Genomic DNA, 53,400 nt, shown 5'->3' with positions numbered 1-53,400 from the left:
CCGATGGTCACCGTCGGCGGGCTGCGCAGCCTCTACCTGCAGGCCCTGCACCCGCGCGCCGTCGCCGGGGTGGAGCAGAACAGCCGGTACCGCCAGGACCCCTGGGGCCGCCTGGCACGCACCTCGACCTACGTGACCACCGTGATCTACGGCACCACCGAGGAGGCCGAGCGCGCCGGCGAGCGGGTCCGCGCCCTGCACGCCCGGATGACCGCGGTCGACCGGCGCACCGGACAGCGCTTCCGCGTCGACGAGCCCGAGCTGCTGCGGTGGGTACACGTCACCGAGGTCGAGTCGTTCCTGACCGCGGTCGTGCGCGGGGGGCTGCGGCTCACCCCGCAGGAGGCCGACGAGTACTTCCGGGAGCAGACCCGCACCGCCGCGCTGGTCGGCCTCGACCCGGCGACGGTCCCCGACTCGGTGGCCGCCGTCGAGGCCTACTACGAGCGGATGCGCCCGAGCCTCGAGCTCACCGCGGACTCGGCCGCGACCGGGATCTTCCTGACCGTGCCGCCGCTGCCGTACGGGCTGGGCCTCACCCCCGTCCGGGGCGCCCAGTTCAGCGTCTCGGCGCTGGCGATCGGGCTGCTGCCGACCTGGGCCCGGCGGCTCTACGGGCTGCCCGGCCTGCCCGTCACCGACCTCGTGACCTCGATGAACGCCCGGGTCATGGGCCGCCTGCTGCGCTCGGTGCCGATCGAGTGGATCGAGTCGCCGGCCCGCAAACGCGCGATGCAGCGGCTGGGCCGCCGCAACTGAAGCCGCAACCGAAGCCGCAACTGAGAGGCCCTCCGCGGCGTTCAACCCGGAGTGACCCGCCGGCTCAGCCTGGTCGAGGATCTGGCGTTCGGCACCGCGATCGGCCTCATCGCCGGGACGGCCGCCCGCCCGGTCCTGTGGGCCTGGCCGATCCTGACGGTCATCCTGCTGCGCCGCCACCTGCGCACGCCCGAGTACCCGCACCGGCCCCCGCGAAGCTGGTCGTGGGCGGTAGTCGCGGTGGCGCTGTGGCTGTTCGTCCCCTGGGGGCCCGTCGAGCGCTTCCTCGCCGGGGCGGCGCCGGCGGGCCTCACGGCGACCCTGCTGATCTGACACAACTCCTGGGGCCAGCACTTCTTCGCGATCGCCGGCTACCCCTTCGGGGTGATCCTGTCCGCGGCCGGCGTGCGACGGGTGCCGCGGGCGGGCCGGGCCGGCGCCGCGGGCCTGTCGGTGCTCGCCGCGTTCGTCTCGCTGCCGCACGTACACCACTCCTGGGATGCGCTCCTCCCCGTCTACGTCTTCGCGGCGCTGGTGCTCGCCGTCGCGGCGGCCACCCGCGGCCGGGCCGCGGCGCTCACCGTCGTGCTGTTCGCGGACGGCGCCGGGCTGCCCTACGACGCCGTGCACCACGCCGACCTCGGCACCTCCTACCACGTGCGCGTCACCCCCGACCAGGCCGCCGGCGCCCGCCGGCTGCGCGCGCACAGCTCCCCGGACGAGTACGTCGCCACAATCTACGAGCCGACCCCCGACCGGCTGCGCTGGCTGTGGGACCAGCGGGTGCGCTGGATCCTCGTCGACCGCGCGCAGGGCCGGGAGTCCCCGCGCCTGGCGGACCAGGCTACGTACGCCTGGTCCGCCGGCGACATCGTGATCTACCGGCTCAGCGTGCGGTGCACGTGAGCGTGGCCGGGGCCGCGTTCGTCCCCGAGTAGCTCGCCCCGAAGCCCGGCGCGACCGAGGCCGACGGGGCGAGGGTGCCGTTCCAGTCGGCGTTGGCCGCCGTCACCGCGGCGCCCGACTGGCTCCAGACCGCCGACCAGCCGTTGCTGATCTTCTGGTTGCCCGGGAACGTGAACGAGACGGTCCAGCCGGCCAGCGCCGTGGTGCCGGTGTTCGTCACCGTCACCTCGCCGTTGAAGCCGTCACCCCACTGGTTGGTGACCTTGTACGTGGCCGAGCACGTCTTGCCCGTCGAGCCGCCGGTCGTGGTCACCGACACCGGGTCGGAGGTCGTCGAGAGGTTCCCGGCCGCGTCCTTGGCCCGCACCGCGAACTGGTAGGCGGTGTTCGCGGTGAGCCCGGTGACGCTCGCGGTGGTCCCCGTCGCCGTGGCCACCACCACCGGGCCGGCCGTGCCGCCGAGACGCAGCACGTCGTACCCGGTGACGCCGACCGCGTCCGTCGAGGCGGCCCACGTGAGCGTCACCCCCGATGCGGTGACCCCGGAGGCCACTGGCGTGCCCGGCTTGCTCGGCGGGGTCACGTCGCCGGTCTGGGCCCCCGTCGTGACCGTCCCGGCCGGCGAGGCGGCCGAGGCGTTGCCGGCCGCGTCGAGCGCGACGACGGTGAACGAGTACGCGGTCGACGGGGTCAGCCCGGTGATCGCCAGCGACGTCGTCGCACTGGTCCCCACCAGGGTGCTGCCGTTGTACACGCGGTAGCTCGTCACCCCCACGTTGTCCGTGGACGCGGCCCAGGTCGCGGTGGCCCCGGTCGCGGTGACGCCCGTGAACGCCGGCTTGCCGGGCGCGCTCGGCGCCGTGGTGTCGGCCGGACCCGTGCCCGGCGCGTCGCCCCAGACCTTGGTGGCCCCGTCGAACAGCGTCATGTGGCTGTTCGCGGCCTGGGTGGCGCCCGCCGGCAGCGACCAGTCGTTGGACGGGTCCCAGGAGCCGGCCGAGGTGATGCGGAACTGCACCTCACGCCGCCACGCGGACTGCCCGGCCGGGGCGATGTTCTGCCCGGCGCAGCTCACGGTCACGTAGTACGTGCTGCCGCTGACCAGCGTCGGGCCGGTCGGCGCGGAGCACTGGTTGTAGGCGCTCGAGAGCGAGATCTGGCTCGGCGTGGTGGCGCCGTCGAGGGTGAAGTAGTAGCGGAAAGAGCCCTGGGTCAGGGCCCGGGCCGGCCACGCCGACTTGTTGTAGACCAGGGCCTTGACCTCGGTGAAGGTCGTGCCGGGGGTGTTGATGGAGGACTCGATGTACATCTCGGGCCCGTCCGGGGTCTCCGCGACCGGGAAGTTCGTCAGCGCGGTGCCGCCGTACTCGCCGTACATGCGGGCCAGGGCGCTGGTGAACCCGGCGTTGTAGTCGGTGGCGACCTCGTTCATCGTGTAGTCGTTGCGGCTGTCGGTGTAGGCGTCGTTCGCCGACGTCGGGCCGCCGACCAGGGCGCCGTAGAGCGTGTGGCGCGACTGCGCGGGCTCGTTGATGTTGTCGGACCACGAGCCGTGCGCGGTGCGGTGGTGCGGGTTCTTCGGCGGGTTGGCCCCGAAACCGATCATGTAGCTCGAGTTCCGCGGGTTGTCGCCGAGGATGTAGTTGATCTGGCGGACGCCGAAGTCGTGGTACCGCGCCTTGCGGGTCGCGTCCGTGAGGTAGTCGCTGTAGACGAACGCGACGAAGGAGGTGTTCGCGGCGTACCGCAGCGACCCCCAGCTGTCGAGGACCGCCTCCCCGCCGGGCGACGTCGGCACCTTCGCGCCGTTGACGCCCACGGTCCAGTAGTCCAGCCAGCGGTTGGCGTCGTCGACGTACTTCTGCTTGCCGGTCAGCTTGGCCAGCAGCACGTAGCAGCCGTACGACTTGTCGTCCCAGGCGATCGTCCAGCGGTACGACTTCGTGGTGGTCTGGTTCTCGTTGCTGAGGTTGTCGTAGCCGCTCTCGGCCTTGGCGAGGTAGCTGCTGTCGTTCGTGGCCCGGTACAGCCAGATCGCGCCCCACACGAGCTCGTCGTTGTAGCCGCTCCACGAGTTGTAGTAGCTCGCGGCGTCGGTGATGCAGTCCGAGTACTTCTTGCGGACCGTGTCGGCGAACGTGTACAGCTGCTTCGCGTGCGCGACCAGGGTGTCCGCGTAGGTGGGGTCGGTCGGGCGCAGCACGATCGAGGAGGCGGCCATCGCGGCGGCGGTCTCGCCGGCCAGGTCCGAGCCGCCGCAGGTGGCGTCGATCTTGTACGACGGGCGCGCCATCGGCATCACCTCGGCCGGCCCCCACCAGGCGTGGTCGGGGTTGCCGCTGCCGATCTGTCCATAGAGGACGTTGGCGCTCGGGTGCGCCTTGATGAAGTAGTCGTTGACGAACTTGAGGTTGTTCACCAGGTTGGTCAGCTGGCCGGAGCGGACGTAGGCGTCGCGGTACTCGACGGCACCCCAGGCCAGCATCGTGGTCGAGAAGGCCATCGGGAAGCCGAACTTCACGTGGTCGCCGGCGTCGAACCAGCCGCCGGTGAGGTTGAGCCCGGCGTCGGAGCCGTCGTTCAACGCGGAGTCGCCGCGCCAGTTCACGCGGTTCCACGCGGGTTTCGGCCCCGACTGCTGGGCCTCGTAGAACCAGATCGACTTCTGCAGCGCCTCGGCGTAGTTGTACGCGGACGCCGCGTGCGCCGTCGGCTGTTGTATGGCGACCCCGAGCGCGGCGGCCGCGGCCAGGCCCACGGCCGCCAGCGCGCTCATCAGTTTCCGGTTACGCATCGACTTCCCTCCCTGCGATGGCTGGTCGGATTGAACCCGCCCCCGCCCGCCGTTCGGAAAGGAAGACTGCCAATTGCCGCTATCGGCGCAGGTCAGCACCTGAAAGTTGCACATCCGCGAGCTGCTCCGACAGGGTCCAGAGCCGGGCGGCGTCGGCCTCGTCGGTCGCCTTCGGGTCGGGCGGCACGATGCCGGGCCACCCGCGGAACTCCCGCAACCCGTCGGGCCCGATGAACTGCCCGCTCTCGGCGCCGGGCTCGGTCGCGGCGTAGAGGATGTTCAGCGCGCCCTGCGCGGCCGGCATCGCGAGCATCGCGTTGCCCATGCGCATGAAGGTGCGCAGCGCCCCGGTCGGGCCGCTGAGCTGGAGGTTCGTCGCCGAGTAGCCCGGGTGCGCGAGCAGGCTGCGCCGCGGGTCCCCGGCCGCGCGCAGCCGCCGGTGCAGCTCGAGCCCGAAGAGCACGTTGGCGAACTTGGACTGGCTGTAAAAGGCCTGGCGGTTGTACTGCTTCGCGCCGTCGAGGTCCTCGTAGTGGATGCGCCCGCCCCGGTGCAGGCCGGAGCTGACCGTCACCACGCGCTCGGCCACCAGGTCGAGCACGAGCAGCGTGAGCGCGAAGTGCCCGAGGTGGTTGGCCGCGAACTGCAGCTCGTGGCCCTGCGCGCTGAGCGCGCGCGGGGGCATCATCACGCCGGCGTTGTTGACGAGCACGTCGATCGTCCGGCCCTCGTCGTGCAGCGCCCGGGCGAGCGCCCGCACGCTGTCGAGGTCGGCGAGGTCGAGCTGCCTGATCTCGGTGCTGCCCTCGACCCGCGCCCGGGCCGCCTCCCCCTTGGCGAGGTTGCGCACCGCCATGATCACGTGAGCGCCCTTGCCCGCGAGCGCCCTGGTGGTCTCGAACCCGAGCCCGCTGTTGGCCCCGGTCACCAGAAACGTCTTGCCGGTCAACGCCGGCACCTGCTCTTCGGTCCACCGCATGAGTCCCAGGATGCCGCGGCTGACACTCAGTGTCAACTAGGGCCCTGCATGCCAAAACTGCCGTCCGGGACGTAAGATGACCGGGTGAGCCTCGTGGAACGCAAACGCCAGCTCGTCCGCGACGAGCTGGCCGAGGCCGCCCTGAAGCTCGTCGCCTTCCAGGGCTTCGACGAGACGACGATCGACCAGATGGCCGCGGCGGCGGGCGTGTCACGGCGGACGTTCTTCCGGTACTTCCAGTCCAAGGAAGACGTCATCATCGAGTTCCTGTCCGACCTGGGCCGCCGACTGAGCGCGGCCCTGCAGGCCCGCCCGCCGGCGGAGCCCCCGGCCGAGGCGGTCCGCCAGGCCCTGCGCGTCTTCACCGACAAGTTCTGGGAGCACCCGGAGAAGGCCGGCCGGCTGACTCGCGTGACCATGGAGACGCCGGCCCTGCTGGGGCGCTATCTGGAGCGCCAGACCGCCTGGAAGCAGACCCTGACCGAGGAGCTGGCCCGGCGCACGCGCACCGACCCGGCGACCGACCTGGAGCCGGCGGTCCTGGTGGCGGTGGCGTTCGCGGCCTTCGACACGGCGCTGATGCGCTGGGCCGCCGACCCCCACGAGGACCTCAACGCCCTCGTCGAGGCGTGCTTCGCCCTCGCCTTCCCCCTGAGTCCTACAGCAGGGTGAGCTGCTCGGGCTCCGGCTTCTGCGCGGGCTTCGGCTGCTGCGCGGGCGGGCCTTCCTCGGGGCCGCCCATCCGGGTCGTGCCCGTGCCGCCAGTGCGCATCCCGTGGCGGCGGGCCGCCAGCCGGACCCGGGCCGAGATCTCGCGCTGGTAGGACTGCGGCGCGTACGACCCGTCCCCGTACAGCTCCCGGTAGCGCGGCCCCAGCTCCGGGTGCTCGCGCAGCAGCCAGGCGCGGTACCACTCCCGGGCGCCCGGCCGCAGGTGCAGGGCCAGCGGCACGATGCTCGCCGCGCCCGCCGCCGACAGGGCCGCGACCGTCGCGTCGATCGACTCCGGCGTGTCGGTCAGCCCGGGCAGGATCGGGGCCATGAGCACGCCCACCTCGAAGCCGTTGTCGCTCAACCGGCGGATGGCGTCGAGGCGGCGGCGCGGGCTCGGGGTGCCCGGCTCGACCGCGCGCCAGTAGGTCTCGTCGATGAAGCCGACCGACATGGACAGGCTCACCGACGTGACCGAGGCGGCCTCCCGCAGCAGGTCGAGGTCGCGGGTGATCAGCGTGCCCTTGGTGAGGATCGAGAACGGGTTGGCGTGGTCGCGCAGGGCGGCGAGGATCTCCCGCATGAGGCGGTAGCGACCCTCCGCCCGCTGGTAACAGTCGACGTTGGTGCCCATGGCGAGGTGGCCGCCGGTCCAGGTGCGCGCGGACAGCTCGCGGCGCAGCACCTCGCCGGCGTTGACCTTCACCACGATCTGGGTGTCGAAGTCGTGGCCGGCGTCGAGGTCGAGGTAGGTGTGGGTGTGCCGGGCGAAGCAGTTGTGGCTCACGACCCCGTTGGCGATGAAGTCGCCGGTGCCGGTCGTGATGTCGTACATCGGCAGGTCGACGCCCAGCGGCTCGACCGCCGCGACGCGCAGGGACTCGTCGCCGCGCACCTGCTCGCCGGCCGGGACGCCGGTGGCCCGGGCCGGGGCGAAGCGCAGGCCGAAACGGACCCGCTCGCGGGGACCGCCGAGCACGCGGACGCCCTCGAACGGATCACCTGACCAGGCGGCGAATCCGGAGCGCTCCAGGCACTCGACCAGCCAGTCGGCCACGACCTTGTCGACCACGTCGAAGCGGGGCAGGCCGCCGGCGAGGGAGCCGGTCGCGTCGTAGAGCCCGGCCACGAAACCGAGCCGCCACGCGGGCCCGGGCGCCTCCGGCCAGTCGAGCACGGCGCTCGCGTCGCGCACGCTGGCCCCGGCGAACTCGCGCGCGTCGCGGGCGAGCGCGTGCAGGCCCCCGCAGGCCGCCGCGTAGTCGTCGGCGCGATGCCGCACCTCGGGCGGGACCGGGGAGGCGTGCCCGTCGCCGTTGACGAAGCCGCACAGGTAACCGCGCCGGTAGCCGGCGTCGTCGAGCGGCGGGGCGGGCGGCAGCGCGCCGAACCCGGCGAGCCGGTTGGCGGTGGTGAGGTGGGGCCGCCGGCTGCGGCCGTGCCGGGCCCCGGTCACGTGCTTCCAGCCGCGGTCGGTGAGGAACCGGTGCTCGCCCGAGGCCACCAGCGCGGTGCCGTCGGCGAGGGTGACGCGGTGCGCGGGCTTGACGGTCTGCCAGTGCGCGAGCACGCGGGTCGTGGTGTAGCGCCGCAGCCGCCCGTCCCGCACGGTGCCGACGATCTCGTCGCCGACCTTCAGCCGCGCCAGGGGCCGGGTGGTGCCGTCGGCCATGAGGATCGCGGTGTCGCCGGTCAGGCAGTACACGCAGGCGTGCGAGCAGCCGCGATAGGGGTTGAGGGTCCACTGGAAGGGGACCCGCGAGGCGCCCGGCACCTTGTTGATCAGCGACTTGGCCTGGACCTCGTAGAACGTGACGCCGCGGAACTCGGGCGTGTCGAAGGTCCGGACAACGGCCCCGGGCAGGGCGAGCGGTAGCGCTCGCGGCCGCCCGGGGTCACCGGTGCCAGGACCGCCGGTCGCCTTGAGGTTGTCCCATCGCACGGGTTCATTCGAACACGCGTTCTAATGGGACGCAAGGAGGCTCGGCGGGGTACTACCGTGGGTCAGGCTTTGGTGACGGAGGGGTCCTCGACGGCCTCGTCGACCGGCTCCTCGGCCGCCTTGGCCTCGGCGACCTTGGACTTGACCTCTTCCATGTCGAGCTCGCGGGCCTGCTGGATCAGCGACTCGAGGGCCTGCTGGGGCAGGGCGCCGGGCTCGGAGTAGAGCGCCACGCCGTCGCGCACGATCATCAGGGTCGGGATCGAGCGGATGTTGAACTCGGCGGCGAGCACCTGCTCGGCCTCGGTGTCGACCTTGCCGAAGGTGATGTCGGGGTTGAGCTCGGACACGCGCTCGTAGACCGGCGCGAACGTCCGGCACGGCCCGCACCAGGATGCCCAGAAGTCGACGAGGGTGATGCCCTCCCCACCGATCTTCTCGGCGAAGTTCTCCGCGGTCAGCTCTACGGTTGCCATGCTTGTCTGCTCCGATCCCTCAGGGCGTCCTCAAGGTATGCACCGTCATAACCAGCTACCCCTTACGGACATTCCCAACCTGTCTGCGGGATGATGGTCACGTGGCGGCAATCGAACGTCCGGTCTTCGTCTTCGACGGCGACTGTGCCTTTTGTTCATCATGCGCCCGCTTCATCGAGCGGCGCATCAGGCCCGCCGCCGAGGTCGTCGCCTGGCAGTTCGCCGACCTCGGCGCGCTGGGGCTGACCGAAGAGCAGGTGAGCTCGGCGGTCTGCTACGTGGCCCCCGGCCGGACGAGCGCCGGCCCGGCCGCCATCGCCGACCTGCTCAAGGGCGCGGGCCCGCTCTGGCGCGCGGCCGGTGCGGTCCTGGGCCTGCGCCCGGTCACCGCGCTGGCCTGGCCGGCGTACCGCTGGGTCGCCCGCAACCGCCACCGCATGCCCGGCGGCACCGCGGCCTGCGCCCTCCCGCCGGACCATCCCGCGCGGGCGCGGGCGTAGCGGGTCACGCCGCGCCGACGGGCTCCGCCGGCTCGGGATCGGCGGCCCGGCCGCGCCACCTGCGGAACCATTCGATCGGGGTGACCTTCTCCAGCGGCAGGAAGCCCGCCATGACGATCTGGTGCGGGATGAACGAGATCGTGATCAGGCTGAACGTCAGCAGGTGGAACAGGTAGAAGCCGGCCACGATCGCGTAGCGCCACCTGGGCCGGACGAAGAACACGACCGGGCTGAAGAGCTCGAAGCCGACGATGCCGAACTGCGAGACGGTCGTGAACCCGGGGATCTTCAGCAGCCACTGGGCCAGCACCGTGCCGCGGCGGATGAACGAGCGGGTCAGCGTCGCGCCCGTGAGCCACTCCAGCCCGCCGTAGCGCAGCTTGGCGACGGAGGCGAGGAAGTACGTCGCGATGACCGCGATCTGGGTGACCCGCAGCGCGAACCCGCCGGCCTCGGACGGGGTCCGGTCGCCGTGGCGGGCCTTGCCGGCGGTGGGCAGCGCGGCGAGGGCGACCAGGATCGCGTACCGGTCGTGGTCGATCTTGCCGTAGCTCATCGCGATGATCATCCACTCGAAGTACAGCGCGAACACCGCCCAGCCGAGCAGGCGGTGGGCGCGCCCGGTCGCCGCGAGCAGCGACAGCGGGATGAGCGCCCAGTAGATCGCGTTGACGAGCAGGTGGGTCGGCGTCGGCAGGTGCAGCAGGTCGCCGACGACCAGCGGCTGGTACAGGTTGCCCGGCAGGTTGCCGTGCGACCGGATCCAGGCGCTGAAGAAGACCAGGTCGAGCGGGATGAACAGGTACACCAGGGTGCGGAAGGCGGCGACGCGCGCCTTGGGCACGGGTGCGAAGAGCCAGCGCGTCATGGGCGGTACCTCGCCAGAACCGCCTCGGTGATCTCCCCCGTCGGCTGGGCGTTGTGCAGGTGGTGCTGCACCTCGACGATGTCCACCTCGACGAGCGGCGGCCGGCCCGGGTTGCGCGCGGCGAACGACTCCTGCACCGAGTGCAGCAGCGCCGGGTCGGCCTTGAAGCGATCGATCTGGGCCTCGATCTCGGCCCGCCGCACCCCGGCGTTGTCCTCGTTGAGCTCGAACTTCCGGCCGGTCGTGTCGATGCCGTCGGTGCGCAGCACGAGCACGGGCTCGTTGGGGTCGTCGGCGGTGGAGAACATCCGGAACGGCGCGAACGGGAACACCGTGTCGTCGCCCCAGAAGGTGCCGGCCAGGGTCAGGGCGCCGAAGACCAGTGCCGCCACGATCCGCAGCACACGCCCCCGGGTGTTCAACCGTTCCATCGGCACCGGACTTTACCGCAAGACAACAGATAACTCTCCGTAGTGCGACCGCCGTCACCATGCGTAGCGAGCACGCTCTATATCGCGAGAATGTGACGCGCGTCTCTATACGGAGCGTTGCGAACGAGCCGGTTGCGGTACCAAGATATCCACCACGAAGCGTGGGCGGCGGGCGCCGATGAGCCCCGCCGCTTGCTGCGTTTTGTCACACTTGCCCGCGTCCCTCTTTCGAGTGCCCGATCCGGCCCGGCATGCTGCGCTGACACCTGAAAGAGGGGGCGACGATGCAGTTCGGCCGGTACTTCGAGGAGTTCGACGTCGGCGCGGTCTACCGGCACTGGCCGGGCAAGACGGTCACCGAGTCCGACGACCATCTGTTCTGCCTGCTGACCATGAACCACCATCCCCTGCACCTCGACGCCCACTACGCGCAGACGTCGACGCAGTTCCAGCGCAACGTCGTGGTCGGCAACTACATCTACTCGATCCTGCTGGGCATGTCGGTGGCCGACGTGTCCGGCAAGGCCATCGCCAACCTGGAGGTCGAGTCGCTGCGGCACACCGCGCCGACCTTCCACGGCGACACCATCTACGGCGAGACCGTCGTGCTGGACAAGCGCGAGTCGGCGTCCAAGGAAGACCGCGGCGTCGTGACGGTGGAGACCAAGGGGTACAAGCAGGACGGCACTCTCGTCTGCGTCTTCCGGCGCCGCGTGATGGTGCCGAAGAAGTCGCACGCGGGCCCGGAGGCACCGAGCTTCCCGGAGCCGAAGTCGTAGAACCAGGCAACGTCAAGGAGGACGGCGTGGGGTTGCTCCGCAAGCTGCTGGGGCGGGAACCGGCGTGGGAGGAGCGCTGGGCGGTCTACCCCGGCGAGGTGGGCGGCCGGCTCGCGATGTACAACATCGACCTCGGCGCGGTCGAGGCCGCTCCGGTCGCCCGGTTCCCGCAGCGCTTCGACGTCGAGTTCACCTACACCGGTGACGGCGCCAGCGGCATGCCGGCCGCCGAAGAGCTGGCGTCGATCCACGAGCTCGACGCGGCCGTGCGCCAGATCCTCCGCTCCGCCGGCGGCGCCCTCGTCGGCCGCGTGCTGTCGGACAACGCCGGGCGGATCACCGGCTACCTGCCCGCCGAGAGCACCCCGCCGCCGCTGCCCGCGATCGCCGGCATCGCCCCGAAGACCGGCGTCGCCTCCGACCCGGGCTGGACCCGGGTCCGCGACGAGCTGACGCCCGACGCCTGGCAGCGCAACATCATGGACGACAACCAGGTCGTGCAGGAGCTCGAGGCCCACGGCGACCGCCTGAGCGCGCCGCGGGCGGTGGAGTTCCTGGCGTACTTCCCCGACCCGGACCGCGCCGAGTCCTCGGCCGAGGCGCTGCGCGAGGACGGCTTCGCGGTCACCGTGGAGCGCGGCGACGAGGGCGACTTCGTCCTGCAGGCGATCCGTCGCGACGCGGTCGAGCCTCCGGCGCTGCACGAGATGACGTGGAAGGTCCGCGGCATCGTCGAGAACCACGACGGCATCTACGACGGCTGGGGCTGCATGGTGCAGACCTGAGCAACGACGAACTCCTGGTACCCGGCCGGCACCGGGACGCCCGCGCTCAGCATCCAGTGCACGCGGCTCGCGCCGGTCAGGGCCAGGGTGGTGGCGTAGCCGGTGCGGACCGCCGCCGGGGCGAACCGGCTCCCGGCCAGGTAGTCCGGCACCGGGTCGCGCAGCGTGCTCAGCGCCAGCTGGGCCAGGTCGGCGCCGACCGGGCCGAGGCCCAGGGTCGCCCAGTCGAGCACCACCGTCGTGTCCCCCACGGCCCGGAGCTGGCCGAGGTGGAAGTCGCCGTGGCTGAGCACCCGCGGCACGGCCGCCCGGGCGGCGAGCAGCTCCCCGCGGCGGGCCCAGAGCGCGGCCAGCCGCGGGTCCGCGCCGACCGCCCGCCAGTCGAGGTCGGTGACCGCCAGGCGCTGGACCAGCTGGTCGCCGGCCAGCCACGGCCGGTCCGGCACCGGCGCGGCCGACTGCCATCGCGCGAGCCGGCGGGCCGCGACCGCCGCGGACTCCGGGGCGGTCCCGGCGTCCTCGAGGTACACGACGTCGCCCGCGACGCCGTAGCAGCGCGGGGCCCGGAGCCCGGGGCCGGCCGGCAGCAGCCCGGACGCGTACGCGAGAGCCTCCCGCCGCCAGTACGCCCAGTGCCGCGGGTCCTGGGCCGCCGCCGCGTGGCGGCCGGTCGTCACCGGGCGGAACTCCTTGCGGATCAGGGCGACCGGGTGCCCGCGGACCCGCCCGGTCAGGCGCGTCACCGCGCCGGTCGCCGCGCCCGCCCCACCCGCCAGCGGCTCCTCGGTCCAGATCTCCACGGCGCGGTCCTCCCCTATCGGCGCGAGGGTCCAGTTTGGGTGCCGGACGGCGGCCGCCCGCAACCGTTTTGCCCAAGCAAAGCGGCGCTGCCGGCGGGTGTTTCGGCATACGCTCGGCGGTGGGAGGTTGCTATGCCGAGCAAGCCCGCATCCGGCCCGTCCGGCCGTCCGGCCGTGGGGGTCGACCTGCCGCTGCGGCGGCCGGAGTGGGACCTGCTCGTCCGGCTGCCCCGCGCCGTGCTCGTCGCGGCGTGCGCCGGGGACGAGCGCGTGGACGCCGTCGCCGGCGTCGAGGCCATCGCCGCGGGGCAGCGGTCCCGGGCGCTGCTCGTCCGCGGGGTGGTGGCCGCCATCTTCGCCGAGCAGCTCACCGACAACGACATCGACGACACCGCCGCCGAGCCGGCCGCGGTGCTCGCCGACTGCGGGTACGCCGTACGGCTGCTGGCCGAGCGGATCGGGCCCGACGTCGCCCTCGCCTACGGGGAGTGGCTGATGGACATCGCCGCCAGCGTGGGGCGGACCGCCTGGCAGGCCGCGCGGATCCGGCTCGCCGGGGTGGAGATCCAGCTGGCGGAGCGCCGGTTCGTCAACGGCATCGCCCTTGAACTGACGCGCGGACTGCGCCGCTGAGCGGCGGGACCACGGCGCGCGCCGCGAGCGCCGGTCGGGTGGGCTGGCCAACCCTTCTCACCCGGCCGGCCTCCAATACAGTGCCCGGATGGAGATCGAGCCGACGCTCGAGGTGGGCGTGGGCCCGTGGGCGGGGCCCTGGCCGGCCGCGGCCCACTACGACCCGCAGCTGCTGGCCGAGGGCGACCGCCGAAACGTCGTCGACCGGTACCGCTACTGGCGCCTCGAGGCCATCGTCGCCGACCTCGACACCCGCCGGCACCCGTTCCACGTCGCCGTGGAGAACTGGCAGCACGACCTGAACATCGGCACCGTCGTGCGCAACGCCAACGCGTTCCTGGCCGCCGCCGTGCACATCGTCGGGCGGCGGCGGTGGAACCGGCGCGGGGCCATGGTCACCGACCGCTACCAGCACGTCCGCCATCACCCGGACGTGGAGGAGTTCCTGGCCTGGACACAGGCCGAGGATCTGCCGCTGGTCGGGATCGACAACCTGCCCGGCGCCCGGCCGCTGGAGCGCGCGGAGCTGCCCGAGCGGTGCGTGCTGCTCTTCGGCCAGGAGGGGCCTGGCCTCTCGGAACCCGCCCGGACGGCGTGCGGCGCGGTGTACTCGATCGCGCAGTACGGCTCCACGCGTTCCATCAACGCCGGGGTCGCCAGCGGCATCGCCATGCATACCTGGATCCGTCAGTACGGGGTCGGAAACCCCTGAACGGCCTTACGGTGGGTACATGGGCGTCGCAGTCAGCTGTCCCCGCTGTGGTGGTCCGGTGCGGCCGCCGGACCTGATGCACTCCGATTGGCGCTGCGACGCCGACGGTGCGGTGCTGCCGTTGCATGTCGCGCACCACATCGGCCCCGAGATCGTCGACGCCGCGAAGGCGAAGCTGGTCGGCGCCGCGGCCCGCGCCGGGGACAAGCGGCCGACGCCGCTGTGGTGCCCGTGGCCGCTGCCGAGCGGCTGGACGGTCACCGGGGTCGGGTGGGTCGGCGACGAGCGCTCCGGGGTCCGGGCGACCGCCGTGGCGTGCAGCGGGCCGGGGCCGGTCGAGCACGGCCCGGCCGACTGCGTGATCATCGCCGAGGAGCCCGGCATCGGGCTCGGCACGCGTTTCGCCGGCATCCCGGGCACCGACCCCGGGCCCTTCTTCGACGGGGACATCGCCAGCACCGTCGCGCACGCGCGAGTCCGGGCCGCCGGCTGGCCGACCCCGCTGTGGATGGCCAAGTCGCCCGAGGATCGATGCGCGTACGTCGGCGAGGCGGCCGGCATGTGGATCTACGTCGTCACCTGGCCCGCCGCGGCCGGATATCTCCTCGACGAGGAGCTGGACCTGCACGATCTCTCGGATGACGTGCCGGCCCAACTCGTCTACGGCGCGCCGTCGCCATATCTTCACGGCAAGGCGTAGACAGCCGCGACTAGGATCGAGCTCCGAGCCGACGCTCGGCGCGGCGCACCTGCACCCTGTGCCGCGCAGCTGATACGCTGAGTTCGCCGGGGCGTTGATGTGCGACGCCGCGGGGAGGGGATTGACGGCGATGGTCAAGAAGGTCCTCACCTGGGGAAGCATTGCCTTCCTCATTTTCTTCGTGGCATATCGGCCACAGTCGGCCGCCGAGGTGTTCAAGTCCATCGGCGGCGGCATCATGGACATCGCCACGGGATTCGGCGACTTCTTCTCCAGCCTCGTCGCCTAAGGCCGGCCCATGTCGACCGGCGCCGAGCCCCCCGAGGACGACCCGAACGACCGGCGGAACCAGGACCGGGACACCGAGCCGATCCCCCGCGCCCGACCGGGCTCACGCCCCGAGTCGCGGGCCGACTACACCTCGTCCGACGAGCCGCCGATCGAGTACTCGCCGACCTCCGACTACGAGGCCGCGCGCGACTACGAGGCGACGCACAGCGGCGACGAGACGGCCCACGCCGACTACACCACCGACGGCGACGAGTTCGTCTCCGATCCGTACGCGGACTCGATGACCGACGGCGCGCACGCCCGCGGCTCGGCCGCACCGCAGTACGGCGGCGCCCCGCCCTCCTTCTCCCAGGACGAGTTCGCCCGGCTCCAGGGCGGCGAGGCGGTGCCGTCGGTGCCGCCCGGCAGCCGGATGGCGCCCCTGGAGGACGAGGCCAGCCGGCACGCGGCCCGCTACCTGTTCCCCACCGAGAAGTTCCGGGGGGAGTGGAAACGGCACTGGATCCAGCTGGCCAAGGAGGGCCTGATCGCGATCTTCGCGACGATCGCGATGGGCTACATCGCGGGCTGGCTAACCAAGCACAACCAGGAACAACTGCGCACCGGAGTCGTGATCGTCTGGGCGCTGGTGGTGTTGTGGTGCGCGTGGAAGGTCACCGACTGGTGGTACGACCGATTCATCCTCACCAACAAGCGGGTAATGGTCGTATCGGGCATTTTCACGCGCAATGTGGCGATGATGCCGCTGCAGCGGGTCACGGACATGAAATACGTGCAGTCATTGACGGGCCGCATGTTCGGCTACGGCCATTTCGAGCTGGAGTCCGCCGGCCAGGATCAGGCGCTGCGCAATATCCGCAACCTGCCCAACCCGAATGAGCTCTACCTGCGCATTGTCGAGGAGATGTACGAGCCCGAGGCCGTCGAGGCCCGCCTGGGCCGCGCGGTCACCGGCGAGGACGACGGCACCTGAGCCTGAGAGTTACCTGAAAGTCTGTGCCGTGGTGCAACCTCGCGACCCCTCGTATGCGTCTTCGTACGTGGGCGCGGAGGGTGGAGGGGGCGGCCGGTGCCGGACGACGCAGAGTTCCGCGAGGAAGACTTTCGTGAGTTCGTCGGGCTTCGCTCCAAGGCGCTGTTGCGCACGGCCTATCTTCTGGCCGGCGACTGGGCCACCGCGGAGGACCTTCTCCAGATCGCGCTAACCAAGACCTTCCTCGCCTGGAAGCGGCTCGGGCACATCGAGGCCGTCGAGCCCTATGCGCGCCGCGTGCTCGTCAACACCGCGACCAGCTGGTGGCGGCGGCGCTGGCACGGCGAGCGCCCGACCGAGATCCTGCCCGAGAGCGCCGCGGCCGACCAGCTCGAGGCGAGCCTCGAGCGCGACGCCATGTGGCGGCACGTGCGCAACCTGCCCAACCGGCAGCGGGCCGTGCTCGTGCTGCGGTACTACGAGGACCAGTCCGAGGCCGAGACCGCCCGCCTGCTCGGCGTCTCCGTCGGCACCGTCAAGAGCCAGACCTCCCGCGCCCTGGCCACGCTGCGTGAGAAGCTCAGCGCGGAGGGTGTACGCCCCGCCACGAAAGCCCAGCCCGCACGCCCTCCCAGCGACCCCGTTCCGGCACCCGTCGTGCCGGAAGTTGACGAGGCCGAAGACCCGGAACAACCTTTTGCCGAGGCTGAGGCGCTTCTACCCACGGACACCGTGGTCGAGGCGCCGGTCGAAGAGCCGGTTGAAGTGTGACTGGGGACGTGACGAGCATGCTGGAAGACGAGCTCCGCGAGACGTTCGCGGCCAAGGCGGGCAGCGCCCCGCCCGGGTCGCTCACGTCGCTGGACGGATTCGCCGACGTCGCCATCCGCGGCGCCGCGCGCGTGCGCCGGCGACGGCGCGCCGCGGTGACCGGGCTGACCGGGTTCGTCGCGATCGCCGCCGCGTCCGTCGCGGTCCTGCACACGCTGACCGGCGGCGGGCCCGCCGGCGCGCCGCAGCCGCCCGGCCCGGCCGCCCAGGAGAGCCCCGCGCAGCGCCCGTCGACGACCGACTCGCCCACCGCCCCGACGTCCTCGTCGGACATGCGCGAGGTCACCGGCATCGGCTCCAGCGCCGAGGCGGCCACCCGGGTCCGCCTCCAGCTGCCGGCCAAGAGCACCGTCACCGCGGCCTACCAGGCCAAGGACGGCTACCTGGTGGTCAACACCCAGCCCGACGGCGACAAGCAGCTCGTCCTGCAGGACGACGACGATCAGCAGCAGGTGCTCGTCGACGACGCCACCAACATCACGGTGGCCAAGGACGGCAGCACCGTGGCCTGGGCGTCGAAGGGCAAGATGAACGTCGGCACCCGCAGCGACGAGAAGACCAAGAAGATCACCCAGGGCAACTCGGTCGACGTGCCGGTGAACACCCAGCCGATCGCCTTCGTCGGCACCAACCTCGTGATCAGCAACGACGACAAGGGCTTCGACGTCTGGCACACCGAGCGCGGGTACAGCCCCACCTGGGACAGCACCGTGCTGCGCGTGTTCGGCGGGACCCAGGACAACGGCGGCGTCTACGCCGAGCTCAAGGCGGTCGCGCCGGACACCTCGATGTGCCTGGCCCTGCTCCAGTTCGACCAGCCGTTCAAGATCGTCAAGAAGTTCTGCGGGCTGCCGGTCGCGGCCGACGACGGCGCGCGGATCTCCCCCGACGGGCACTGGCTGGCCTACCCGGTCGTGGGGGCCAAGCAGGTCGCCATCCTGGACCTCACCACGGTGTTCACCGGCGGCAAGGTCAAGCTGTGGAACCTCGCCGTCACCGCCAAGACCGTCTGGCTCAACGCCAAGACGTTCGTGGTCGACAACGGCAAGAAGTTCCTGAAGCTCGACCCCACCGGCAAGGCCGACGACGTCGAGCCGCTGGACCAGGAGAGTCAGGACGCCGTGCTCATCGAACCGCTCGTGGAGAAGTAGCGGCTCCCTAGACTGGGGGCGTGCGGATCGATCTTCATGCCCACTCCACCGCCAGCGACGGCACCTCCACCCCGGCCGAGCTCGTCGGGGAGGCGGCCGCGGCCGGGCTCGACGTCCTGGCCGTCACCGACCACGACACCACCCGCGGCTGGGCCGAGGCCTTCGCGGCCCGCCCGTCCGGGCTGACCATCGTGCCCGGGGCGGAGCTCTCGCTGCGCTGGCACGGCGGGGCCCGCCCCATCGGCCTGCACATGCTGGCCTACCTGTTCGACCCGGCCGAGCCGGACCTGGTCGCCGCGCTCGCCCGGGTGCGGACGGCCCGCGAGACCCGCGCCGAGCGCATGGTCGGCCTGCTCAGCGCCGACGGCATCGACATCACCTGGGGCGAGGTGCTCGAGTACGCGGGCGGCGGCACCGTCGGCCGCCCGCACCTGGCCCAGGCCCTCATGCGGCGCGGCCTCGTCGGCACCGTCACCGAGGCGTTCGCGCCCGAATGGCTTGGCGCGCGGTACCGCATCCCGAAGGAGGACATCGACGTCTTCGAGGGGCTGCGGCTCATCCTCGGCGCGGGTGGTGTGCCGGTGTTCGCGCACCCGCGGGCCAGCGTCCGCGGCCCGATCGTGCCCGACTCGCTCATCGTCGAGCTGGCCGCGGCCGGGCTCTTCGGCCTGGAGGCCGACCACACCGACCACAGCCCTCAGGAGCAGGCGGAGATGCACGCGGTGGCCGGGCGGCTGGACCTGGTCACCACCGGCAGCAGCGACTACCACGGCACCAACAAGACGGTCCGGCTCGGCGCCCGTACCACCGCCCCCGAGGCGCTGGAGCGCATCGTCGCGGCCGGGCACGGAAGCGACGTGGTGGGGTGACGACCGAGTACAGCGGCTCCGGCGACCCCCGCCGCAGCATCGAACTGCTGTGGGGTCGCGGACCGGGGACGGAGGCCCGGCGGGGCCCGCGGCCCAAGTTCACCGTGCCGGGCATCGTCGCCGTCGCCGTGGCGCTGGCCGACGCCGAGGGGCTGGCGGCGGTGTCGATGCGCCGGGTGGCGCAGCGCCTCGGGGTGACCGCCATGTCGCTGTACACCTACGTCCCGAGCAAGGCCGAGCTGCTGGACGTGATGGTCGACGCGGTCGGCGCCGAGGCGGTCCGGGAGGCCCACGCGCCCGGCGGCTGGCGGGAGCGGCTCACCGCGGTGGCCCGCACCAACTGGGAGCTGTACCGCCGCCACCCCTGGCTGCTCCAGGTGGCCACGAGCCGGCCCGTGCTGGGGCCGAACAGCATCGCGAAGTACGACTTCGAACTGCGCGCCTTCGAGGGCACCGGCCTCGCCGACGTCGACACCGACCAGCTGCTGAGCCTGGTGCTCGACTACGTCACCGGCGCCGCCCGGGCCGCGGTGCTGGCCGAGCAGGCCGAGCGGCGCACCGGCCGCAGCGACGCCGAATGGTGGCAGGCCTGGGCCCCGCTGCTGGCCGAGGTCCTCGACCCGGCCCGGTTCCCCACCGCGGCCCGGATCGGGCAGGCGGCCGGGGAGGAGTACGGCGCCGGGGACCCGGCCCGGGCGTTCGCCTTCGGCCTGCCGAGGGTGCTCGACGGCATCGCGAGATTCATGCCGCCGAGCACCCCGTGATCAGCGCAGCGTGGTGTAGATCGCCTTGGTGAGCGTGCCGTTGGCGTCGTCACCGTCGAGCGACCAGATCATCGCGCCGCCGTAGCCGGCGATGCGGACGTACAGACCCTTCTGGGCCACGACGATCGGGTCGTCGAAGGTCCAGAACGTCGTGCCGTTGAACAGCCACGCGTGGCCGGACAACAGGTCGTGGTAGACCTTGTAGCCCTGCTGCGGCAGCGTCGCGAGAACCTTGTAGTCCTCGTTGCCGGCCGCCCACGTGCCCGGCGCCGGTCCGGTCGCCGTCTGGAACAGGCCGTTATTGGCGTTGGTGACGCCGGTCCAGCCCTGGCCGTAGTACGGCACGCCGAGCACGAGCTGCTTCTTGGGCGCGCCGCGGTCGGTCCACGCCTTGAGCGACGTCGACCCGCTGAAGTCCGGCGTCGTGGGCGCGTTGCGCGGCACGAACAGCGCGGACTGTTGGTTGGTGGTGGTCTCCCAGGTGCCGTGGTAGTCGTAGCCCTGGACGGAGCCGAAGTCGAGGTACTTGAAGATCTGGTTGGCCTCGAAGCCGGCGTCGATCTTGGCGGGCGCGGCCGGCAGGAACGCGGTGAGCGTCGCCTTCTTGCCCAGCTGCTTGCGGAACTCCGCGACGAGCTTGGTGAAGTTCTGCTTGTCCTCGGGCCGGATCACGTTGCCCGGGTTGCCGTCGGAGCCCGGCCACTCCCAGTCGAGGTCGAAGCCGTCGAACACGCCGGTCGACATGAACGTGTCGATGCAGGACTTCACCAGCGTCTTGCGCGACGCGTCGGTCAGCGCCGCGTCGGAGAAGTTCGCCGACAGCGTCCAGCCGCCCAGCGACATGAGCACCTTCAGGCCGGGGTGCATGGCCTTGAGCTTGCGGAGCTGGTTGAAGTTGCCGGCCAGCGGCTGGCCCGCCTCGTCGGCGACGCCGTCGACGCTCTCGGTGGCGGGGACCGGGCGCTGGTAGTCGGCCCACGGGTCGACGGAGACGCACTGGCCGGTCTTGTCGACGCCGCCGAAGGCGTAGTTGATGTGGGTCAGGCGCGCGGCCTGCCCGCTGGTCTCGAGGTTCTTGACGAAGTACTGGCGGCCGTAGATGCCCCACTGGACGAAGTACCCGACGCGCTTGAACTCGTCCTGATGCGTGCCGCCGTGCGCGCCGGCCGCCGTCGCGGGCGCGAGGGCCAGCGACGACACCGCCAGCGCGGCCGCGACCCCCGCCAGGAGCCTGCGGTTGCCCATAGACCCTCCATCTGTAAGGAAAGTTTGCTGTTCTCTGGCAACGTAGGGGCGGCGTTCGATGGCGTCAAGACCCTGGTATCCGCTCGATATGGGCCTGCTATGACAATCCGGTCGTGGATTTGAAGCTCTTCGGCGAGGTATTCGTGACACTGCTGGTGATCCTGGACCCCCCGGGCGCCGTGCCGATCTTCCTTGCCCTCACCGGGCAGATGGAGCGCCGGGCCCGCCACCGCGCGGCGCTGCAGGCGGTGCTGCTCGCGCTGGGCGTCATCGTCGCCTTCGCGCTGGTGGGCCGGCAGATCCTGGCCTACCTGAACATCGACCTGCCCGCACTGCAGGGCGCCGGCGGCCTGCTCCTGCTGCTCGTCGCGCTGGAGCTGCTCACCGGCAAGACCGACGACCCCCGGCACGAGGTCACCTCGAACGTGGCCCTGGTGCCGCTGGGCACGCCACTGCTGGCCGGGCCGGGCGCGATCGTCGCCACCATGCTGTTCGTGCGGCGGGCCGACACCTTCGCGGGCTACTCGGCGATCGCGGTGGGCATCGTCGCCGTGATGCTGGTGGTGTACCTCGTGCTGCGCTTCTCCGGCGTGCTCGTGCGCATCCTGCGGCCGAGCGGCATCGAGGTCGTCACCCGCATCGCCGGTCTGCTCGTCGCCGCGATCGCCGTGCAGCTGCTCGCCGACGCCATCGGCGCGTTCGTGACCACGTACCTGCACGCGCCGCACTGACATCGGGATTCGTCATTTTGTCGTACCCGGATGGCAGGATGCTGGGCGTGGAGCAGTTGGGACTATTCGCATCACCGCCGCGCCTCTTCACCTGCACGCCCAGCAAGCTCGGCAGCTACGAGGACTGTCCGCGCCGCTACCGGTTCTCCTACGTCGACCGTCCGGCCCCGCCCAAGGGCCCGCCGTGGGCGCACAACTCGCTCGGCGCCTCCGTGCACACGGCGCTCAAGAACTGGTATGCGCTGGAGCCCGCCCGCCGCGCGCCGGAGGCGCTGCCGGGCCTGCTGAAGGCGACGTGGGTGCGCGAGGGCTACCGCGACGACGCGCAGGAGCGGGAGGTCTACCGGCGGGCGCTGGGCTGGCTCGAGTCCTATGTGGAGTCCCTCGACCCGGCCGAGGACCCCGTGGGGGTGGAGCGCACGGTCGCGGCGCGCACGGAGACGCTGGCGCTGTCGGGCCGGGTCGACCGCATCGACCAGCGCGGCGACGAGCTCGTGATCGTGGACTACAAGACCGGGCGGAGCGGGCTCTCGCCCGACGACGCCCGGGGGTCGCGGGCCCTGGCGCTCTACGCGATCGCGACGTCGAGGGTGTTCCGCAAGGCGTGCCGGCGGGTGGAGCTGCACCATCTGCCCACGGGCACCGTCGCGGCGTTCGAGCACACGGACGCGTCGCTGGAGCGGCATCTGCGCCGGGCCGAGGCGACCGCGGCCGACATCGTGGCCGACACGGAGTTCCGGCCGCTGGTCGGTCCGCACTGCTCCTGGTGCGACTACCGGAAGTCCTGCCCGGAAGGGTCCACCGCGCCGCCCAAGGACCCCTGGACCGCGGTCGAGGTCTGATGCGCATGCGCCACGGGATCTGCGTCTGCACCCTCGGCGACCTCGCCGAGCCGTGCCTGGTCGTCGACATCGGCCGGGCCGCCGAGAAGGCCGGCTGGGAGTCGCTCTTCGTCTGGGATCATCTCGCCTTCGCCTGGGGCGTCCCCTCCGCCGACCCGTGCGTGACGCTGGCCGCCGTCGCCCAGGCGACCTCCGCCCTGCGGCTCGGGACCGCCGTCACGCCGCTGCCCCGGCGGCGGCCCGCGGTCGTGGCCAGTGCCGTGGCCACGCTCGACCGGCTGAGCCGGGGCCGGGTCGTGCTCGGGGTCGGCCTCGGCGGTGTCGACGCCGAGTTCACCGCCTTCGGGGAGAGCGCCGAGCTCAAGTCCCGGGCCCGGCTGCTCGACGCCGGGCTCGAGATCGTGGGCGGGCTGCTCGGCGGGGCGAGCGTCGGCGGGGTCACGCTGGCGCCGCTGCCGGTGCAGCGACCCCGGCCGCCGATCCTGGTCGGGGGCGCCAGCCGGGCGGCGCTGCGGCGGGCCGCCCGGTGGGACGGGTGGATCGCCGCCGGTGACGAGGAGAGCGGGCGGATGGCGGTCCGGCCAGAGTCCGTCGCGGCCGACATCGCCTACATCCGCGGGCATCGGGAGTCGGCGTTCGAGGTCGCGCTCACCGGGACCTCGCGCGGGCCGGACGATCCGATGCTCGCCGAATACGAACAGGCCGGGGTTACGCTCTGGCTGGAGCACATCCATGGGCGGCGGGGGCCGCTGGAAGATCTCATGCGGCGGATCGACGACGGCCCGGCGAAAGTAGGCGGTCAGGCGAAGTAGATGACCGGCAGGCCGCAGACGATCAGCAGCACCACGTAGCCGGTGATCATCGCGGCCAGGGCCAGGCCCGCGCCCGGGCGCTGCTCGCGGCGGCACTGGGTCCACGCGATGTGGCCCATCAGGATGCCGAACGGGGGCACCAGGACCGCACAGATCAGGGCGGCTACCGCCAGGCCGTTGACTCGCACCTGAGAACCATTTCACAGGCTCCGGGCGGCGGGAAGCAGGATACCCACCGGTAACTTCTTGGGCAGGAGCCGACCAACGGAGGTCTCGCATGGCTCGTCTCGCTCGGACGCCCGGGCTCAGCGATGTGCAGCAGTCGATGCTCGAGACCGTGCGGGCGTTCGTCGACAAGGAGATCATCCCGCACGCGCAGCGGCTCGAGCACGACGACGTCTACCCGGCCGACATCGTGGCCGGGATGCAGGAGATGGGGCTGTTCGGGCTCACCATCGCCGAGGAGCACGGCGGGCTCGGCGAGTCGCTGCTCACCTACGCGCTGGTGGTGGAGGAGCTCTCGCGCGGGTGGATGTCCGTGTCGGGGATCGTGAACACGCACTTCATCGTGGCCTACCTGGTCTCCCAGCACGGCTCCGAGGAGCAGAAACGGCGGCTGCTGCCGCGCATGGCGACCGGCGAGGTGCGCGGGGCGTTCTCGATGTCCGAGCCCGGCACCGGCTCCGACGTCGCCGCGATCCGCTCCAAGGCCGTCGCCGACGGTGACGACTGGGTGCTCGACGGGCAGAAGATGTGGCTCACCAACGGGGCGTACTCCTCCGTCGTGGCCACGCTCGTCAAGACCGAGCTCGGGGCCGAGTCGGTGTACGGGAACATGACGACGTTCCTGCTGGAGAAGACGCCCGGGTTCGGGCTCAACGAGGCGCTGCCGGGGCTGAACATTCCCGGGAAGATCGAGAAGATGGGGTACAAGGGCGTCGAGACCACCGAGATGGTGCTCGACGGGGTGCGGGTGCCCGGCTCGGCGATCCTGGGCGGCGCCGATCGGGCCGGCCGCGGCTTCTACCAGATGATGGACGGCATCGAGGTCGGGCGGGTCAACGTGGCCGCGCGCGCCTGCGGCATCTCGATCCGGGCGTTCGAGCTCGCGATCGCCTACGCCCAGCAGCGCCACACGTTCGGCGCGCCGCTGGTCAAGCACCAGGCGATCGCGTTCAAGCTGGCCGAGATGGCCACGAAGATCGAGGCGGCCCACGCGCTCATGGTCGGGGCGGCGCGGCTGAAGGACGCCGGGCAGCGCAACGACGTCGAGGCGGGCATGGCGAAGCTCCTGGCCAGCGAGTACTGCGCGGAGGTCGTGCAGGAGGCGTTCCGGATCCACGGCGGCTACGGGTACTCCAAGGAGTACGAGATCGAACGCCTCATGCGCGAGGCGCCCTTCCTGCTCATCGGCGAGGGCACCTCGGAGATTCAGAAGACCATCATCAGCCGGGGTCTGCTGCGGGACTACGGGGTGCGCTGACCGCGTGCACCGCGCGGATCACGGCGATGCACGTGTCCTCGAGGTAGTCCACGCCCGCGGCCGCGGCCAGGGCGCGGCCCTCGGGGCTGTAGATGCCCTGCTGCAGCCAGATCGCGGGCGCGCCGATCGCGAGCGCGTCGCGGACCACCTGGGTCGCGTCGGCCAACGGGCGGAACACGTTCACCAGGTCGACCGGGAACGGAACGTCGGCGAGCCGGCGGTAGGTGCGCTCCCCGAAGATCTCGTCCGCGAACGGGTTGACGGGCACGATGCGCCAGCCGTGGCGCTGGATCTGCAGGGGTACCGCATGGGCCGTCTTCGATCGATCCCGGGAGGCGCCCACGACCGCGATCGTGCGGGCCTCGCGCAGGATCTGTTCAGCGCTGCGCATGCCCCCAACCTAGCTCGCCCGGCGGGCGGTCAGGTGGTCTGGCGGGTGAGGGTGCCGCGCAGGCGCTCGAGCTCCTGCGGGGTGCCGATCGCCGCGCGCTGGTGCGGCTGCTCCATGTAGGCGTGGATGGCCCGGAACAGGAACCACAGCGAGACGTCGAGCGGGACGTCCTGGCCCGGCTGGAAGCGCCTGATCCGCCGGCCCTCGATCAGCTCCGGGTGCGCGACTGTCCACAGTGCGTGCTCCGGCCCCGGCCCGAGCGCGGCCCACGGCACGAACGAGCGGCCCCCGTCGACCGCGATGCCGAGCTCGGTCAGCAGCAGCGGGCCGCTGCGCACCATGCGGAAGAGCAGCAGGAGCAGCGTGCAGCCGTTGAGGATCATGATCACCGCGGCCATCGTCGGCACGATCCGGCCGGTGACCCGCAGGCCGTTGACCGCCATGAGCAGCAGCGCGGCGCTCAGCAGGCCGTTGAAGACGCACTGGCGGCGGAAGGCGGGCAGCGCGGCGAAGGCCGGCCGCCCGCGGTACACCGTCAGCTGGAACGTCGACGGCCCGCGGGTGCTGCGGGTGAGCTGGACGAGCCCCACCACGATGCCCAGGACGGTCAGCGGCTGCAGGACGAGCATCAGCGGCAGGAACACCTCGGGCTCACCGGAGAGCAGCACGGCACCGCAGGCCGCCCCGACGACGACCGGCGGCGCCAGCAGCACCGCGTAGTCCGCCGAACGTGCCCCCATGCGGCCAAAGATAGCCAGCGAACCTGGAGGTTCGCTGACCGTCGGACTCACCGGTACTGCGCCTCCCGGACGCTGTTGCCACCGTCGATGACCAGCATCTGGCCGGTGATGTAGGACGCGCCGGGCGAGCACAGGAACGCGATCGTGGCCGCGACCTCCTCGGGCGTGCCGGGCCGCCCCATCGGCGTGCCGAAGCCCTGCTTGAGCTCGACGAGCGTGGATGCCCCGGTGTGGATGATGCCGGGGGCGACCGCGTTGACGGTGATGCCGTCGGCGACGAGCTCCATGGCCAGGGCCCGGGTGAGGCCGACGACGCCGGCCTTGGCCGCGGCGTAGCCGGCCTCGGCGGGCAGCGCGTTGACCGGCCCGGCGGTCGCGGCCAGGTTCACGATGCGGCCCCAGCCGTGCTCGGCCATGCCGCCGACGAAGGCCCGGCTGACCAGGAACGCGGTGGTGAGGTTGCGGTCGATCTCGGCCCGCCACTCCTCGTAGGTCAGCTGGGCGACCGGGCGCAGCACCTCCGGGCTCGCCTTGCTGGCCAGCCCGGCGTTGTTGACCAGGATGTCGACCGCGCCGAGCTGGTCGAGGACGGCGTCCGCGAGCGCGCCGACCTCGGCCTCGACGGTCAGGTCGGCGACGAAGCCGATGACGCCCAGCTCGCTGGCGCGGTCGTGGATGCGCCGGGTCGTGGAGACGATCGCGACCGCGGCGCCCATCTGCTTGAGGCGGCGGGCGGTGGCGTAACCGATGCCGTCCGGGCTGCCCGCGCCGGTGACCAGGGCGACCCGACCGTCGAGCCGGTCGATCGCGGTCGGCGCCTCCTCCTCGACGGGCTCGTCGGCGAGATCGGGACCGCTGGACGGAACGGCCCGCAGGGTGCGCCGCGCGGACGAGGGCCGGCTCGCATCGCGCCGGCCGCTCTTGCCGGCGGGGCCGCTGGAACGTAGGTCGGGTGCCATAGGGCAAATCCTGCCTGTCGGATACACCACCGGGCAATGCGACGCGCGTTTTCTCAGTTCGGCGGGGTGAAGGCGGTGGTCCGTTTCATCCCTGCGGCACGCCCCTTGGCCGCGATGACCAGGGCCATCTTACGGGAGGCCTCGTCGATCATCTCGTCGCCGAGCATGACGGCGCCGAGGCGGCCGCCCTCCTCGGAGGTGTAGTAGTCGTACGCGTCGAGGATGAGCTCGGCGTGGTCGAAGTCGTCCTGGGCGGGTGAGTACACCTCGTTGGCCGCGTCGAGCTGGCCCGGGTGCAGCACCCACTTGCCGTCGAAGCCGAGCGCCGCGCTGCGCACGGCGACCTCGCGGAACGCCTCGACGTCGCGGATCTGCAGGAACGGTCCGTCGATGGCCTGCAGGTCGTGCATGCGGGCGGCCATCAGGATGCGCATCAGGATGTAGTGGTACGGGTCACCGGGGTAGCCCGGGATGAGCCCGCCGACGACCAGCGACCTCATGTTGATCGAGGCCATGAAGTCGGCCGGCCCGAAGATGATGGTCTCCACGCGCGGGCTGGCCGCGGCGACGGCGTCGACGTTCACCAGCCCGGCGGCGTTCTCGATCTGCGCCTCGATGCCGATGCCCCCCGGCTCCAGCCCGATGGTCTTCTCGATCTGGGTCAGCGTCAGGTCGAGCCACTGGATCTGGGCCGCGCTCTGCACCTTGGGCAGCATGATGCAGTCGAGGTTCGCGCCGGCGCCCTCGACGACCTCGATGACGTCGCGGTACGTCCACGGCGTGGTCAGGTCGTTGACGCGCACGACGCGCGTCTTGCCGGCCCAGTCGCCGTCGTTGAGGGCGGCCACGATGTTCTTGCGCGCCTCGGGCTTGGCCAGCGGCGCGACGGCGTCCTCGAGGTCGAGGAACACCTGGTCGGCCGGGAGCCCCTGGGCCTTGCCGAGCATCTTCACGCTCGAGCCGGGCACGGCGAGACACGAGCGGCGCGGTCGTCCGAGGGCGGCCATCGGCGGGCTCCTTTGGGGTTTCGGCGGCTTTGCCGGGATTCGGGAGGGCCTTCCCGCGCAACTTAGCGAGGGTTCAGGCGGCTACCAAACGGTAACCTCGACGCGTGAGTACACAGAATGCCCCTGTGGGAGATCTCACCGGTCGCACGGTGGTCATCACCGGGGCCAGCTCCGGCATCGGCCTGGCCGCCGCCGTCGACATGGCCCGCCGCGGCGCCAGCACGGTGCTCGTCGGCCGGAACCCCGCCCGCCTGGAGGCCGCGGCCGCGACCGTCTCGGCGGCGGCCGGGCGCACCGTCCCGGCGTACCGCAGCGACTTCGCCAAGCTCGACGACGTCCACGTGCTGGTCGACCACCTGCGCCAGCGCTACCAGCGCATCGACGTGCTGGCCAACAACGCGGGCGGCGTCGTGCGCGGCCACCGCATCACCCCCGACGGCTTCGAGGCGACCCTCCAGACCAACCACCTGGCGGCCTTCCTGCTGAGCAGTCTGCTCCGCGAACAGCTGCGCGGCGGCCGCATCATCAACACCGCCTCGGGCGCGCACGCGATTGGCGCGCTGGACCCGGCGGACCTGCGCGGCGCCCGGAATCGGGGCCTGTGGCGGCAGTACGGCTCCGCGAAGCAGGCGAACATCCTCTTCGCCGCCGAGGCGTCCCGCCGCTGGCCGGACATCATGTCGGCGTCGTACCACCCGGGCTTCGTGCGCAGCCGCTTCGGCTCGTCGATCGGCGTGAACCTGGCCGCGCGGATCGCCCCGTTCGCACGCACCCCGGAGCGCGGCGCGGACACGCTGGTCTGGCTGGCCGCGACCCCGACGTCGCAGCTGACGTCGGGCGGCTACTACATGGACCGCAAGCTCGCGCGCCCGACCCGGGCCACGGACAGCCCGGCCCTGGCCGCGCAGCTGTGGGACGAGAGCCTGCGCGCCGTGGGCCTGGGCTGACCGCCGGTCGGGTCAGCGCTTCCGGGTCGCGCCCCGGACCTTGTGGAGGCGGAACGGGTGGCGCGGGATGCGCGTGGCCGGCGTCGGCCGGGGCGGGGCGGCCTGGGCGTCGTCCGGCAGGTCCGCGGAGGCGCCGGCCGGCGTGAGGCGGCTGACCACGCACCGCTCGGACCAGGCCCGGGCGAGGTCCTCGGCGCCGCCGCGGCCGTTGAGGCGCTTGCCGGCGAGCTGAGGTACCAGCTCGGCCCAGGCGTCGTCGGACGGGCTGAGGTTCGTGACGTCGGCGGGGAAGGTCACGATCCGGCCGCCGTGGTCGCCGCGCAGGCTCACCTCGGCGGACGCGGCCTCGGCCAGGCCGGGGATCGCCTGCTCGCCCTCGCCGGTCACGACCAGCAAGGAGCCGTCGAGCCAGGCGCACCAGGCCAGGGTCGGGGGGCGGCCGCCGACGGCGATCCAGGCGACCGCGGCCTTCTTCGCCGCCTCTTCGACCAGCGCATCCATGGTTGACATCCAACCACGGCGCGCCGGGGTCAGGCCGCGATCGGCAGGCGCGGGGCGGAGTCGCGGAACTCCGTCGAGGCGTAGTGGAAGGCCTCGATGTCCGCCGGCCAGCCCTCCGCCGGCCAGCCGCCCTTGCGCAGCAGCGCGGCCACAAACTCCTCCGGGTCGGGCAGCTTCGCCCACACGGTCGGCAGGAACGTCGACCGGTGGGCGTGGTCGTGGTCGTGGAGGATCAGGCCGTCGACGCCGGGGTGGAGCGCCGCGACCAGGGCCGCCCGCGACTCCGCCGGCAGCGGCTCCGGGCGCGTCAGAACCGACACCTTCACGTCCAGGGCCGGCCAGTCGGCGCTCGTCACCGGCGGGAGCCGTGGGTCGCGCATGGCCTGGACGGCGTTGCGCACCACGTCGCGGTGCAGGGGCTGGACCGGCTCCAGGGTCCCCACGCACCCGCGCAGCGCGCCCGACCGCTCCAGCGTGACGAAGGACGCGCCGTGCGCCTGCAGCGGGCTCCCGGGCGGGACCGACGCCTCCAGCGGCGCGCCCGTGAGCCGTGCATGCACCGCGCCCGCCGCCAGGCGGGCGAGGTAGAGGCCATCCGTCAGCGACAGTGTCGCCGTCACGGTCACCTCCTCAGGATAGGCGCTCAGGCCACGAACACCGGCGCATCGACCAGGTCGGGAATCGCCGACAGGGTCGTCACCCAGGCCCCGGGCCAGTCCGGCTCGGCGTGGAAGGTCAGGTGGGCGCCGAGGTCGGGCGCGCGCAGCTGGACCGCGGTCAGGCCGAAGCGCGCGGCGCCCGTCAGCTCGCGGCTGCCGCCGTCGCCGACGTACAGGCAGCGCGCCGGGTCCACGTCGAGCTGGGCGCAGGCGGTGGCGTACATCGCGGGGTGGGGCTTGGTGTGCCCGACCTGGCAGGAGTACACGGCGGCGTCGATCACGCCGGCCAGGGGCGTGCGCGGCAGCACCAGCGGCAGCTCGAACCAGCAGTCGCTCACGATCGCGATGCGCACCCCGGCCGAGCGCAGGGTGCGCAGGACGTCGATGGTCTCCGGCCGCAGCGGAGCGTCGGCCTGCACGGTGGCCAGCCGCAGCTCGGCGGCCTCGCGTAACTGGGCGGTGGTCGGCTCCACGCCGAGCTCCGTGCACAGGCGGCGCAGGCCGGCCAGGTGGGTCGGGTACCCGCCCCGGGCCCGCTCGTCGTAGGTCCGGTCCAGCAGCGCGAGCCACTCGCCCGGGTCGACGCCGAGCATCTCGGCGGTGCGGCGGTGCCCCCCACCCCGGCGAACTGCGCGCGTACACGTGTTGAAATAGTCAAAACAGACGGCCTCAATCACCGTTCGGCCCCCCTCATATCCTCCGAACGGCCTACCTGGTCGCCGTGGCCTCCTATGTCGGATCAACGACAATTCGCACCATGCGCAAGGTCGGTCTCCCCACCGTCGCCGCTCTCGTCGTCGCGATTCTGGCGGTGTCGGCCTCGGCGCCCATGATCGCATTCGCGGCCGCCCCGGCGCTCGCCATCGCGTTCTGGCGCAACGCCCTCGGCACCGCGGCGCTCGCCCCGGTGGCGCTCGTACGGCAGCGCACGCGGCCGCGCGAACTCGGCGTGACGGTGCTGTCCGGGGTGTGCCTGGCCGTGCATTTCGCCACCTGGGTGCCCAGCGCCAAGCTGACCAGCGTGGCCATGTCGGTCGCGCTGGTCTCCACGACCCCGGTGTGGACCGCGCTGATCGCGGCCGCCCGGGGCGTGCGCGTGCCGGGCAGCACGTGGGCCGGGATCGGGGTCGCGGTCGCCGGGGTCGCGCTGGCCACCGGGGCCGACCCGGACCTGTCGGGCCGGGCGCTGCTCGGCGACGCCCTGGCGCTCGCCGGCGGCATCGCGGCCGCCGGGTACACGCTGCTCGGCGAGCGCGCCCGGGCCAGCCTCGCCACGACGACGTACGCCTCCGTGTGTTACGGCATCTGCGCGGCGCTGCTGCTCGTCGCGAGCCTGGCGAGCTCGGCGCGGCTCTGGGGGTACACCTGGGAAACCTGGATCGCCATCGTCGCCATGACGATCGGGCCCCAGCTGCTCGGCCACACGCTGATCAACTACGCCCTGCACCGGGTCAGCGCCACGACGGTCGCGGTGCTGCTCCTGCTGGAGGTGCCGGGCGCCCTGGTGATCGCCTGGATACTGCTCGGCCAGCTGCCGGCGGCCCGCACGCTGCCGGGCATCGCCGTGCTGCTCGCCGGGGTCGCGGTGGTGGTGCTGGGGGCCCGGCGGCGTCAGCCCACGAACGGCGGCACGATCATCTCGCCGGAGGCGATCGGCACCACGTGACCCGAGACCGTGGCGGAGACGGCCGCACCGGTCTGGGCCGTCACCGTGCAGTGCAGGGCCGACGGGCGGTGCATCTCCAGACCCTGGGCGATCTCGTACTGCGTCAGCCCCTCCCCCGCCACCAGGCCGCTCGTCACCAGCCACACGCCGAGCCCCATGGCGGCCGAGCCGGTCGCCGGGTCCTCGGCGACGCCCACCTCCGGCACGAGCACCCGCACGTGCGCGAGGTGCCGCTCGGCGTCCCAGTGCACGACGCTGAGGTTGTCCACGGGCCGCTGCAGCCGCAGCCGGCCCACGGCCTCGTCGGTGACCGACAGGAACGTGAACTCGAGCCCGCACCCGGCCTTGCGGGGCGCCGGGCCGAGGTAGTCGGCCTCGGTCAGCCCGATCGAGTCGAGCAGCGGCAGCGGGTCGAGGGCCGGGCCGACGGTCGGCTTGCCGCCGGTGACGGTCGCGGCGCCGTGCACCTCGTCGACCTGGATCGGCAGGAGCCCGGCCCCGCACTCCTGGATCACGTCGGGGCCCTTGATCACCCCGTTGCGGACCAGGGTTACCGCGCAGCCCACCGTCGGGTGCCCGGCGAAGGGCAGCTCGGTGCCCGGCGTGAAGATCCGCGCACGGTACGTCGCGCCCGTGCCCTCGCTCGGAGGCAGCACGAAGATCGTCTCGGAGAGGTTGAACTCCCGCGCGATCGCCTGCATCTGCTCGGTGGCCAGGTCCTGGGCGTCGAAGACGATCGCCAGCGGGTTGCCGGTGAAGGGCCGGTCGGTGAAGACGTCGACGATCGAGTACCGCACCATGCTCATGAGGGCAGCCTAGGGGTCGCCGGGCGCTGAGGTTCGGTCCACCGCCTGCTTCGTGGCCTCCTTCAGTAGGCTTGAGCCTCGTGAGCACTGCGCCGCGGGTCTACATAGCGCGCCTCGCTGGTCTGAGCGTGTTCGATCCGAACGGCGACCAGGTCGGGCGGGTGCGTGACGCCGTCGCGCGGCCACGGACGGGCAACCAGCCGCCCCGCGTGGTCGGGCTGGTCGCCGAGATGCCGATGCGGCGACGCATCTTCCTGCCGATCGGCCGGATCACCGCCATCGAGCCCGACGCCGTGGTGCTCAACACCGGCACGCTCAACCTGCGCCGCTTCGAGAAGCGCCCGGGCGAGCTGCTGCTGCTGGAGGACTTCATGGACCGGCACGTGACAGTTGTCGCGACCGGGCGCGCCGGGGCCGTGGTCGACGTGGCCATGGACGCCGACCGCACCGGCGAGTGGTCGCTGTCGCGGGTGGCGGTGCGCGAGTTCACCGGCCGGCTCACCCGCCGCGGCCACCTCAACCAGCTGGAGTGGACCGAGGTGACCGGCCTGGCCGGGGAGCCGCAGACCCAGGGCACCGCCGGGCTCCTCGCGGTGCTGGACAACATGCGCGCCGCGGACCTCGCCAACGTGCTGCAGGACCTCTCCGAGGCCCGGCGCGTCGAGGTCGCCGCCGCGCTGGACGACGAGCGCCTCGCCGACGTGCTCGAGGAACTGCCCGAGCACGACCAGCTGGAGATCATCACGGCGCTGGAGCCGCAGCGCGCCGCGGACGTGCTGGAGGAGATGGACCCCGACGACGCCGCCGACCTGCTCGCCGAGATGCCCAAGCCGGAGCAGGAGGTGCTGCTGGACCTCATGGAGCCGGACGAGGCCTCGCCGGTGCGGGCCCTGCTGGAGTACGAGCCCGGCACCGCCGGCGCGGTCATGACCTCGGAGCCGATCGTGATGGCCCCGGACAACACCGTCGCCGAGGCGCTGGCCCGCATCCGCGAGCCGCAGCTGTCGCCGGCGGTCGCGGCCGGCGTGTTCGTGACGCGCCCGCCGATGGCCACGCCGACCGGCCGGTACCTCGGCGTCGTGCACTTCCAGCGCCTCCTGCGCGAGCCTCCCTCGGCCCTGCTCGGCGGCGTCGTCGACAACGACATCGAACCGCTGTCCCCGCAGCTGACGCTGGCCGAGATCACCCGGCGGATGGCGACCTACAACCTGGTGGTGATGCCCGTGGTCGACGTCAACGACAAGCTGGTCGGCGCCGTCACCGTCGACGACGTCCTCGACCACCTGCTGCCCGAGGACTGGCGCGACCGGGACCACGCCGAGCCCATCTCCCTCAACGGCGGCCCTCGTGGCTGAGCGCAAGCGGCTGGACCAGCCGCGCGACACGCGCATGAGCCTGCCCCGCTTCGACCCGGAGGCGTTCGGGCAGTGGTCGGAGGGCATCGCCCGGTTCATGGGCACGGCGAAGTTCCTCGTCTACATGACGATCGTGATCCTGGGCTGGATCGCGTGGAACACGCTCACCCCGAAGAGCTGGCAGTTCGACCCGTACACCTTCACGTTCCTGACGCTCATCCTGTCGCTGCAGGCCTCCTACGCCGCCCCGCTGATCCTGCTCGCGCAGAACCGGCAGACGGACCGGGACCGGGTCGCGGCGGACGAGGACCGGCGGCGCGCGGCCGCGCAGAAGGCGGACACGGAGTATTTGGCCCGGGAGCTCGCGGCGCTGCGCATCGCCCTCGGCGAGGTGGCGACCCGCGACTTCCTGCGCTCGGAGCTGGCGCGGGTGGCCGAGGAGCTGGACGAGGCGGCCGACCGGCGGGCGAAGGCGGAGCGCAAGAAGGTGCGCAAGGCTCTCGGCTCGCTGGCCGATCCCCTGGTGTCCGACGAGCCGGACGACGTCGTGGACTCCGACGAGCCACCGCGGCGCCGCCCCCGGTGAGCATTACGCCGCGCGCCTCAAGGGGCGAGGCGCGCGGCGTGTAAACGATGGTCCCACCGGATTCGGTACGCGGACAAGCCCCTTGTGGCCCGAGAAGGTGACATTGTTCGCCGATCGGGCGTGTGACGCGTTCCTCGTACCGGCTCGACGCGGCGGATCGGGTCGGCGGTCCGACGTACCATGGCACCCATGTCAGCCCCGGCCACCACCGTCGAAGACGCGATCACCGCCGCGCTCGCGACCGTCGACGACCCCGAAATCCGCCGGCCCATCACCGAGCTGGGCATGGTCCGCGACGTCACGCTCCGCTCGGACGGCGTCGCCGCCATCGGCATCCTGCTCACGGTGGCCGGCTGCCCGCTGAAAGACAAGTTGCGTTCCGACATCACGCGCGCGGTCGGCGCCGTCGGCGGCGTCACCGCGGTCGAGATCGAGTTCGGCGTGATGACGCCCGAGCAGCGCAAGGACCTGCAGACAAGCCTGCGCGGCGACGTGCAGGAGCCGGTGATCCCGTTCGCCCAGCCCGGCTCGCGGACCCGCGTCTACGCGGTCGCCAGCGGCAAGGGCGGCGTCGGCAAGTCCAGCGTGACGGTCAACCTCGCGGCCGCGCTGGCCGCCCGGGGCCTGTCCGTGGGCGTGGTCGACGCCGACATCTACGGCCACTCGGTGCCGCGCATGCTCGGCGCCGACGGCCGGCCGACCCAGGTCGAGTCCATGATCATGCCGCCGTCGGCGCACGGCGTGAAGGTCATCTCGATCGGCATGTTCACCCCGGGCAACGCCGCGGTCGTCTGGCGCGGCCCGATGCTGCACCGCGCGCTGCAGCAGTTCCTCGCCGACGTGTACTGGGGCGAGCTGGACGTCCTGCTCCTGGACCTGCCCCCGGGCACCGGCGACGTGGCGATCTCGCTCGCCCAGCTGCTGCCCTCGGCCGAGATCCTGGTCGTGACGACCCCGCAGGCCGCCGCGGCCGAGGTCGCCGAGCGGGCCGGGTCGATCGCGCTGCAGACGCACCAGCGCATCATCGGCGTCGTGGAGAACATGTCCTGGCTGGAGCTGCCGGACGGGCAGCGCATGGAGGTCTTCGGGGCCGGCGGCGGGCAGCAGGTCGCCGACTCGCTGTCGCAGGCGGTCGGGGCCAAGGTGCCGCTGCTGGGTCAGATCCCCCTCGACACGCGCCTGCGCGAGGCCGGCGACGTGGGCCTGCCCCTCGTGCTGGCGACCCCGGACGCGCCGGCGGCGCAGGCCCTGGCGGCCGTGGCCGACAAGCTGGCGCTGCGCCGGGAGAGCCTGGTGGGCAAGCCGCTGGGGCTCAAGCCCGCCGGACGTTAGCTCAGGTCACGTCGTCCCAGGAGGCGCGCACCGCCGGCTGCGGGGTGGGCGCCGCCACCGGGGCGACCGCGTCCTTGCCCACGTTCTTGGCGGCCGCCGCGGCGTCCTGGGCGTCGCGCTTGACCTGGTCGGCGACCCCGCGCACGTCGTCGTAGATGCCCTGCAGCGGCTTGCGCAGCGCGGCCTCGTCCTCCTCGCTGAGGAGGTGCTTGCGCAGGAACGTCTTCGGGTGCAGGTCCTCGAGCTGGATGTCGGTGCCGAGCTCCTTGCTCAGGTCGCCGGTGGCGTTGCGCGCCATCTGGCGCACCTGGCGCAGCATCTTCACGCCGTCGCTGATCGCCTTCGGCAGGCGGTCCGGCCCGAAGATGAACACCCCGACCAGGATGATGACCAGAACTTCCCAGCCGCCGATGTCGAAGCCCATGTGCCGGCCCTCCCCTTGCTCTCGCCTGCCAGACTACGCACTCCCGGGCCGGTTCCGGGAGGGCCGCCGGTCAGATCACTTCGCGTCGGCGACCAGCGTGACCGAGGCCTTGGCCCGGGCCGTGCCCCGCAGGTACTGGATCTCCACCGTGTCGCCCGGCGCGTACTTGCGGATCAGCGCGGTGAGGTCCCACGACTCGTCGATCGGCTTGCCGTTGACGGCCAGGACCACGTCGCCGGCCTTGAGCCCGCCGGAGCCGGCCGGCCCGGTGGGCTCGACCGTGGACAGGCGCGCCCCGCCGGCCGGGTTCGTGTAGGAGGTGTCGACCTGGACGCCCATCACCGTGCGGCGCGCCTTGCCGGTGTTGATGATGTCGGTGGCGATGCGCCGGGCGTGGTTGATCGGGATGGCGAAGGCCAGCCCGACGTTGCCGGCGCTGGCCTGGTCCTCGGAGAGGGTGCCGATGACGGAGTTGATGCCGATCACGCGCCCGGCCGCGTCGAACAGCGGGCCGCCCGAGTTGCCCTGGTTCACGGCGGCGTCGGTCTGGATCGCCGCGTAGTACCGCGCCGTGCCGCCCTCGCTGGTGCGGATGGGACGGTCGAGGTAGCTGACCACGCCGTACGTCACCGTGCTGGTCAGCCCCAGCGGCGCGCCGACCGCGACGACCGGGTCGCCGACCTGCACCGAGTCGGAGTTGCCGAACTCGACCGGGGCCAGCTTGCCCTCGGGCAGGCCGTTGGTGTCGATCTTGAGCACGGCGATGTCGGACTCCGGGTCGGTGCCCACAACTTTCGCCCCGGCCACGGTCGAGTCGCTGAAACGGACGGTCGCGGTGCCGGCGCTGCCCTCGACGACGTGGTTGTTGGTGATCACGTGGCCGTCGCCGCTGACGACGAAGCCCGAGCCCAGGGACGTGCCGTTGCCGACCCGGACGCTGATCGTGACGACGCTCGGGAGCACCCTCTTGACCAGCCCGGCGATCGACTCCGGGGCGCGGTTGTTCAGCGGGGCGTTGCCGAGCTGGCCGCCGCCGAGGGTGCTGCCACCCCCGCCGACCGCGAAGACGTAGCCGAGGGTGCCGCCGAGCGCGCCGGCGAGCAGCGCGGTCACGATCGACACGACGAGGACCAGGCCGATGCCGACCCGCGGGCCGGCCGACGGCGGTGGCGGCTTCTCGAGCGCGGGCGCCTCGTCGGCGGGCGGCTTGACCACCACGACCGGGGCGTCCGGGTCGCGCCACGGGTCGGACAGGGCGTCGGACCACCAGGTGTTGGGCGCGGGCTGCGGCCCCGCGGCCTGGGGCGCGTTGGGCGCGGCCCACGCTGGGCGCGGCCCCCAGCCGGTGGGGCTGGCCGGTGCGCCGGGGCCCGGCTGACGCCAGGCCGAACCGTCTGTCACGATCGGCTCCTCCGTCCGTTTCGCATCCAGCATTACACGCCCCGGCCGCAAGCATGCGCGGGCGAGGTCTCCTAGGCTTGCGGTCAATCGACTTCTCTTAAGGGGTGCCCCATTACCACCTCCGCCCGGACCGCTGACTTCATCGACGGCTTCGTCGCCGAGGACCCGGTGCTCGCGGCCGCTCGCGAGCAGGCGTTCGAGCTCGGCATCAGCGCGGTGAGCCGGGGCTGCGGGGCGGCGCTGCGGGTGATCGCGGCCGTGAGCAACGCCAGGGCGGTCGTGGAGGTCGGCACCGGCACCGGGGTGAGCGGCGGCTGGCTGCTGCGCGGGATGCGCCGCGACGGGGTGCTCACCACGATCGACTTCGAGGCCGAGCACCAGCGCGTCGCCCGGCGGGTCTTCTCGGCCGCGGGCAACCCGCCGTCCCGGGCCCGGATCATCACCGGCCGCGCGCTCGACGTGCTGCCGCGGCTGGCCGACCGGGCCTACGACCTGGTCTTCGTCGACCACGACCCCAGCGAGTACGGGCCGGTGATCGCCGCGGCCGAGCGGCTCCTGCGCCCGGGCGGCACCCTGGCCCTGGCCGACGCCCTGGCCGGCGGCCGGGTCAGCGATCCCACGGTGCGGGACGCGGAGACGGTGCTGCTGCGGGAGGCGGTCAAGTCGCTGCGCGAGAGCGAGGCGTGGATCCCCGCCCTCCTCCCGCTCGGTGACGGCCTGCTGCTCGCCGCTCGCGCACAGTAGCGATCGGCAGGCGGCGGCCCGGAACTGTCGTACCTGTGTTCGAAGATGCCTCCATGACCGAACTCGGCATCATCACCCGCACGATCCTGTCCGCCACCGCCCCCTACGACCTCGGCTGCTCCCTGCGCGCGCTCGCCGGCTTCCGGCCCGGGCGGCGCGACATCTCGCTCGACCCCGGCGGCACGGTGCGCCGCGCCTTCCCGCACCCGGCCGACCCGGACGCGGCGGTCGTGGTCGAGATCGCCGAGCGCGACGACGGCGCGCCGGGCACCGCCCTGACCGTGTTCAGCGCCGGGCCGCTCGACGGGCCCGCCCTCGACGCCGTGCGGGGCCGGGTCGGCGACTGGCTGGGGCTGGACGACGACCGCGCGGAGTTCCTGCGCCGCGCCGGGGCCGACGAGCCCGTCCGGCCCCTGCTCGAGGTCGCCCGGGGCCTGCACCAGGTGCGGTTCTCGAGCCTCGCCGAGGGAGTGGTGTACTTCACACTGCTGCAGAACTCCACCCAGTGGTATGCGACCCTGCGCAAGCGCCGCCTCACCCTCCACCTGGGCACGATGGTGCGGGCGGCCGGCGAGGAGTTCACCGCGCTGCCCGACCTCGCCCGGCTCGCGCGGCTCACCCCGGCGGCGGCGCTGCCCTACGCCGGGGCGCCGCACAAGGCCGAGCGGCTGGTGCAGGTGCTGGGCGGGGTCGCCGCGATCGACGAGGAGCTGCTGCGCACCGGCCCCTACGAGCGGGCCCGCGACGCGCTGCTGGCGGTGCGCGGCATCGGCGGCTACACGGCGCATGCGCTGCTGCTGCGGGCGCTCGGGCGGCCGGATGCGGTGCCGCTGGAGATGGAGCAGTACGCGCACACGGCCCGCGCGGTCTACGGCGACGCCGTGCCCTCGCCGCAGGAGCTGCGGGAGCGCTACGGGCCGTACATCGGGTGGTGGGCGTACACCTGCCGGACCGCCCTCACGTGGCTGGAGGAGGACCGCAAGGAGCGCGAGCGGGCCGAGCGGCGGCGGTCGCGCCCGCCCGCGGTGCGGCGGCCGCGCCCGGCGCCGGCGAGCACCCGGCCCCCGCTCACGGCGCGGGCGGCCCCGGCGCAGGTCGTCGTGGGCTGAGCCGAGCCGGCGACGGGCCGGGCCGATCACCGGCCCGGCCCGTCGCGGGTCAGAGAATGCCCTCGAGCCGGTCCTGGTAGCCGAGGATCTGCCCCGGGTCGGCGGCGAGCACGTCGTGCAGCAGGGTCGCGTAGACCTTGCGGAAGTCGGTCGTGAACTTCAGGTCGCCGTTGTCGAGGTCGGCGAGGCCGGGCTGCTCGCCGTAGAGGCCGCCGCGCACCGGGCTGCCGAGGATGAACATGTTCGAGGCGGTGCCGTGGTCGGTGCCGTCGGAGCCGTTGGCGGCCACGCGGCGGCCGAACTCGGAGTAGACGGCGATGACGACCTTGCGGCCGGCCTCGGTCTTGGCCATCCGGTCGGCGAACGTGGTGAGCGCGGAGTCCAGGAGCTTGAGCAGGATCTCCTGGGAGTTGCGCTCCTCCGCGTGCAGGTCGAAGCCGCCGAGGGAGACGGAGAAGACGCGGGTGGCCACGTTCGCCTCGACGCAGCGGGCCACGAGGTCGAGCTGGGTCTTGAGGTCGGAGCGGCCGCCGGTCGCGGTGCCGGAGGAGGTGGACGTGTCCTCGTCGCCGTCGTGGTCGTCGACGCTGTGGATCAGGGCGTCCACCTCGACCAGGTCGGCGAAGGCGCGGGCGGCGCGGGCCTGCAGCGGCGGCTCGCCGTCGGAGGACCGGCCGAACGCGGTGAGCACCTCGGGCTTGACGCCGTTGGGCAGCGCCAGGCCGGTGACGGGCACGGCGGCCCCGGCGGTCGTCGCGCCGGCCAGCAGCGGCGGGAGCACGGGCTCGAAGGAGACCGCGTGGCGCGGGTCGCCGCCGAACGCGTCCAGCCAGCGGCCCAGCCAGCCGGTGTTGCCGGGCCGGTCGGGCTGGGCGGTCTGCCAGATGTCCATGGACCGGAAGTGGCTGTGGTCGGGCTTGGGGTAGCCGACGCCGCGGACGATGGCGAGCTTCTTCGCGTCGAACATGCGCTTGAGGCCGGCGAGGCCGGGGTTGAGGCCCAGCGTGTCGTCGAGCTTCAGCACCTCCTCCGGCCGGTAGGCGAGCTGGTGGCGGGCGGGGGCGTAGGCCGGGTCGGCGTACGGGATGACGTTGGCCAGGCCGTCGTTGCCGCCGTAGAGGGTGACGAGCACGAGCGTCCGGGCGTCGCCGGGGCGGTCGTCCCAGGTGGCGGTGTCGAAGACGTCGCGCAGCGTCCAGGCGCCCCCGGCGGCCAGGGCCGCGCCGCCGGCCACGCCGCTGGCGATCAGGAACTTCCTACGGGTCAGGGCGTCCATGTCGCCTCCTCTCAGTTGATGGCGTACTCGGGGCTGGCCAGGCCCAGGGTCAGCAGGCGGCGGGCGTCGTTCGCGGCCGGGGTCAGCGCGGCCAGCGTGCGGTCGGTGAACTTGTCGACCACCAGGAGCCGGGCCAGGGCGGCCGGTCGCTGCGCCGCGGGCGCGGCGGTCAGGCGGTCCAGCACCGGCTGCGGGGCCCGCGCGGCCAGGCTCTGGGCCAGCTTGATGCGGGCCTGCGTCGCCGAGGTCGTGAGCCAGGCCGCGCCGGCGGGCCAGCCGCCCACGCTCGGCGGGCGCAGCGGGACCTGGCCCAGCTGGGTCAGGCCGCCGAGCAGCTGCTTGCGCTGGGCGTCGGTGAGCTCGCCGGGGCGCAGCTGGAGCTGGCGCAGCGCCCCGACCAGCCACTCCACCGGCTGCTTGACCAGCTCGGCGTGGCCGTCGGCGGCCAGCACCTCGCGCAGCATCGCGGCGGTCGTCGGCTGGGACCGGACGCGGGCGAGGACGTCGCCGGGGATGGCCGCGTCGCTGGCGTAGCGCAGCCAGAGCCGCCGCGCGATGAACTCGGGGCAGGCCGGCTCGGCCAGCAGGAGGTCCGCGAACCCGTCGGCGTCGTAGTTGCCGGTCCGGCCGAGGATGGTCTTGGACCCGCCGTCGTGGCGCTTGACGTTGAGCGTCGCCGTGCCGGCCTTCTGGTCCACGACCCAGCCGGTCAGCGCCCGCGCGCCGGCCCGCACGTCCGGCTCGGTGTAGTGGCCCACGCCCAGCGTGAAGAGCTCCATGAGCTCGCGGGCGAGGTTCTCGTTCGGGGCCTTCTCGGTGTTCTTCTGCCCGTCCAGCCAGATGATGAGCGCGGGGTCGCGCAGCATCGCGTGCACCTGGGTGGCGAAGCCGCCCAGCGCCGTGCGGAACAGGGTCTGCTGCTGGCCGAGCATCAGCGGGCCGGACTTGACCTTGTCGGCGGACGTGGCCCAGTGCCCGTGCCAGAAGAAGGTCAGCTTCTCGTGCACCTGGTGCTCGGCCTGCACCATCCGGTCCAGCCACCAGGCGCCGACGGTCCGGATCTGCTCGGCGCGGTCGGACTTCTCGTTGATGACCGGGCCGAGCTTCGGCATCGGGGTCCGGGCCGCGCCCGCGTCGGGCTCGGCCGGGGCGAACAGGGCGTCCAGGGTCGCCGCCGGGCCCTTGGCCTCGGCGGCGTCGACCTCCTCCGCGGTCGGCCCGAACGTCGCCCGGCGCAGCAGATGTGCAACCTTTTCACGGTCGGCCATGGACCCCAGGCTATGGCCTGTTTGTACGAGACACGTCAGGCGCGGTTCAGCCTTGCTTGAAGAAGGCCGCCTGAAGAAGGGTTCAGCGGCCCTCGTAGACCGGCTTCTGCTTGGCGACGAAGGCGGCCGTGGCGTTGCGGTGGTCCGCGGTGTGGCCGCAGGCGGTCTGGGCCTGCGCCTCCACGGCCAGGGCGTCGGCCAGCGAGCCCGCGCCGCCGGCGGCCAGTTCCCGCTTGATCTGGCCGTACGCGACGGTCGGGCCGGCGGCGAGGCGGTCGGCCAGTTCCACGGCCGTCGGCAGCACGTCCTCGTCGGACTCGGCCAGGCGGGTGAGCATCCCCAGGGCGGCGGCGACCTCGGCCTTCACCGGCTCGGCCAGCAGCAGCAGCTCGGTCGCCTTCGCGTGGCCCACGATCCGCGGCAGGCTCCACGAGATGCCGGTGTCGCCGGCCAGGCCGACGTTCGCGAAGGCCATCAGGAACGCGGTCCGCGGTCCGCCGACCCGGAAGTCGGCGAGCAGGGCCAGCGACGCCCCGGCCCCGGCGGCCATACCGTTGACCGCGGCCACGACCGGCTTCGGCATCCCGGCCAGCGTCGTGGCGATCGGGTTGTAGTGCTCGGTGACCGTGGACAGCGACGAGCCGGTGCCGGCGTCGAGGGAGCCGGCGTGCTCGCGCAGGTCCTGGCCTCCGCAGAAGGCGCGGCCGGCGCCGGTGAGGACCACGGCGCGCACCGACTCGTCCGCGGCCACGTCGGCGAGGGCGTCGCGCAGGGCCACCTTCAGCGCGTCGGTCAGCGAGTTGAGGGCGTCGGGACGGTTGAGGGTCAGGATCGCCACACCGGTCTCGGTGCGTTCGACGAGCAGGTCCATTGCGGGCTCCAGGCGTCAGAGGGTCAGGCAGGCGTCCACGAACCGGTCCGCGGCGGGGCGCAGCCGGTGGGCGTGGTGGTCGAAGAAGGCCGCCGCCGCGGTGCCGGCCCAGCGCGGGGGCAGCAGCTGCGGCGGCAGCTGGGGGTCGCGGAAGAGGAACGCGCGCCAGGCGTGGACCAGCGTGAACCGGACCGCGTACGCCTGCTCGTCGGGGGTGGCCGGCCCGACGGAGTGCACCAGCGGCGTGAGGCGCTCGACGAACTCGCCGTAGGCCGCGGCGATCGCGTCGAGGTCCCAGGCCCGGGCCACCAGGTTCACCGCTCCATCGGTACCGCCGGAATGCTCCGCCGTAAAGCGGTCGTAGCGCACACCGGCCTCCGTGAGCAACGCGTCGACGCCCTCGCCCGGGCGCGGCGCGATCCACGTGGCGCCGTCGATCGAGCCGTAGCCGAGGAATCCGAGGTTCGCCACCAGTCTCGCCCGCGCGCCGCGGTGCGCGGGCGCTTCCAGCGTGATGAGATCGAAGCGGCCGGCCCATGCGCCCCCGGGGCCGCCGGGCCGCTGGGTGCGGTAGATGCGGGCGCCGGCGGCGTCGAGGCGGCGTGCCGCCTTGGGGGTGATGCCGTAGCCGGGACCGGTCGGCAAACGTAGGGGGTGCAGCCAGCCCTGCCGGACCATCCGTGACACTGCGGTGCGCACGGCCGGCGCGGCGATGCCGAGGGGAGCGAGCAGGCGCACGAGAGCGGCGACGGCGGCTCGCCCACCGCGCGGGCGGAGATGGTCGCCATAGAGATCAAAGAGGGCGGACCTGGCCTGCATGGCCGCTTATTGTGACAGTTGACCGGCATTTTCCGCCAGGAGTTGTCACAAGGATCGCGCCCCGGTTTGGGTCTTGGGGCCATCATCAGGGAAAATCATCGGTTGGTGCGTGTCTCACGGAGTCCACGGGTCCGGTCGAAGGCCCCGTGAGCAGGCGTGCCGGGCATGCGGGGACGGCTGTGCCACCTGATGTCTGGGTACATCAGGAAGCGAAGGGAGACAACATGGCGGCCATGAAGCCGCGGACAGGCGACGGTCCGCTGGAGGTCACCAAGGAGGGCCGCGGCATCGTCATGCGCGTCCCGCTCGAGGGTGGTGGGCGGCTCGTCGTCGAGATGACCAAGGATGAGGCCAACGAGCTCAGCGAGGCGCTGAAGACGGCCACCGGCTGAGTCTTCCTGCATACGGCTCCGCTTTCGGGTTGACTGGGTTGGAAGGAGCGGCCGGCGTGCGGTCGCTCCCGTCGTTGTGCGCAGGAACTGCGCCGAAAGATGGAGGGTCCCCTTGCTGGACATCAGGTTCGCCACGGGCCGCGGCTCCTCCGGCGCGGTCGCCGTCGTGGTGATGTCCGGCGACCCCGAATCCAGCCTCGACCTGTTGCAGTTCGGTGCGGCCGACCTGGCCGAGTGCGCGGCGTTCCTGCAGGACGTCGAGCACTCCGGGTCGGCCGGCACCGTGCACAAGCTGCCGCGGCCCGGGCGCAGGCCCTCGCCGCTGCTGTTCGTCGGCGTCGGCGACGGCGACGAGGCCGGCTGGCGGGCCGCGGGCGCGGCGCTGGCCCGGTCGGCGCGCTCCGAGACCGCGCTGCGGGTGCTGGTGCCGGCCGACACCGCACCCGCCGCGATCCGCGCCCTCGCCGAGGGGCTGTGGCTGGCGTCGTACCGCTTCCGCATCGCCGAGGCCGACCCCGACCCGCTGCGGCGCGTCACGGTGGCGCTCCCGGCGAGCGACGAGCGCACCGCCGCCCTGGAGCAGGCCCGGGCGGTCGTCACCGCCACGACCCTGGCCCGCGACCTGACCAACATGCCCAGCGACCGCAAGACGCCGGCCTGGTTCGCCAGGCAGGTGGTCAAGGCCGCCGCCGGCGTGCCGGGGCTGACGGTCGAGGTCCGCGAGCCCGGCTACCTGCGCGAGCACGGCTTCAACGCGATCCTGACGGTCGGGCAGGGCGCGGCCGCCGAGCGCGGCCCGCGCCTGGTCGAGCTGTCCTGGCGCCCGCGCGGCGCGCGGCGGCACGTGGTGCTGGTCGGCAAGGGCATCACGTTCGACACCGGCGGGGTGTGCATCAAGCCGCTGGCCGGGATGAAGCTCATGCGCAAGGACATGGGCGGCGCGGCCGCGGTCATCGGCGCGACCCTCGCCGCCGCCGCGATGCGCCTGCCGGTGCGGATCACCGCGCTGGCCCCGCTGGCCGAGAACGCGCTCGGCGCCGACAGCATGCGCCCCGGCGACGTCGTCACGCACTACGGCGGCATCACGTCGGAGATCCTCAACACCGACGCCGAGGGCCGGCTGGTGCTCGGCGACGCGATGGCCTACGCGGTGCGCCGGCTGCGCCCCGACGTGATGATCGACCTGGCCACGCTGACCGGCGCCCAGGGGGTCGCGCTGGGCAAGCGGACCGCCGCGATGTACAGCCACAGCGACACCCTCGCCGGCGACCTCGCGGCCGCGGCCGAGGCGAGCGGCGAGTCGGTGTGGCGGATGCCGCTGAACGAGGACTACGCCGATGAGATCCGCGGCGACCTCACCGACATCATCAACTCGACCGACATCGGCGCGGGTTCGCTGCTGGCCGCGCTCTACCTGCGCGAGTTCACCGGCCCGCTGCGGGACCGCTGGGCGCACTTCGACATGTCCTCGCCCGCGTGGGCCGACTCCGGCGACGGCGAGCTCACCAAGGGCGCCACGGGCTGGGGCGTGCGCACGCTGACCCGCTGGCTGGAGACCACCGCCGCCTGAGTCGCCGGCGGCGGTGGCCCCTTCGCCACAGGATCTTCGCTACAGGATCGTCCAGGTGTCGCCGCTGTTGAGCAGCGCGCCGAGCTCCTCGTCGGGCGTGCCCTTGGCCTTGGCCTGGGCCGTGACGAGCTGGTCGCGGACGACGTCGTCGTACGCGGGCCGATCCACGGAGCGGAATACGCCGATCGGGGTGTTGCGCAGGTCGAGGCCGGGCAGGCGGGACAGCGCGAACGCATACGCCGGCTCGGCCACCGCCTGGTCGTGCACCACGATGTCGTCGGGCGCGACCTCGGCGGTCGGCACCACGGACAGGCCGAAGGCGCCGGGCGGGTGCGTCACCGCCCACTCGCCGTCCTTGCCGAACGTGATCGGCCGGCCGTGCTCGAGCCGGATCAGCCAGTCGTCGCGGGTCGCCGGCTCCTTGAGGGCGTCGAACGCGCCGTCGTTGAAGATGTTGCAGTTCTGGTAGATCTCCACGAACGCCGATCCGCGGTGCTCGGCCGCGGCGCGCAGCACCGACTGCAGGTGCTTGCGGTCGGAGTCGATGGTCCGCGCGACGAAGCTCGCCTCGGCGCCCAGGGCCAGGGAGATCGGGTTGAACGGCGAGTCGGCCGAGCCGGCCGGGGTCGACTTGGTGACCTTGCCGACCTCGGAGGTGGGCGAGTACTGCCCCTTGGTCAGCCCGTAGATCTTGTTGTTGAACAGCAGGATCTTCAGGTTGACGTTGCGGCGCAGCGCGTGGATCAGGTGGTTGCCGCCGATGGACAGCGCGTCGCCGTCACCGGTGACGACCCAGACCGACAGGTCCGGGCGGGACACGGACAGGCCCGACGCGATCGCCGGCGCGCGGCCGTGGATCGAGTGCATGCCGTACGTGTTCATGTAGTACGGGAACCGCGAGGAGCAGCCGATGCCGGAGACGAACACGATCCGCTCGCGCGGGATGTTGAGCTCGGGCATGAACGACTGGACGGCGGCCAGGATCGCGTAGTCCCCGCAGCCGGGGCACCAGCGGACCTCCTGGTCGGACTTGAAGTCCTTCGTGGTCAGCTTCAACGGCTCAGGCATTCTTGACCACTTCCTCGAGCACGCCCTCCAGCTCGGACGCGGTGAACGGCAGGCCGCGGACCTGGTTGTAGGCGATGGCGTCGACCAGGTAGCGCGCGCGGATGACCCCGGCGAGCTGGCCGAGGTTCATCTCCGGGATCACGACCTTGTCGTAGGACTTGAGCACCGCGCCGAGGTTCTTCGGCATGGGCGAGAGGTGGCGCAGGTGCGCCTGGGCCACGGCCAGGCCGCGCTGGCGCAGCGCACGGGCGGCGGCGCCGATCGGACCGTAGGTCGAGCCCCAGCCCAGCACCAGCACGCGGGCGGTGCCGTCCGGGTCCTCGACCTCGACGTCGGGCACCTCGATGCCCTCGATGCGGGCCGCGCGGGTGCGCACCATGAAGTCGTGGTTGGCCGGGTCGTAGGAGATGTCGCCGGTCTTGTCGGCCTTCTCCAGACCGCCGATGCGGTGCTCGAGGCCCGGCGTGCCGGGGACGGCCCACGGGCGGGCGAGCGTCTTCGGGTCGCGCAGGTACGGCAGGAAGGTCTTGCCGTCCTCCCCGTTGGGCGCGGTCGCGAACTCGACCTGCAGGTCGGGCAGCTCGTCGACGTCCGGCAGGCGCCACGGCTCGGAGCCGTTGGCGATGTACCCGTCGGAGAGCAGGATCACCGGGGTCCGGTACGTCAGCGCGATGCGGGCCGCCTCGAGCGCGGTGTTGAAGCAGTCCGCGGGCGAACGGGGCGCGAGCACCGCGACCGGGGCCTCGCCGTGCCGGCCGTACAGGGCCATGTTGAGGTCGGCCTGCTCGGTCTTGGTCGGCAGGCCCGTCGACGGGCCGGCGCGCTGCACGTCGATGATCAGCAGCGGCAGCTCCAGCGCGACGGCCAGGGAGATCGTCTCACCCTTGAGCGCGACGCCGGGGCCGGAGGTGGTGGTCACGCCGAGCGCGCCGCCGTAGGAGGCGCCCAGGGCCACGCCGATCGCCGCGATCTCGTCCTCGGCCTGCACGGTGGTCACGCCGAACTTCTTGTGCTTGCTCAGCTCGTGCAGGATGTCGGAGGCCGGCGTGATCGGGTAGGCGCCCAGGAACACGGGCAGCCGCGACCGTACCCCCGCCGCCACCACGCCCAGGGCGAGCGCCGCGTTGCCGGTGATGTTGCGGTAGTTGCCCGCCATCATGCGTGCGGGCTTGACCTCGTAGCGCACCGCGAAGTTCTCGGTGGTCTCGCCGAAGTTCCAGCCGGCCTTGAAGGCGGCGACGTTCGCCGCGACGAGCTCCGGGCGCGAGGCGAACTTGCGCTCCAGGAACGACAGCGTGGACTCGTGCGGGCGCGAGTACATCCAGGACAGCAGGCCGAGCGCGAACATGTTCTTGGCCCGCTCGGCGTCCTTCTTGGAGATCGCGAACGACTCCAGGGCCTTCACCGTCATCGAGGTGAGGCCGACCGGGGCGACGTTCCAGCCCTCCAGCGAGCCGTCCTCGAGCGGGTTGGCCGCGTAGCCCACCTTGGCGAGGTTGCGGTTGGTGAACTCGTCGGTGTTGACGATGATCGACGCGCCCTTGGGCAGGTCGGCGATGTTCGCCTTCAGAGCCGCCGGGTTCATCGCCACGAGCACGTTCGGCGCGTCGCCGGGCGTGAGGATGTCGAAGTCGGCGAAGTGCACCTGGAAGCTCGACACGCCCGGCAGCGTCCCGGCGGGGGCCCGGATCTCGGCGGGGAAGTTGGGCAGCGTCGAGATGTCGTTGCCGAGCTGCGCGGTCTCGGACGTGAAGCGGTCACCGGTGAGCTGCATGCCGTCGCCGGAATCGCCAGCGAACCTGATGACCACTCGATCCAGCTGGCGGACCTGCTTGGTCACGTGAGCTGACCTCCTGTGGCGGCGGATGGGTTGTCTACACCCTGAGGGTACGTCGGCGGCAACGCCATGCCTTCGTCGCATGTGCCCTCTCGGGCACCGATGCTGCGACTTTGGTCATTGCGCAGGTCGCCGAGGTGTGCGGGGTCCGCGAATACGCGCCAAACAGTCAGTTTCCGGTCAGCCGGGGGTCAGTCGTCGCCCTCGCGGGCGGGCTGTTCGCGGTCCCGGAAGCCGGATCCGGCGGTCGGGCCGTCGGGCAGGCGCGGCAGGGTCAGCGAGCGCGGGATCGGCGAGCGGGTCAACGCCGCCGACGGGCCGGTCGGGCCGCCGCTCTGGGCCGGGACGAGCACCACGTCCTCGACCTCGTCGGCGCCGAGTTCGTCGCCGTCCCTGGCGTCGTCGCGCATGCGCCGGCGCACCGACAGCACGACCAGCCCGACGATGATCGCGACCAGCCCGACCAGGCCGCCGACGATCGGCAGGCTGGACAGCTGCCCGCCGTCGTCGTTCGACTGCCGGCTCAGGCTGAAGTCGGTCTCGAAGGTCCGCTGGGCGGCCGGGGACGGCGGCGCCGAGGTCGGCAGCGGGGCATCCGCGCCGGCCAGCGGGGGCGCGGTGATCTCGTAGTCGTAGCGGGTCTCGACGACGTTCAGCCCGGCCGGCGCGAGGTACCCGTGGACCGCCCCGGTCAGCGGCAGCTCGGCGCGCGCGGCGGCGCTGACCGCCATCCCGAAAACGGCCGAGATCTCCTTGCCGGGCCCGATGTCGCCCAGCTCACAGCGGTCGCGGTCGGCGCCGATGCGCCGGTGTGAGCGGCAGGCGGAGGGGAACGTGACAAGGTCCACACCGGGCGGCGTGACGATCTCGACCGCGCCCGGGGCCCGGGCCGCGCCGGTGTTGCGCAGGCGCACCGCGAGCTGGACCGACTCGTCCTGGGGCGTGGCGGCGGCCGGCAGCTCGGGGGCCGACGTGTTCAGCTCGATGCCCGGCGTGGGCGGCGTGGTGAACGCGAAGGAGATCGGGGCGATCCGCTGATACGGCCCGATCGCGGCGGCGACCTGGCCGAGCCCGATGGTCTTCCAGGCGCCCGCGTCGACGTCGACCTTCACCACGACCTGGCCCAGCCCCTGCTCGGGCAGCGAGCAGCTGAAGCTCAGCGCGGCGGGGGCCACGGCGCAGCCGCCGGTGCCGTACGCCCCGGTGGCCTGGGCCCCGCTCGGCAGCGCGTAGAAGCCGGTGACGGTGTCCTTGCCGATGTTCTCGCCGGTGTTCTTGATCGCGATGACCAGCTCGCCGGAGCCGTCGCCCTGCCAGTACGCGTCGCCGAGCGACACGGTGCTCACGGTCATCTTGAACCGGTGCACGGCCGGCGGCGGGGGCGGTGGGGCGGCGGTCGTCGGCGGGGGCGGGGGCGGGGCCTCGGTGGTGGCCGGGGCCTGGGTGGGCGCATCGGTGGTCGGGTCCGGCGTCGGGGCGTCGGTGGTGGGCGTCTCGACGGGAGCGGTACTGGTCTCGCCCTCGCCCGGCTCCGCGTACGCCGGGGCGGCGAAGAGCAGCGAGCAGACGGTGGCCAGGAGCACGAAGGAGCCGGCCCGTAGCCGCCGTGTGGTTCGGCGGCCCGAGGGTGCTTCCATGAGGGGGTGTCCTTCTGATCTCGTGTCTGGTGGGTCACCGGCCGAACTCTTTTGCAGTCCGGCAAGAAACCTGAGGCACATTATCTAGACAGACTCGCGTTTTCGGCATGTCGGAGATCGTGATGATGCATGTACGGTGCGTGGCATGAGCGGATATCTGGGTGGATATGCGACGCTCGGCCTTCTGCTCCTGGTCGGAGCGTCGGTGTTCGTCGCCGCGTTTACGGCCAACCGGCTGCTGGGTCCGCGCCGTTCGGCCGACCGGGCGGCCGCGACCGGCGCCAAGTACGACACGTACGAGTGCGGGCTGGACCCGGTCGGCGGCGACTGGGCCCAGGCCCAGATCCGCTACTACGTGTACGCCTACCTGTACGCACTGTTCGCGGTGGAGAGCGTGTTCCTCTTCCCGTGGGCGGTCGTGTACGACACGCCCGGCTACGGGGGCGCGGTCGTCGTCGAGATGGCGATCTTCGTGGCCGTGCTGTTCCTCGGCATCCTCTACGCGTGGCGGAAGAACATCCTGCGCTGGACGTAGCCGCCCGGTTGCCTCAGGCCAGGCCCCGCCGCGCCACCGCGGGCTGGCGGTCGCCCCGGATCGCCGCCACCGTGTCGAGCACGCGGCGGGTCTCGCGCACCTGGTGGGCGCGGAACACCCGGGCCCCCAGCCAGGCCGAGACCGCCGTCGCCGCGAGGGTGCCCTCCAGCCGCTCCCCCACCGGCACGTCGAGGGTCTCGCCGATGAAGTCCTTGTTCGACAGCGCCACGAGCACCGGCCAGCCCGTCGCGACCATCTCGCCGAGCCGGTTGGTGATCGCCAGCGAGTGGCGGGTGCTCTTGCCGAAGTCGTGGGCCGGGTCGATGAGGATGCCGTCGCGGCGTACCCCGAGCGCGAGCGCCCGCTCCGCCAGAGCAGTCACCGTCAGTACCACATCAGCCACCGGATCCGCGAAGGCCGTGCGGTGCGGACGGGTCCGCGGGGTGAGGCCACCGGCGTGGGAGCACACGAGGCCCGCCCCCGTCTCGGCGGCGACCTCGGCCAGCGCGGGGTCGGCGCCGGCCCAGGTGTCGTTGATCAGGTCCGCGCCCGCCGCCACGACCTCGCGGGCCACCTCCGCCCGCCAGGTGTCGATCGAGATCACCACCTCGGGGAACATCGCGCGGATCTTCTCGACCGTGGGCAGCGTCCGGCGCAGCTCCTCGGCGGCGTCGACGGTCTCGCCCGGCCCGGCCTTCACCCCGCCGATGTCGACGATGTCCGCGCCCTCGCCGACCGCCGCCTCCACGGCCCGCAGGGCGGCGTCCTCGGCGAAAGTTGCACCGCGGTCGAAGAAGGAGTCCGGAGTCCGGTTGATGATCGCCATCACCGCGTAGTCGCCGTCGGCAAAGCGCCGGGCGCCCAGACGAAACATCGCATGACCTCCGTGTTTCCTACAGATGGGTGTGCCGGGCTCGCCCAGGCGTACTCAGCGTGCCACGATTCCCCCTATGGCTGAGTTCCTCCTGGTGTTGATCGCCGCTGTGGTTGTCGGGGCCATCGGGTTCGGCGTGTCCTTGTTGATCACCGGTGACGACCCCGGAATCGAAGGACATGAACCCGACGGTCGCTCCGTACCGCTGCCGTCGTCCCGCCCGCTGGTCGAGGGTGACGTAAACCAGCTCCGGTTCGACACGGTGGTCCGGGGATACCGGATGAACCAGGTCGACACCGCGCTGCGGCGCGCCGGGTACGACATCGGCTACAAAGAGGAGCTGATCCAGGTCCTCGAGGCCGAGATCAAGGCGCTCCGCGAGGGCCGCCCGGAGGACGCCGACGCGCTGCGCGACGCCCGCCAGGCCGCGGCCGCGGGGGCGGCCGCTTCGGGGGCCGCGCCGACCGTCGCCCCGGTCGAGGACGCCGACGTCATCGAGAGCGGCCCGGCCAAGCCGGCCGACGACGAGTCGTCCGCGTCCGTCAACGACGACTCGTGGGACCGCTCGTCGCCGGTGGTGCAGTGATCTCGCCGGTGGTGCAGTGAGCGACGACTATGCCGAGGCCGCACGGCCCGGGCCCGGCGAGGTCACGGCCACGGTAATCGTGGCCGCCCCCGCCGATCGGGTCTTCGCCGCGCTCGCCGACTGGTCGCGGCAGGGCGAGTGGATCCCGTTCACGAGGGTCCGGGTGCTCTCCGGCGACGGCGGCGAGGGCAGCCAGGTCGAGGCCGTGACGCAGGTCGGGCCCGCGACCGTGCGCGACCTCATGCGCGTCGTGAAGGTCGACCCGCCGTTCGAGATCCGGGTGGTACACCACGGCAAGGTGCTGCGCGGGCCCGGCGTTCTGCGCTGCACCCAGCTGGGCGCGAACCGCACCCAGGTGGTCTGGCACGAGTGGCTGCACCTGCCGGCCGGCAACGCCGGCAAGTTCGCGTGGCCGCTGCTGTGGCCCGGTTCGAAGGCGGGGCTGACCGGGGCGCTGCGCCGGTTCGCCCGGCTGGTGGAGTCCGGGTTTTTTGTCACACCCCCGGAGTAGTTTGCTGGGCATGAGCGACGTGGTGGTGGGAGCGGACGGGCGGGCCCGGTGCGGCTGGGGCGCCTCGACCCCGGACTACCTGGACTATCACGACAACGAGTGGGGCCGGGCGGTCCGCGACGACAACGGGCTGTTCGAGCGCATGTGCCTCGAGGCGTTCCAGTCCGGGCTGTCCTGGATCACCATCCTGCGCAAGCGCCAGTCGTTCCGCACGGCGTTCGCCGGGTTCGAGATCGAGAAGGTCGCCGCGTTCGGGGAGTCCGACGTCGACCGGCTCCTGGCCGACGCGGGGATCGTGCGCAACCGGGCGAAGATCGAGGCGTCGATCGCGAACGCCCGCGCGGCGGCCGAGCTACCCGGCGGGATCGCCGCGCTGCTGTGGTCGTTCGCGCCCGACCCGCGCCCGGCGCGCCCCTCGGACTTCTCCCAGGTGCCGGCCGTGACGGCGGAGTCCAAGGCGATGGCGAAGGACCTCAAGAAGCGCGGGTTCCGCTTCGTCGGGCCGACTACGGCGTATGCGCTGATGCAGGCGACCGGGATGGTGAACGACCACGTCGCCGAGTGTTTCGTGGAGGTGCCGTGAGCGGTCCGGAGCGGAGCGGAGGGGCCGCTCACCATGGGCACAGCTTTGTCGCGCCGTTGCCGGAGCTTGCGGAGGTGACGGCGTGAGCGGTCCGGAGCGGAGCGGAGGGGCCGCTCACCATGGGCACAGCTTTGTCGCGCCGTTGCCGGAGCTTGCGGAGGTGACGGCGTGAGCGGTCC

Annotated in this window: 60 protein-coding genes (1 of these 60 only partly in view); 33 read left to right on the top strand and 27 right to left on the bottom strand. The window is 72.5% G+C overall.

Annotated elements, in window-relative coordinates; translation table 11 throughout:
- The 3 genes in view from AB0B76_RS41765 to AB0B76_RS41755 are tightly spaced (at most 51 nt apart) and all read left to right on the top strand, a layout consistent with a single transcriptional unit that may run on beyond the window.
- Positions 1-759: the 3' portion of an oxygenase MpaB family protein gene (locus AB0B76_RS41765; RefSeq protein WP_360386200.1), read on the top strand. The gene continues 60 nt to the left of window position 1, outside the view; 759 of the gene's 819 nt are visible here — the last part of the coding sequence; the start codon falls outside the window, past its left edge; its stop codon occupies positions 757-759.
- Between the two features lie 51 nt (positions 760-810).
- Positions 811-1,092, top strand: coding sequence for a hypothetical protein (locus AB0B76_RS41760; RefSeq protein WP_360386198.1), 282 nt, complete (start codon positions 811-813; stop codon positions 1,090-1,092).
- Positions 1,093-1,143: 51 nt separating this feature from the next.
- Positions 1,144-1,665, top strand: a complete 522-nt coding sequence (locus AB0B76_RS41755) for a hypothetical protein (protein ID WP_360386195.1) — start codon at positions 1,144-1,146, stop codon at positions 1,663-1,665.
- Here the strand turns inward: AB0B76_RS41755 and AB0B76_RS41750 are convergent.
- Positions 1,646-4,459: a glycoside hydrolase family 9 protein gene (locus tag AB0B76_RS41750; protein ID WP_360386193.1), complete on the bottom strand. Its 2,814-nt coding sequence runs from the start codon at positions 4,457-4,459 to the stop codon at positions 1,646-1,648. The two genes, AB0B76_RS41755 and AB0B76_RS41750, sit on opposite strands and share 20 nt — an antisense overlap.
- 79 nt (positions 4,460-4,538) lie before the next feature.
- Positions 4,539-5,438, bottom strand: a complete 900-nt coding sequence (locus tag AB0B76_RS41745; protein WP_360386190.1) for an oxidoreductase — start codon at positions 5,436-5,438, stop codon at positions 4,539-4,541.
- 84 nt (positions 5,439-5,522) lie between these two features.
- Between AB0B76_RS41745 and AB0B76_RS41740 the strand changes: the two genes are divergently transcribed.
- The gene (locus AB0B76_RS41740; protein ID WP_360386187.1) at positions 5,523-6,110 is read left to right on the top strand and encodes a TetR family transcriptional regulator; all 588 of its coding nucleotides are present in this window, start codon (positions 5,523-5,525) and stop codon (positions 6,108-6,110) included.
- Here AB0B76_RS41740 and AB0B76_RS41735 read toward each other — a convergent pair.
- Positions 6,097-8,091, bottom strand: a complete 1,995-nt coding sequence (locus tag AB0B76_RS41735; RefSeq protein WP_360386184.1) for an intein-containing Rv2578c family radical SAM protein — start codon at positions 8,089-8,091, stop codon at positions 6,097-6,099. The genes AB0B76_RS41740 and AB0B76_RS41735 overlap by 14 nt on opposite strands.
- A 62-nt stretch (positions 8,092-8,153) precedes the next feature.
- A complete protein-coding gene (gene trxA / locus AB0B76_RS41730; RefSeq protein ID WP_360386181.1) occupies positions 8,154-8,567 on the bottom strand; it encodes a thioredoxin in 414 nt (137 codons plus the stop codon).
- A 110-nt stretch (positions 8,568-8,677) separates the two neighbouring features.
- Here trxA and AB0B76_RS41725 point away from each other — a divergent pair, with 110 nt between their 5' ends.
- Positions 8,678-9,067: a DCC1-like thiol-disulfide oxidoreductase family protein gene (locus AB0B76_RS41725; RefSeq protein WP_360386281.1), complete on the top strand. Its 390-nt coding sequence runs from the start codon at positions 8,678-8,680 to the stop codon at positions 9,065-9,067.
- A 4-nt stretch (positions 9,068-9,071) separates the two neighbouring features.
- Here AB0B76_RS41725 and AB0B76_RS41720 read toward each other — a convergent pair whose 3' ends face one another.
- Together AB0B76_RS41720 and AB0B76_RS41715 are read right to left on the bottom strand one after the other, a co-directional pair.
- Complete coding sequence (locus AB0B76_RS41720) at positions 9,072-9,935, bottom strand: MFS transporter permease (protein ID WP_360386178.1); 864 nt, start codon at positions 9,933-9,935, stop codon at positions 9,072-9,074.
- Positions 9,932-10,366 carry a hypothetical protein gene (locus tag AB0B76_RS41715; protein ID WP_360386175.1) on the bottom strand — a complete coding sequence of 145 codons (435 nt, stop codon included), beginning with the start codon at positions 10,364-10,366 and terminating at the stop codon, positions 9,932-9,934. Before AB0B76_RS41715 ends, AB0B76_RS41720 begins: the two co-directional genes overlap by 4 nt.
- A 284-nt stretch (positions 10,367-10,650) precedes the next feature.
- Here AB0B76_RS41715 and AB0B76_RS41710 point away from each other — a divergent pair, with 284 nt between their 5' ends.
- On the top strand, positions 10,651-11,145 hold the full coding sequence (locus AB0B76_RS41710; RefSeq protein ID WP_360386172.1) for a MaoC family dehydratase: 495 nt from the start codon (positions 10,651-10,653) through the stop codon (positions 11,143-11,145).
- Positions 11,146-11,171: 26 nt separating this feature from the next.
- Positions 11,172-11,930: a DUF695 domain-containing protein gene (locus AB0B76_RS41705; RefSeq protein WP_360386169.1), complete on the top strand. Its 759-nt coding sequence runs from the start codon at positions 11,172-11,174 to the stop codon at positions 11,928-11,930.
- On the opposite strand, the gene AB0B76_RS41700 is transcribed toward AB0B76_RS41705, so the two are convergent.
- Positions 11,897-12,730, bottom strand: a complete 834-nt coding sequence (locus AB0B76_RS41700) for a phosphotransferase (RefSeq protein ID WP_360386166.1) — start codon at positions 12,728-12,730, stop codon at positions 11,897-11,899. The two genes, AB0B76_RS41705 and AB0B76_RS41700, sit on opposite strands and share 34 nt — an antisense overlap.
- Positions 12,731-12,862: 132 nt before the next feature.
- Between AB0B76_RS41700 and AB0B76_RS41695 the strand changes: the two genes are divergently transcribed.
- The 9 genes from AB0B76_RS41695 to AB0B76_RS41655 all read left to right on the top strand — a co-directional run bounded on the left by AB0B76_RS41695 (position 12,863) and on the right by AB0B76_RS41655 (position 19,654).
- The gene (locus AB0B76_RS41695) at positions 12,863-13,363 is read left to right on the top strand and encodes a hypothetical protein (protein WP_360386164.1); all 501 of its coding nucleotides are present in this window, start codon (positions 12,863-12,865) and stop codon (positions 13,361-13,363) included.
- A gap of 88 nt (positions 13,364-13,451) precedes the next feature.
- Complete coding sequence (locus tag AB0B76_RS41690; RefSeq protein WP_360386161.1) at positions 13,452-14,075, top strand: TrmH family RNA methyltransferase; 624 nt, start codon at positions 13,452-13,454, stop codon at positions 14,073-14,075.
- 19 nt (positions 14,076-14,094) lie between these two features.
- Positions 14,095-14,775, top strand: a complete 681-nt coding sequence (locus tag AB0B76_RS41685; protein WP_360386158.1) for a DUF6758 family protein — start codon at positions 14,095-14,097, stop codon at positions 14,773-14,775.
- Between the two features lie 130 nt (positions 14,776-14,905).
- Positions 14,906-15,064, top strand: a complete 159-nt coding sequence (locus AB0B76_RS41680) for a hypothetical protein (protein WP_203853873.1) — start codon at positions 14,906-14,908, stop codon at positions 15,062-15,064.
- 9 nt (positions 15,065-15,073) lie between these two features.
- Entirely contained in the window at positions 15,074-16,039 is a 966-nt protein-coding gene (locus tag AB0B76_RS41675) for a PH domain-containing protein (RefSeq protein WP_360386156.1), read from the top strand.
- A gap of 96 nt (positions 16,040-16,135) precedes the next feature.
- On the top strand, positions 16,136-16,810 hold the full coding sequence (locus AB0B76_RS41670; RefSeq protein ID WP_360386153.1) for a SigE family RNA polymerase sigma factor: 675 nt from the start codon (positions 16,136-16,138) through the stop codon (positions 16,808-16,810).
- A gap of 17 nt (positions 16,811-16,827) precedes the next feature.
- Entirely contained in the window at positions 16,828-18,021 is a 1,194-nt protein-coding gene (locus tag AB0B76_RS41665) for a hypothetical protein (RefSeq protein ID WP_360386150.1), read from the top strand.
- A 20-nt stretch (positions 18,022-18,041) separates the two neighbouring features.
- The gene (locus AB0B76_RS41660) at positions 18,042-18,890 is read left to right on the top strand and encodes a PHP domain-containing protein (protein WP_360386147.1); all 849 of its coding nucleotides are present in this window, start codon (positions 18,042-18,044) and stop codon (positions 18,888-18,890) included.
- On the top strand, positions 18,887-19,654 hold the full coding sequence (locus AB0B76_RS41655; RefSeq protein ID WP_360386144.1) for a TetR/AcrR family transcriptional regulator: 768 nt from the start codon (positions 18,887-18,889) through the stop codon (positions 19,652-19,654). Before AB0B76_RS41660 ends, AB0B76_RS41655 begins: the two co-directional genes overlap by 4 nt.
- Here the strand turns inward: AB0B76_RS41655 and AB0B76_RS41650 are convergent, their stop codons facing one another.
- A complete protein-coding gene (locus AB0B76_RS41650) occupies positions 19,655-20,899 on the bottom strand; it encodes a glycoside hydrolase family 18 protein (RefSeq protein WP_360386141.1) in 1,245 nt (414 codons plus the stop codon).
- Between the two features lie 113 nt (positions 20,900-21,012).
- Between AB0B76_RS41650 and AB0B76_RS41645 the strand changes: the two genes are divergently transcribed.
- From AB0B76_RS41645 to AB0B76_RS41635, 3 genes are read left to right on the top strand one after another with little or no spacing between them, the layout of a single operon-like run.
- Complete coding sequence (locus AB0B76_RS41645) at positions 21,013-21,630, top strand: MarC family protein (RefSeq protein ID WP_360386138.1); 618 nt, start codon at positions 21,013-21,015, stop codon at positions 21,628-21,630.
- Positions 21,631-21,677: 47 nt separating this feature from the next.
- Positions 21,678-22,472, top strand: coding sequence for a PD-(D/E)XK nuclease family protein (locus AB0B76_RS41640; protein ID WP_360386135.1), 795 nt, complete (start codon positions 21,678-21,680; stop codon positions 22,470-22,472).
- Positions 22,472-23,284, top strand: a complete 813-nt coding sequence (locus tag AB0B76_RS41635; RefSeq protein ID WP_360386132.1) for an LLM class flavin-dependent oxidoreductase — start codon at positions 22,472-22,474, stop codon at positions 23,282-23,284. Before AB0B76_RS41640 ends, AB0B76_RS41635 begins: the two co-directional genes overlap by 1 nt.
- Here the strand turns inward: AB0B76_RS41635 and AB0B76_RS41630 are convergent.
- The gene (locus AB0B76_RS41630) at positions 23,272-23,472 is read right to left on the bottom strand and encodes a DUF4190 domain-containing protein (RefSeq protein WP_360386129.1); all 201 of its coding nucleotides are present in this window, start codon (positions 23,470-23,472) and stop codon (positions 23,272-23,274) included. The genes AB0B76_RS41635 and AB0B76_RS41630 overlap by 13 nt on opposite strands.
- Positions 23,473-23,561: 89 nt before the next feature.
- Between AB0B76_RS41630 and AB0B76_RS41625 the strand changes: the two genes are divergently transcribed.
- Entirely contained in the window at positions 23,562-24,767 is a 1,206-nt protein-coding gene (locus AB0B76_RS41625) for an acyl-CoA dehydrogenase family protein (RefSeq protein WP_360386126.1), read from the top strand.
- Here the strand turns inward: AB0B76_RS41625 and AB0B76_RS41620 are convergent.
- From AB0B76_RS41620 to AB0B76_RS41605, 4 genes are read right to left on the bottom strand one after another with little or no spacing between them, the layout of a single operon-like run.
- Positions 24,730-25,158 (bottom strand): CoA-binding protein, encoded by a 429-nt coding sequence (locus tag AB0B76_RS41620; protein WP_360386123.1) that lies wholly within the window; start codon positions 25,156-25,158, stop codon positions 24,730-24,732. The two genes, AB0B76_RS41625 and AB0B76_RS41620, sit on opposite strands and share 38 nt — an antisense overlap.
- 29 nt (positions 25,159-25,187) lie before the next feature.
- Positions 25,188-25,898 (bottom strand): hypothetical protein, encoded by a 711-nt coding sequence (locus tag AB0B76_RS41615; RefSeq protein WP_360386120.1) that lies wholly within the window; start codon positions 25,896-25,898, stop codon positions 25,188-25,190.
- 47 nt (positions 25,899-25,945) lie between these two features.
- Positions 25,946-26,857, bottom strand: a complete 912-nt coding sequence (locus AB0B76_RS41610; RefSeq protein ID WP_360386118.1) for an SDR family NAD(P)-dependent oxidoreductase — start codon at positions 26,855-26,857, stop codon at positions 25,946-25,948.
- 53 nt (positions 26,858-26,910) lie between these two features.
- Positions 26,911-27,864, bottom strand: coding sequence for a CoA ester lyase (locus tag AB0B76_RS41605; RefSeq protein ID WP_360386114.1), 954 nt, complete (start codon positions 27,862-27,864; stop codon positions 26,911-26,913).
- A gap of 125 nt (positions 27,865-27,989) precedes the next feature.
- On the opposite strand from AB0B76_RS41605, the gene AB0B76_RS41600 reads away from it, so the two are divergent.
- Positions 27,990-28,811: an SDR family NAD(P)-dependent oxidoreductase gene (locus tag AB0B76_RS41600; protein ID WP_360386112.1), complete on the top strand. Its 822-nt coding sequence runs from the start codon at positions 27,990-27,992 to the stop codon at positions 28,809-28,811.
- A gap of 12 nt (positions 28,812-28,823) precedes the next feature.
- Here AB0B76_RS41600 and AB0B76_RS41595 read toward each other — a convergent pair whose 3' ends face one another.
- From AB0B76_RS41595 to AB0B76_RS41585, 3 genes are read right to left on the bottom strand one after another with little or no spacing between them, the layout of a single operon-like run.
- Entirely contained in the window at positions 28,824-29,312 is a 489-nt protein-coding gene (locus tag AB0B76_RS41595) for a hypothetical protein (protein ID WP_360386109.1), read from the bottom strand.
- A gap of 29 nt (positions 29,313-29,341) precedes the next feature.
- Positions 29,342-29,932 (bottom strand): AmmeMemoRadiSam system protein A, encoded by a 591-nt coding sequence (amrA, locus tag AB0B76_RS41590; protein ID WP_360386106.1) that lies wholly within the window; start codon positions 29,930-29,932, stop codon positions 29,342-29,344.
- 23 nt (positions 29,933-29,955) lie between these two features.
- On the bottom strand, positions 29,956-30,648 hold the full coding sequence (locus tag AB0B76_RS41585; RefSeq protein WP_360386103.1) for an HAD family hydrolase: 693 nt from the start codon (positions 30,646-30,648) through the stop codon (positions 29,956-29,958).
- An 80-nt stretch (positions 30,649-30,728) separates the two neighbouring features.
- On the opposite strand from AB0B76_RS41585, the gene AB0B76_RS41580 reads away from it, so the two are divergent.
- The gene (locus AB0B76_RS41580; RefSeq protein WP_360386100.1) at positions 30,729-31,637 is read left to right on the top strand and encodes a DMT family transporter; all 909 of its coding nucleotides are present in this window, start codon (positions 30,729-30,731) and stop codon (positions 31,635-31,637) included.
- Here the strand turns inward: AB0B76_RS41580 and AB0B76_RS41575 are convergent.
- The gene (locus AB0B76_RS41575; protein ID WP_360386098.1) at positions 31,583-32,443 is read right to left on the bottom strand and encodes a PhzF family phenazine biosynthesis protein; all 861 of its coding nucleotides are present in this window, start codon (positions 32,441-32,443) and stop codon (positions 31,583-31,585) included. The genes AB0B76_RS41580 and AB0B76_RS41575 overlap by 55 nt on opposite strands.
- A gap of 80 nt (positions 32,444-32,523) precedes the next feature.
- On the opposite strand from AB0B76_RS41575, the gene AB0B76_RS41570 reads away from it, so the two are divergent.
- From AB0B76_RS41570 to AB0B76_RS41560, 3 genes are all read left to right on the top strand, one after another.
- Positions 32,524-33,798 carry a CBS domain-containing protein gene (locus AB0B76_RS41570; protein WP_360386095.1) on the top strand — a complete coding sequence of 425 codons (1,275 nt, stop codon included), beginning with the start codon at positions 32,524-32,526 and terminating at the stop codon, positions 33,796-33,798.
- Between the two features lie 34 nt (positions 33,799-33,832).
- Positions 33,833-34,384: a DUF1003 domain-containing protein gene (locus AB0B76_RS41565; protein ID WP_360386278.1), complete on the top strand. Its 552-nt coding sequence runs from the start codon at positions 33,833-33,835 to the stop codon at positions 34,382-34,384.
- Positions 34,385-34,573: 189 nt separating this feature from the next.
- On the top strand, positions 34,574-35,716 hold the full coding sequence (locus AB0B76_RS41560; RefSeq protein ID WP_360386093.1) for a P-loop NTPase: 1,143 nt from the start codon (positions 34,574-34,576) through the stop codon (positions 35,714-35,716).
- Between the two features lies 1 nt (position 35,717).
- Here the strand turns inward: AB0B76_RS41560 and tatB are convergent, their stop codons facing one another.
- Positions 35,718-36,140, bottom strand: a complete 423-nt coding sequence (tatB, locus tag AB0B76_RS41555; protein ID WP_360386090.1) for a Sec-independent protein translocase protein TatB — start codon at positions 36,138-36,140, stop codon at positions 35,718-35,720.
- A gap of 75 nt (positions 36,141-36,215) precedes the next feature.
- Complete coding sequence (locus AB0B76_RS41550; RefSeq protein WP_360386087.1) at positions 36,216-37,541, bottom strand: trypsin-like peptidase domain-containing protein; 1,326 nt, start codon at positions 37,539-37,541, stop codon at positions 36,216-36,218.
- A 168-nt stretch (positions 37,542-37,709) separates the two neighbouring features.
- Here AB0B76_RS41550 and AB0B76_RS41545 point away from each other — a divergent pair, with 168 nt between their 5' ends.
- Positions 37,710-38,285 carry a class I SAM-dependent methyltransferase gene (locus AB0B76_RS41545; protein ID WP_360386085.1) on the top strand — a complete coding sequence of 192 codons (576 nt, stop codon included), beginning with the start codon at positions 37,710-37,712 and terminating at the stop codon, positions 38,283-38,285.
- 53 nt (positions 38,286-38,338) lie between these two features.
- Positions 38,339-39,394: a hypothetical protein gene (locus AB0B76_RS41540; RefSeq protein WP_360386083.1), complete on the top strand. Its 1,056-nt coding sequence runs from the start codon at positions 38,339-38,341 to the stop codon at positions 39,392-39,394.
- Positions 39,395-39,443: 49 nt separating this feature from the next.
- Here AB0B76_RS41540 and AB0B76_RS41535 read toward each other — a convergent pair whose 3' ends face one another.
- From AB0B76_RS41535 to AB0B76_RS41520, 4 genes are all read right to left on the bottom strand, one after another.
- Positions 39,444-40,670 carry a DUF1501 domain-containing protein gene (locus tag AB0B76_RS41535; protein WP_360386081.1) on the bottom strand — a complete coding sequence of 409 codons (1,227 nt, stop codon included), beginning with the start codon at positions 40,668-40,670 and terminating at the stop codon, positions 39,444-39,446.
- An 11-nt stretch (positions 40,671-40,681) separates the two neighbouring features.
- Positions 40,682-41,938: a DUF1800 domain-containing protein gene (locus AB0B76_RS41530; protein WP_360386079.1), complete on the bottom strand. Its 1,257-nt coding sequence runs from the start codon at positions 41,936-41,938 to the stop codon at positions 40,682-40,684.
- Positions 41,939-42,020: 82 nt separating this feature from the next.
- The gene (locus AB0B76_RS41525) at positions 42,021-42,809 is read right to left on the bottom strand and encodes an enoyl-CoA hydratase-related protein (RefSeq protein WP_360386077.1); all 789 of its coding nucleotides are present in this window, start codon (positions 42,807-42,809) and stop codon (positions 42,021-42,023) included.
- 15 nt (positions 42,810-42,824) lie between these two features.
- Positions 42,825-43,628: a PaaX family transcriptional regulator C-terminal domain-containing protein gene (locus tag AB0B76_RS41520; RefSeq protein ID WP_360386075.1), complete on the bottom strand. Its 804-nt coding sequence runs from the start codon at positions 43,626-43,628 to the stop codon at positions 42,825-42,827.
- Between the two features lie 224 nt (positions 43,629-43,852).
- On the opposite strand from AB0B76_RS41520, the gene AB0B76_RS41515 reads away from it, so the two are divergent.
- On the top strand, positions 43,853-44,020 hold the full coding sequence (locus AB0B76_RS41515) for a DUF3117 domain-containing protein (protein WP_081971220.1): 168 nt from the start codon (positions 43,853-43,855) through the stop codon (positions 44,018-44,020).
- A gap of 172 nt (positions 44,021-44,192) precedes the next feature.
- Entirely contained in the window at positions 44,193-45,590 is a 1,398-nt protein-coding gene (locus AB0B76_RS41510) for a leucyl aminopeptidase family protein (RefSeq protein ID WP_360386275.1), read from the top strand.
- 39 nt (positions 45,591-45,629) lie between these two features.
- Here the strand turns inward: AB0B76_RS41510 and AB0B76_RS41505 are convergent, their stop codons facing one another.
- From AB0B76_RS41505 to AB0B76_RS41495, 3 genes are all read right to left on the bottom strand, one after another.
- Positions 45,630-46,658: a 2-oxoacid:ferredoxin oxidoreductase subunit beta gene (locus AB0B76_RS41505; protein WP_360386072.1), complete on the bottom strand. Its 1,029-nt coding sequence runs from the start codon at positions 46,656-46,658 to the stop codon at positions 45,630-45,632.
- The gene (locus AB0B76_RS41500; RefSeq protein ID WP_360386070.1) at positions 46,651-48,498 is read right to left on the bottom strand and encodes a 2-oxoacid:acceptor oxidoreductase subunit alpha; all 1,848 of its coding nucleotides are present in this window, start codon (positions 48,496-48,498) and stop codon (positions 46,651-46,653) included. Before AB0B76_RS41500 ends, AB0B76_RS41505 begins: the two co-directional genes overlap by 8 nt.
- Before the next feature lie 188 nt (positions 48,499-48,686).
- On the bottom strand, positions 48,687-50,132 hold the full coding sequence (locus AB0B76_RS41495) for a hypothetical protein (RefSeq protein WP_360386066.1): 1,446 nt from the start codon (positions 50,130-50,132) through the stop codon (positions 48,687-48,689).
- A gap of 145 nt (positions 50,133-50,277) precedes the next feature.
- On the opposite strand from AB0B76_RS41495, the gene ndhC reads away from it, so the two are divergent.
- Complete coding sequence (gene ndhC, locus AB0B76_RS41490; protein WP_360386064.1) at positions 50,278-50,667, top strand: NADH-quinone oxidoreductase subunit A; 390 nt, start codon at positions 50,278-50,280, stop codon at positions 50,665-50,667.
- A gap of 13 nt (positions 50,668-50,680) precedes the next feature.
- On the opposite strand, the gene folP is transcribed toward ndhC, so the two are convergent.
- Complete coding sequence (folP, locus tag AB0B76_RS41485; RefSeq protein WP_360386062.1) at positions 50,681-51,541, bottom strand: dihydropteroate synthase; 861 nt, start codon at positions 51,539-51,541, stop codon at positions 50,681-50,683.
- 76 nt (positions 51,542-51,617) lie between these two features.
- Between folP and AB0B76_RS41480 the strand changes: the two genes are divergently transcribed.
- Genes AB0B76_RS41480 through AB0B76_RS41470 form a run of 3 tightly spaced genes read left to right on the top strand, consistent with a single transcriptional unit; the run spans position 51,618 to position 53,221 of the window.
- Positions 51,618-52,127, top strand: a complete 510-nt coding sequence (locus tag AB0B76_RS41480; protein ID WP_360386060.1) for a DivIVA domain-containing protein — start codon at positions 51,618-51,620, stop codon at positions 52,125-52,127.
- Between the two features lie 16 nt (positions 52,128-52,143).
- Positions 52,144-52,638, top strand: coding sequence for an SRPBCC family protein (locus AB0B76_RS41475; protein WP_360386058.1), 495 nt, complete (start codon positions 52,144-52,146; stop codon positions 52,636-52,638).
- 10 nt (positions 52,639-52,648) lie between these two features.
- The gene (locus AB0B76_RS41470; protein WP_360386056.1) at positions 52,649-53,221 is read left to right on the top strand and encodes a DNA-3-methyladenine glycosylase I; all 573 of its coding nucleotides are present in this window, start codon (positions 52,649-52,651) and stop codon (positions 53,219-53,221) included.
- Positions 53,222-53,400: the final 179 nt, after the last annotated feature.

Source organism: Dactylosporangium sp. NPDC049140, assembly GCF_040648435.1.
This window is presented reverse-complemented; position numbering and strand designations above follow the sequence as displayed.

Excerpts from the sequence above, each read along its gene's own strand:
- AB0B76_RS41750 (WP_360386193.1), bottom strand. The coding sequence starts at position 4,459 with ATGCGTAACCGGAAACTGATGAGCGCGCTGGCGGCCGTGGGCCTGGCC.
- AB0B76_RS41745 (WP_360386190.1), bottom strand. The coding sequence starts at position 5,438 with ATGCGGTGGACCGAAGAGCAGGTGCCGGCGTTGACCGGCAAGACGTTT.
- trxA (WP_360386181.1), bottom strand. The coding sequence starts at position 8,567 with ATGGCAACCGTAGAGCTGACCGCGGAGAACTTCGCCGAGAAGATCGGT.
- AB0B76_RS41720 (WP_360386178.1), bottom strand. The coding sequence starts at position 9,935 with ATGACGCGCTGGCTCTTCGCACCCGTGCCCAAGGCGCGCGTCGCCGCC.
- AB0B76_RS41715 (WP_360386175.1), bottom strand. The coding sequence starts at position 10,366 with ATGGAACGGTTGAACACCCGGGGGCGTGTGCTGCGGATCGTGGCGGCA.
- AB0B76_RS41710 (WP_360386172.1), top strand. The coding sequence starts at position 10,651 with ATGCAGTTCGGCCGGTACTTCGAGGAGTTCGACGTCGGCGCGGTCTAC.
- AB0B76_RS41695 (WP_360386164.1), top strand. The coding sequence starts at position 12,863 with ATGCCGAGCAAGCCCGCATCCGGCCCGTCCGGCCGTCCGGCCGTGGGG.
- AB0B76_RS41690 (WP_360386161.1), top strand. The coding sequence starts at position 13,452 with ATGGAGATCGAGCCGACGCTCGAGGTGGGCGTGGGCCCGTGGGCGGGG.
- AB0B76_RS41685 (WP_360386158.1), top strand. The coding sequence starts at position 14,095 with ATGGGCGTCGCAGTCAGCTGTCCCCGCTGTGGTGGTCCGGTGCGGCCG.
- AB0B76_RS41680 (WP_203853873.1), top strand. The coding sequence starts at position 14,906 with ATGGTCAAGAAGGTCCTCACCTGGGGAAGCATTGCCTTCCTCATTTTC.
- AB0B76_RS41675 (WP_360386156.1), top strand. The coding sequence starts at position 15,074 with ATGTCGACCGGCGCCGAGCCCCCCGAGGACGACCCGAACGACCGGCGG.
- AB0B76_RS41665 (WP_360386150.1), top strand. The coding sequence starts at position 16,828 with ATGCTGGAAGACGAGCTCCGCGAGACGTTCGCGGCCAAGGCGGGCAGC.
- AB0B76_RS41650 (WP_360386141.1), bottom strand. The coding sequence starts at position 20,899 with ATGGGCAACCGCAGGCTCCTGGCGGGGGTCGCGGCCGCGCTGGCGGTG.
- AB0B76_RS41635 (WP_360386132.1), top strand. The coding sequence starts at position 22,472 with ATGCGCATGCGCCACGGGATCTGCGTCTGCACCCTCGGCGACCTCGCC.
- AB0B76_RS41625 (WP_360386126.1), top strand. The coding sequence starts at position 23,562 with ATGGCTCGTCTCGCTCGGACGCCCGGGCTCAGCGATGTGCAGCAGTCG.
- AB0B76_RS41620 (WP_360386123.1), bottom strand. The coding sequence starts at position 25,158 with ATGCGCAGCGCTGAACAGATCCTGCGCGAGGCCCGCACGATCGCGGTC.
- AB0B76_RS41615 (WP_360386120.1), bottom strand. The coding sequence starts at position 25,898 with ATGGGGGCACGTTCGGCGGACTACGCGGTGCTGCTGGCGCCGCCGGTC.
- AB0B76_RS41610 (WP_360386118.1), bottom strand. The coding sequence starts at position 26,857 with ATGGCACCCGACCTACGTTCCAGCGGCCCCGCCGGCAAGAGCGGCCGG.
- AB0B76_RS41605 (WP_360386114.1), bottom strand. The coding sequence starts at position 27,864 with ATGGCCGCCCTCGGACGACCGCGCCGCTCGTGTCTCGCCGTGCCCGGC.
- AB0B76_RS41595 (WP_360386109.1), bottom strand. The coding sequence starts at position 29,312 with ATGGATGCGCTGGTCGAAGAGGCGGCGAAGAAGGCCGCGGTCGCCTGG.
- AB0B76_RS41580 (WP_360386100.1), top strand. The coding sequence starts at position 30,729 with ATGCGCAAGGTCGGTCTCCCCACCGTCGCCGCTCTCGTCGTCGCGATT.
- AB0B76_RS41575 (WP_360386098.1), bottom strand. The coding sequence starts at position 32,443 with ATGAGCATGGTGCGGTACTCGATCGTCGACGTCTTCACCGACCGGCCC.
- AB0B76_RS41565 (WP_360386278.1), top strand. The coding sequence starts at position 33,833 with ATGAGCCTGCCCCGCTTCGACCCGGAGGCGTTCGGGCAGTGGTCGGAG.
- AB0B76_RS41560 (WP_360386093.1), top strand. The coding sequence starts at position 34,574 with ATGTCAGCCCCGGCCACCACCGTCGAAGACGCGATCACCGCCGCGCTC.
- tatB (WP_360386090.1), bottom strand. The coding sequence starts at position 36,140 with ATGGGCTTCGACATCGGCGGCTGGGAAGTTCTGGTCATCATCCTGGTC.
- AB0B76_RS41540 (WP_360386083.1), top strand. The coding sequence starts at position 38,339 with ATGACCGAACTCGGCATCATCACCCGCACGATCCTGTCCGCCACCGCC.
- AB0B76_RS41535 (WP_360386081.1), bottom strand. The coding sequence starts at position 40,670 with ATGGACGCCCTGACCCGTAGGAAGTTCCTGATCGCCAGCGGCGTGGCC.
- AB0B76_RS41530 (WP_360386079.1), bottom strand. The coding sequence starts at position 41,938 with ATGGCCGACCGTGAAAAGGTTGCACATCTGCTGCGCCGGGCGACGTTC.
- AB0B76_RS41525 (WP_360386077.1), bottom strand. The coding sequence starts at position 42,809 with ATGGACCTGCTCGTCGAACGCACCGAGACCGGTGTGGCGATCCTGACC.
- AB0B76_RS41520 (WP_360386075.1), bottom strand. The coding sequence starts at position 43,628 with ATGCAGGCCAGGTCCGCCCTCTTTGATCTCTATGGCGACCATCTCCGC.
- AB0B76_RS41515 (WP_081971220.1), top strand. The coding sequence starts at position 43,853 with ATGGCGGCCATGAAGCCGCGGACAGGCGACGGTCCGCTGGAGGTCACC.
- AB0B76_RS41510 (WP_360386275.1), top strand. The coding sequence starts at position 44,193 with ATGTCCGGCGACCCCGAATCCAGCCTCGACCTGTTGCAGTTCGGTGCG.
- AB0B76_RS41505 (WP_360386072.1), bottom strand. The coding sequence starts at position 46,658 with ATGCCTGAGCCGTTGAAGCTGACCACGAAGGACTTCAAGTCCGACCAG.
- AB0B76_RS41495 (WP_360386066.1), bottom strand. The coding sequence starts at position 50,132 with ATGGAAGCACCCTCGGGCCGCCGAACCACACGGCGGCTACGGGCCGGC.
- ndhC (WP_360386064.1), top strand. The coding sequence starts at position 50,278 with ATGAGCGGATATCTGGGTGGATATGCGACGCTCGGCCTTCTGCTCCTG.
- folP (WP_360386062.1), bottom strand. The coding sequence starts at position 51,541 with ATGTTTCGTCTGGGCGCCCGGCGCTTTGCCGACGGCGACTACGCGGTG.
- AB0B76_RS41480 (WP_360386060.1), top strand. The coding sequence starts at position 51,618 with ATGGCTGAGTTCCTCCTGGTGTTGATCGCCGCTGTGGTTGTCGGGGCC.
- AB0B76_RS41470 (WP_360386056.1), top strand. The coding sequence starts at position 52,649 with ATGAGCGACGTGGTGGTGGGAGCGGACGGGCGGGCCCGGTGCGGCTGG.